Source organism: Streptomyces sp. NPDC053560 (assembly GCF_044544605.1).
Classification (GTDB): domain Bacteria; phylum Actinomycetota; class Actinomycetes; order Streptomycetales; family Streptomycetaceae; genus Streptomyces.
In genome coordinates this window covers 1-57,671 of sequence record NZ_JBITXI010000002.1, presented here as the reverse complement: position 1 = coordinate 57,671, position 57,671 = coordinate 1, and the positions used below count along the sequence as shown (strand labels likewise).

At 73.2% G+C, this 57,671-nt stretch carries 42 protein-coding genes and 1 pseudogene; 25 read left to right on the top strand and 18 right to left on the bottom strand.

Translation table 11 applies throughout. The annotated features are described in order from the left end of the window. The first annotated feature begins 120 nt into the window (after positions 1 to 120). From ACIGQF_RS03445 to ACIGQF_RS03420, 6 genes are all read left to right on the top strand, one after another. A complete protein-coding gene (locus tag ACIGQF_RS03445) occupies positions 121 to 1,245 on the top strand; it encodes a glycosyltransferase family 4 protein (protein ID WP_399704914.1) in 1,125 nt (374 codons plus the stop codon). A gap of 35 nt (positions 1,246 to 1,280) precedes the next feature. Continuing rightward, complete coding sequence (locus tag ACIGQF_RS03440) at positions 1,281 to 2,501, top strand: glycosyltransferase (protein ID WP_399706336.1); 1,221 nt, start codon at positions 1,281 to 1,283, stop codon at positions 2,499 to 2,501. A gap of 534 nt (positions 2,502 to 3,035) precedes the next feature. Then, positions 3,036 to 6,638 carry a hydantoinase B/oxoprolinase family protein gene (locus ACIGQF_RS03435; RefSeq protein WP_399704911.1) on the top strand — a complete coding sequence of 1,201 codons (3,603 nt, stop codon included), beginning with the start codon at positions 3,036 to 3,038 and terminating at the stop codon, positions 6,636 to 6,638. A gap of 114 nt (positions 6,639 to 6,752) precedes the next feature. Next, positions 6,753 to 7,340 carry a cupin domain-containing protein gene (locus ACIGQF_RS03430; protein ID WP_399704908.1) on the top strand — a complete coding sequence of 196 codons (588 nt, stop codon included), beginning with the start codon at positions 6,753 to 6,755 and terminating at the stop codon, positions 7,338 to 7,340. A 15-nt stretch (positions 7,341 to 7,355) separates the two neighbouring features. Next, positions 7,356 to 8,726 carry an NAD(P)/FAD-dependent oxidoreductase gene (locus tag ACIGQF_RS03425; RefSeq protein ID WP_399704905.1) on the top strand — a complete coding sequence of 457 codons (1,371 nt, stop codon included), beginning with the start codon at positions 7,356 to 7,358 and terminating at the stop codon, positions 8,724 to 8,726. Between the two features lies 1 nt (position 8,727). Continuing rightward, a complete protein-coding gene (locus ACIGQF_RS03420; RefSeq protein ID WP_399704901.1) occupies positions 8,728 to 10,050 on the top strand; it encodes an MFS transporter in 1,323 nt (440 codons plus the stop codon). Positions 10,051 to 10,076: 26 nt separating this feature from the next. Here ACIGQF_RS03420 and ACIGQF_RS03415 read toward each other — a convergent pair whose 3' ends face one another. From ACIGQF_RS03415 to ACIGQF_RS03405, 3 genes are read right to left on the bottom strand one after another with little or no spacing between them, the layout of a single operon-like run. Then, positions 10,077 to 10,964 carry a biotin-dependent carboxyltransferase family protein gene (locus ACIGQF_RS03415; protein ID WP_399704898.1) on the bottom strand — a complete coding sequence of 296 codons (888 nt, stop codon included), beginning with the start codon at positions 10,962 to 10,964 and terminating at the stop codon, positions 10,077 to 10,079. Beyond that, positions 10,961 to 11,647, bottom strand: a complete 687-nt coding sequence (gene pxpB, locus ACIGQF_RS03410; RefSeq protein ID WP_399704895.1) for a 5-oxoprolinase subunit PxpB — start codon at positions 11,645 to 11,647, stop codon at positions 10,961 to 10,963. Before pxpB ends, ACIGQF_RS03415 begins: the two co-directional genes overlap by 4 nt. After that, the gene (locus tag ACIGQF_RS03405; protein ID WP_399704892.1) at positions 11,644 to 12,408 is read right to left on the bottom strand and encodes a LamB/YcsF family protein; all 765 of its coding nucleotides are present in this window, start codon (positions 12,406 to 12,408) and stop codon (positions 11,644 to 11,646) included. The genes pxpB and ACIGQF_RS03405 overlap by 4 nt, the downstream gene beginning before the upstream one ends. 257 nt (positions 12,409 to 12,665) lie before the next feature. Here ACIGQF_RS03405 and ACIGQF_RS03400 point away from each other — a divergent pair, with 257 nt between their 5' ends. The 9 genes from ACIGQF_RS03400 to ACIGQF_RS03360 all read left to right on the top strand — a co-directional run bounded on the left by ACIGQF_RS03400 (position 12,666) and on the right by ACIGQF_RS03360 (position 26,197). Beyond that, the gene (locus ACIGQF_RS03400; RefSeq protein ID WP_399704889.1) at positions 12,666 to 13,391 is read left to right on the top strand and encodes a GntR family transcriptional regulator; all 726 of its coding nucleotides are present in this window, start codon (positions 12,666 to 12,668) and stop codon (positions 13,389 to 13,391) included. Positions 13,392 to 13,490: 99 nt separating this feature from the next. Continuing rightward, the gene (locus tag ACIGQF_RS03395) at positions 13,491 to 14,198 is read left to right on the top strand and encodes a DUF969 domain-containing protein (RefSeq protein WP_361567667.1); all 708 of its coding nucleotides are present in this window, start codon (positions 13,491 to 13,493) and stop codon (positions 14,196 to 14,198) included. Continuing rightward, complete coding sequence (locus ACIGQF_RS03390; RefSeq protein WP_399704886.1) at positions 14,195 to 15,163, top strand: DUF979 domain-containing protein; 969 nt, start codon at positions 14,195 to 14,197, stop codon at positions 15,161 to 15,163. The genes ACIGQF_RS03395 and ACIGQF_RS03390 overlap by 4 nt, the downstream gene beginning before the upstream one ends. A 47-nt stretch (positions 15,164 to 15,210) precedes the next feature. Further along, positions 15,211 to 15,855, top strand: a complete 645-nt coding sequence (pcp, locus tag ACIGQF_RS03385; RefSeq protein WP_399704883.1) for a pyroglutamyl-peptidase I — start codon at positions 15,211 to 15,213, stop codon at positions 15,853 to 15,855. Positions 15,856 to 15,911: 56 nt separating this feature from the next. Beyond that, positions 15,912 to 17,453 (top strand): hypothetical protein, encoded by a 1,542-nt coding sequence (locus ACIGQF_RS03380; RefSeq protein ID WP_399704880.1) that lies wholly within the window; start codon positions 15,912 to 15,914, stop codon positions 17,451 to 17,453. A gap of 94 nt (positions 17,454 to 17,547) precedes the next feature. After that, positions 17,548 to 18,483: a hypothetical protein gene (locus ACIGQF_RS03375; protein ID WP_399704877.1), complete on the top strand. Its 936-nt coding sequence runs from the start codon at positions 17,548 to 17,550 to the stop codon at positions 18,481 to 18,483. 91 nt (positions 18,484 to 18,574) lie between these two features. After that, positions 18,575 to 23,962, top strand: a complete 5,388-nt coding sequence (locus ACIGQF_RS03370) for a hypothetical protein (protein WP_399704875.1) — start codon at positions 18,575 to 18,577, stop codon at positions 23,960 to 23,962. 85 nt (positions 23,963 to 24,047) lie between these two features. Then, positions 24,048 to 25,520, top strand: coding sequence for a sensor histidine kinase (locus ACIGQF_RS03365; protein WP_399704872.1), 1,473 nt, complete (start codon positions 24,048 to 24,050; stop codon positions 25,518 to 25,520). After that, the gene (locus ACIGQF_RS03360) at positions 25,517 to 26,197 is read left to right on the top strand and encodes a response regulator (protein ID WP_399704869.1); all 681 of its coding nucleotides are present in this window, start codon (positions 25,517 to 25,519) and stop codon (positions 26,195 to 26,197) included. The genes ACIGQF_RS03365 and ACIGQF_RS03360 overlap by 4 nt, the downstream gene beginning before the upstream one ends. Before the next feature lie 45 nt (positions 26,198 to 26,242). Here the strand turns inward: ACIGQF_RS03360 and ACIGQF_RS03355 are convergent. The 4 genes and pseudogenes from ACIGQF_RS03355 to ACIGQF_RS03340 all read right to left on the bottom strand — a co-directional run. Further along, positions 26,243 to 26,875 (bottom strand): annotated as a pseudogene (locus ACIGQF_RS03355) (phosphatase PAP2 family protein); the annotation flags it as partial. A gap of 108 nt (positions 26,876 to 26,983) precedes the next feature. After that, positions 26,984 to 28,069: an S-(hydroxymethyl)mycothiol dehydrogenase gene (locus tag ACIGQF_RS03350; RefSeq protein WP_399704866.1), complete on the bottom strand. Its 1,086-nt coding sequence runs from the start codon at positions 28,067 to 28,069 to the stop codon at positions 26,984 to 26,986. A 146-nt stretch (positions 28,070 to 28,215) separates the two neighbouring features. Continuing rightward, entirely contained in the window at positions 28,216 to 29,034 is an 819-nt protein-coding gene (locus ACIGQF_RS03345) for an IclR family transcriptional regulator (RefSeq protein ID WP_399704863.1), read from the bottom strand. A 239-nt stretch (positions 29,035 to 29,273) separates the two neighbouring features. Then, a complete protein-coding gene (locus ACIGQF_RS03340; protein ID WP_399704859.1) occupies positions 29,274 to 29,774 on the bottom strand; it encodes a hypothetical protein in 501 nt (166 codons plus the stop codon). 170 nt (positions 29,775 to 29,944) lie between these two features. Here ACIGQF_RS03340 and ACIGQF_RS03335 point away from each other — a divergent pair, with 170 nt between their 5' ends. Genes ACIGQF_RS03335 through ACIGQF_RS03325 form a run of 3 tightly spaced genes read left to right on the top strand, consistent with a single transcriptional unit; the run spans position 29,945 to position 33,471 of the window. Beyond that, the gene (locus tag ACIGQF_RS03335) at positions 29,945 to 32,593 is read left to right on the top strand and encodes a nitrate- and nitrite sensing domain-containing protein (RefSeq protein WP_399704856.1); all 2,649 of its coding nucleotides are present in this window, start codon (positions 29,945 to 29,947) and stop codon (positions 32,591 to 32,593) included. Continuing rightward, on the top strand, positions 32,590 to 33,024 hold the full coding sequence (locus ACIGQF_RS03330; RefSeq protein WP_361567642.1) for a roadblock/LC7 domain-containing protein: 435 nt from the start codon (positions 32,590 to 32,592) through the stop codon (positions 33,022 to 33,024). Before ACIGQF_RS03335 ends, ACIGQF_RS03330 begins: the two co-directional genes overlap by 4 nt. Positions 33,025 to 33,060: 36 nt before the next feature. Continuing rightward, positions 33,061 to 33,471, top strand: a complete 411-nt coding sequence (locus ACIGQF_RS03325) for a DUF742 domain-containing protein (protein ID WP_361567639.1) — start codon at positions 33,061 to 33,063, stop codon at positions 33,469 to 33,471. 92 nt (positions 33,472 to 33,563) lie between these two features. On the opposite strand, the gene ACIGQF_RS03320 is transcribed toward ACIGQF_RS03325, so the two are convergent. Together ACIGQF_RS03320 and ACIGQF_RS03315 are read right to left on the bottom strand one after the other, a co-directional pair. Beyond that, entirely contained in the window at positions 33,564 to 34,337 is a 774-nt protein-coding gene (locus tag ACIGQF_RS03320) for a sulfite exporter TauE/SafE family protein (protein WP_399704852.1), read from the bottom strand. Then, positions 34,334 to 35,128: a GntR family transcriptional regulator gene (locus ACIGQF_RS03315; protein WP_399704850.1), complete on the bottom strand. Its 795-nt coding sequence runs from the start codon at positions 35,126 to 35,128 to the stop codon at positions 34,334 to 34,336. The genes ACIGQF_RS03320 and ACIGQF_RS03315 overlap by 4 nt, the downstream gene beginning before the upstream one ends. Before the next feature lie 375 nt (positions 35,129 to 35,503). On the opposite strand from ACIGQF_RS03315, the gene ACIGQF_RS03310 reads away from it, so the two are divergent. Then, positions 35,504 to 36,112, top strand: coding sequence for a GTP-binding protein (locus ACIGQF_RS03310; RefSeq protein ID WP_399704847.1), 609 nt, complete (start codon positions 35,504 to 35,506; stop codon positions 36,110 to 36,112). A 174-nt stretch (positions 36,113 to 36,286) separates the two neighbouring features. On the opposite strand, the gene glpK is transcribed toward ACIGQF_RS03310, so the two are convergent. From glpK to ACIGQF_RS03295, 3 genes are all read right to left on the bottom strand, one after another. Beyond that, positions 36,287 to 37,807: a glycerol kinase GlpK gene (gene glpK / locus ACIGQF_RS03305; RefSeq protein ID WP_361567629.1), complete on the bottom strand. Its 1,521-nt coding sequence runs from the start codon at positions 37,805 to 37,807 to the stop codon at positions 36,287 to 36,289. 253 nt (positions 37,808 to 38,060) lie between these two features. Further along, on the bottom strand, positions 38,061 to 38,828 hold the full coding sequence (locus ACIGQF_RS03300) for an MIP/aquaporin family protein (protein WP_399704844.1): 768 nt from the start codon (positions 38,826 to 38,828) through the stop codon (positions 38,061 to 38,063). A 502-nt stretch (positions 38,829 to 39,330) separates the two neighbouring features. Then, entirely contained in the window at positions 39,331 to 41,448 is a 2,118-nt protein-coding gene (locus ACIGQF_RS03295; protein ID WP_399704842.1) for an EAL domain-containing protein, read from the bottom strand. Between the two features lie 195 nt (positions 41,449 to 41,643). Between ACIGQF_RS03295 and ACIGQF_RS03290 the strand changes: the two genes are divergently transcribed. From ACIGQF_RS03290 to ACIGQF_RS03275, 4 genes are all read left to right on the top strand, one after another. Next, positions 41,644 to 42,759: an ABC transporter ATP-binding protein gene (locus ACIGQF_RS03290; RefSeq protein WP_399704838.1), complete on the top strand. Its 1,116-nt coding sequence runs from the start codon at positions 41,644 to 41,646 to the stop codon at positions 42,757 to 42,759. 152 nt (positions 42,760 to 42,911) lie between these two features. After that, positions 42,912 to 44,117, top strand: coding sequence for an ABC transporter substrate-binding protein (locus tag ACIGQF_RS03285; protein WP_399704836.1), 1,206 nt, complete (start codon positions 42,912 to 42,914; stop codon positions 44,115 to 44,117). 193 nt (positions 44,118 to 44,310) lie between these two features. Then, a complete protein-coding gene (locus ACIGQF_RS03280; RefSeq protein WP_399704833.1) occupies positions 44,311 to 45,174 on the top strand; it encodes an ABC transporter permease in 864 nt (287 codons plus the stop codon). A gap of 140 nt (positions 45,175 to 45,314) precedes the next feature. After that, positions 45,315 to 46,127, top strand: coding sequence for an ABC transporter permease (locus ACIGQF_RS03275; RefSeq protein ID WP_399704831.1), 813 nt, complete (start codon positions 45,315 to 45,317; stop codon positions 46,125 to 46,127). Positions 46,128 to 46,197: 70 nt separating this feature from the next. Here the strand turns inward: ACIGQF_RS03275 and ACIGQF_RS03270 are convergent, their stop codons facing one another. The 4 genes from ACIGQF_RS03270 to ACIGQF_RS03255 form a co-directional block, all read right to left on the bottom strand. After that, positions 46,198 to 46,548 carry an Mpo1-like protein gene (locus ACIGQF_RS03270; RefSeq protein WP_399704828.1) on the bottom strand — a complete coding sequence of 117 codons (351 nt, stop codon included), beginning with the start codon at positions 46,546 to 46,548 and terminating at the stop codon, positions 46,198 to 46,200. A 32-nt stretch (positions 46,549 to 46,580) separates the two neighbouring features. Further along, entirely contained in the window at positions 46,581 to 47,441 is an 861-nt protein-coding gene (locus ACIGQF_RS03265) for a M15 family metallopeptidase (protein WP_399704825.1), read from the bottom strand. A 90-nt stretch (positions 47,442 to 47,531) separates the two neighbouring features. Further along, entirely contained in the window at positions 47,532 to 48,581 is a 1,050-nt protein-coding gene (locus ACIGQF_RS03260) for a methyltransferase (protein WP_399704822.1), read from the bottom strand. 37 nt (positions 48,582 to 48,618) lie between these two features. Next, entirely contained in the window at positions 48,619 to 51,129 is a 2,511-nt protein-coding gene (locus ACIGQF_RS03255; RefSeq protein WP_399704819.1) for a glycoside hydrolase family 31 protein, read from the bottom strand. 342 nt (positions 51,130 to 51,471) lie between these two features. Here ACIGQF_RS03255 and ACIGQF_RS03250 point away from each other — a divergent pair, with 342 nt between their 5' ends. Next, positions 51,472 to 53,481, top strand: coding sequence for an acetoacetate--CoA ligase (locus ACIGQF_RS03250; protein ID WP_399704816.1), 2,010 nt, complete (start codon positions 51,472 to 51,474; stop codon positions 53,479 to 53,481). A gap of 178 nt (positions 53,482 to 53,659) precedes the next feature. Then, positions 53,660 to 54,655: a hypothetical protein gene (locus ACIGQF_RS03245; protein WP_399704813.1), complete on the top strand. Its 996-nt coding sequence runs from the start codon at positions 53,660 to 53,662 to the stop codon at positions 54,653 to 54,655. A 97-nt stretch (positions 54,656 to 54,752) separates the two neighbouring features. Here ACIGQF_RS03245 and ptsP read toward each other — a convergent pair whose 3' ends face one another. Next, positions 54,753 to 56,423 carry a phosphoenolpyruvate--protein phosphotransferase gene (gene ptsP / locus ACIGQF_RS03240; RefSeq protein WP_362219302.1) on the bottom strand — a complete coding sequence of 557 codons (1,671 nt, stop codon included), beginning with the start codon at positions 56,421 to 56,423 and terminating at the stop codon, positions 54,753 to 54,755. A gap of 106 nt (positions 56,424 to 56,529) precedes the next feature. Continuing rightward, positions 56,530 to 56,979 carry a PTS glucose transporter subunit IIA gene (locus ACIGQF_RS03235; RefSeq protein ID WP_361567594.1) on the bottom strand — a complete coding sequence of 150 codons (450 nt, stop codon included), beginning with the start codon at positions 56,977 to 56,979 and terminating at the stop codon, positions 56,530 to 56,532. Between the last annotated feature and the right edge of the window lie 692 nt (positions 56,980 to 57,671).

Genomic DNA, 57,671 nt, shown 5'->3' with positions numbered 1-57,671 from the left:
CAAATCCCTCTTGTCACTCAAGCACCTCTTATCACCCGGGCGACCAACGCTCATGGGACGTTCCCCCGTTGGAAAGATCCCCTTGGCCCCTTCCACGCCCGGCCCGCCGACAACACCGGTATGCGTGTCGTCATCGTCACCGAATCCTTCCCGCCCGACGTCAACGGCGTCGCGCACTGCACCCTGGAGACCGCCCGGCACCTGGTGCGGCGGGGCCACGAGCCGCTGGTCGTGGCCCCCGCGACGGCGCAGGACCCGGCGGCGGGCCGGACCCCGCCGTGCCCGGTCGTGCGGGTGCCCTCGCTGCCGCTGCCCGGTTACCCGCAGGTCCGGGTCGCGCTGCCGGGCCGCAAGCTGGCCGCCGCGCTCGGCGCGCACCGGCCCGACCTCGTCCACCTCGCGAGCCCCTTCGTGCTCGGCGTGCGCGGCATGGCAGCGGCCGCCCGCCTCGGGGTGCCCGCCGTCGCCGTCTACCAGACCGACCTGGGCCGCTACGCCCGTACGTACCTGGGCACGGGCAGCGCGGCGGCCTGGCGGCGGCTGCGCGCGGTGCACAGCGCCGCGGACCGCACCCTGGCGCCGTCCACGGCCGCCGCCCGGGAACTGACCGAGCACGGCGTCCCACGGGTGCTCCTGTGGCCGCGCGGGGTGGACTCCGTGCGGTTCCACCCGGCCCGGCGCGACGAAGTGCTGCGCAGCTCGCTGGCCGCCGGGCGGGAGGTGCTGGTGGGGTACATCGGGCGGCTCGCCCCGGAGAAGGAGGTCGGTCTGCTGCGGGAGGCGGAGCGGCTGCCGGGCGTACGGACCATCGTGATCGGTGACGGGCCGAGCGCACCGGCGCTGCGCGGGGCGCTGCCCGGGACGCGCTTCCTGGGTCGCCGTACCGGGGACGAACTGGCACGGCTCTTCGCCAGCCTGGACGTCTTCGTGCACACCGGCCCGTACGAGACCTTCGGCCAGACCGTGCAGGAGGCCATGGCGAGCGGGGTGCCGGTGGTGGCGCCGGCGGCGGGCGGCCCGCTGGATCTCGTGCAGCACGGGCGCACCGGGCTGCTCGTCGCACCGGGGGACGCCGCCGCGTTTCGGGACGCGGTGCAGGTGCTCGCCGACAACCCGCGGCTGCGCGCCGCGTACGGGGCGGCGGGACGGGCGGCCGTCACGGACCGCACGTGGGAGGCGGTCGGCGACCGGCTACTGGCGCACTACGAGGACGTACTGGGACAACGGGAGGCGGTGCCGGCATGAGGCGCGACGGTACGGAGTACGACCGCACGGACCGCATGAAGCGGACCTGGAGGCAGCCGGACGCGGACGCCGCCCAGGACGGGGACCCGCGCCCCGAGGGGCTGCGCATCGTACGGCTCGCGAACTTCGTCACCCCGGCGTCCGGCGGGCTGCGCACGGCCCTGCGGGAGCTGGGCGAGGGATACCGGGCGGCCGGCCACGACCCGGTGCTCGTGGTCCCGGGACCGGCCGCGAGCGACGAACGCACCCCGCAGGGGCGGGTGATCACTCTCCCGGGCCCGGTGCTGCCCGGCACCGGCGGGTACCGGGTCCTCGCCGGACGCGCGCGCCTGGAGCGGCTGCTGCGCACCCTCGCCCCGGACCGCCTGGAGGTCTCCGACCGTACGACCCTGCGCTGGACCGGGGAGTGGGCCCGGCGAGCGCGGGTGCCCGCGGTGATGGTCTCGCACGAGAGCGTGGACGGGGTGCTGCACACGTGGGGTGTGCCCCGGTACGCCGCGCGGTCGGTCGCGGACCGGCTCAACCTCCGTACCGCGCACGCCTACACGCGGGTCGTCTGCACGACCGAATGGGCGGCGGCCGAGTTCACGAGGACGGGCGCGCGCAACGTGGTCACCGCCCCGCTCGGCGTCGACCTGGCCCGCGTCCACCCCGGCTGCCGCAGCGAGGAACTGCGCCGGCGGACCGGCGGCGGCGCGTCCGCCGTGCTCCTGCTGTGCTCCCGGCTGTCGGTGGAGAAGCGCCCGGGAAGGGCCCTGGACGCCCTCTCCAGGCTTCGCGCCGGCCGGGTGGACGCCGCGCTGGCCGTGGCCGGTGACGGCCCGCTGCGCGCCCGCCTGGAGTCCCGCGCCCGGGCCGAGCGGCTGCCGGTGGCGTTCCTCGGCCACGTCACCGACGCCTGCGCGCTCGCCGCCCTCCAGGCCAGCGCCGACGTCCTTCTCGCTCCGGGACCTGCTGAAACGTTCGGGCTCGCCGCTCTGGAGGCGCTGGCCTGCGGCACCCCGGTCGTCGCCAACGCCGGCTCCGCACTCGCAGGCCTCATCGGCCCCGCGGGCGACACCGCCCTCGACGACGGCGACAGCATCGCCGCCGCCGTCCGCCGCGTCCTGGCCCGCCCCGAGGAACCCCGCCGCGCCGCGGCCCGCCACCGCGCCGAACACTTCGGCTGGCACGCCGCGATCAACGCCTTCCTCACCGCCCACGACGCAGCCCCCCTCGCCCCGTCCCGCCCACCGGCCCTCAGGGGATCGGCCTGACGCCGACCCGGAGGAGCGCCACTTCGCGCTTCCCGGGGGCCTTGCCGTGCTTCCCGAACTTTCGTGCGGGCGCGGCGTCTCTGTCTCATGGGCACGGCCGCCCCTTTCGGCTCGCACGCTGCGGTCAGCCGCCCCCTCACAGCCTCCTTTCGCCCTGCCCGTCCGCCTCGGGGCGGCTCGACGCCTGCTCGGGGGTGCGTCAACCCGCGTCTCTCGGGGGCCTTGCCGTGTATCCGGAGCTCTCGTGCGGGCGCGGCGTCCGTGTCTCATGGGCAGGGCGCCGCCTTGTTCGGCTGGCACGATGCGGTGGCCGCCTTCCTCACCGCCCATGACGCGCCCCCTCGCCCCGCCCCGCCCGTTGGCTCTCAGGGGGCGGCGGCTCTGACGCCCACCCGGGGGCGCGTCGCTCGGCCTCTCCGGGGACTCCGCGGCTCCTCCGGAGCTCTCCCGCACGCGCGACGGCCGCCTTGCCTGGGCAACGCGCCGTCCCCTTCGGAGCGCCCCTCGACCTGGTTCCGTTGTCAGAATGGGTGCATGACGGGACGCTGGGAGTTCTGGATCGACCGGGGCGGGACCTTCACGGACGTGGTGGCGCGGCGGCCCGACGGGGGGCTGGTCACGCGGAAGCTGCTCTCGCACCATCCCGAGCGGTACGACGACGCGGCCGTCGCGGGGATCCGGGAGGTGCTGGGGCTCGCGCCCGGGGAGGCGGTGCCGGCGGAGCAGGTGGCCGTCGTGAAGATGGGCACCACCGTGGCCACCAACGCCCTTCTGGAGCGCAAGGGCGAGCCCACCGTGCTCGTCACCACCCGCGGCTTCAGGGACGCGCTCCGCATCGCCTACCAGAATCGGCCCCGGCTGTTCGACCGGCACATCGTGCTGCCCGAAGCGCTGTACGACCGGGTGATCGAGGTGCCGGAGCGCGTGGACGCGCACGGGGAGACGGTCACGCCCCTCGATGCCGGCGCGGCCCGGGAGGCGCTGACCGCCGCCTACGAAGCGGGACTTCGCAGCGCCGCGGTCGTACTGCTCCACGGGTACCGTCACCCGGCGCACGAGAAGGAGCTCGCCGGACTGGCCACGGAGGCGGGGTTCACCCAGGTCAGCTGCTCGCACGAGGTGAGCCCGCTGATGAAGCTCGTGCCGCGCGGCGACACCACCGTGGTGGACGCCTACCTGTCGCCCATCCTGCGGCGCTACGTGGAGGAGGTCGCCGCTCAACTCCCCGGTATCCGGATGATGTTCATGCAGTCCAATGGAGGGCTGCGGAAGGCCGAGCACTTCAGAGGGAAGGACGCGGTGCTCTCCGGGCCGGCCGGCGGCGTGGTGGGCATGGTCCGCTCCGCGGCCGAGGCCGGGCACGACAAGGTCATCGGGTTCGATATGGGCGGCACGTCCACCGATGTGTCGCACTACGCGGGCGAGTTCGAGCGGGTGCTGGGCAGCGAGGTCGCGGGCGTTCGGATGCGCGCGCCCATGATGAACATCCACACGGTCGCGGCCGGCGGCGGCTCCGTCCTGCACTTCGACGGGCGCCGCTACCGGGTGGGTCCCGACTCGGCGGGCGCCGTCCCGGGGCCCGCCTGTTACCGCCGCGGCGGCCCCCTCACGGTCACCGACGCGAACGTCATGCTCGGCCGCATCCAGCCCGCGCACTTCCCCGCGGTGTTCGGCCCGCACGGCGACCAGCCGCTGGACGCGGACGAGGTGCGCGAGCGCTTCGAAGGGCTCGCGCGGGAGGCCGAGAAGGCGGTGGGCGACCGGCGCGGCCCGGAGGAGGTCGCCGCGGGCTTCCTGGACATCGCCGTGCTCAACATGGCCAACGCGGTCAAGAAGATCTCCGTGCAGCGCGGCCACGACGTGACCCGGTACGCGCTCACCAGCTTCGGCGGCGCGGGCGGCCAGCACGCCTGCGCGGTCGCCGACGCGCTCGGCATCGGCACGGTCGTCGTGCCCCCGCTGGCGGGCGTGCTCTCCGCGTACGGCATCGGGGTCGCCGACGCCACGGCGATGCGGGAACAGGCCATCGAGGCCGAGCTGACGGCCGACGCCATGGAGGGCATCCGCGCGACCTGTGACGGACTCGCCGAGCGGACCCGCGACGAACTCCTCGCCGACGGCGTGCCCGAGGAGAGCATTACCACCCGGGCCCACGTCCTCCTCCGGTACGCGGGCACCGACGCCGGCATCCCCGTGCCGCTCGCCGGGGCGGACGACATGGCCGCCGAGTTCGCCCGCGTCCACCGCACCCGGTACGCGTTCACCATGGACAAGCCGCTGATCGCCGAGGCGGCCTCCGTGGAGGCCGTCGGCGCGGCCGGCGGCACCGCGCGCCACCGCGGCCTCGCGGCGGACCGAGAGGGCCCGCTGAGGCCGCTGGACACCGTCCGGATGTTCGTCGGCGGGCAGTGGCGGGAGACCCGCCTGTACCGGCGTACGGAGCTGCGCCCCGGGGACACCGTGCCCGGCCCCGCGATCGTCGTGGAGCACGACGCGACCACCGTGGTCGACCCGGGGTGGCAGGCGGCCGCGGGAGACCACGGCCATCTGCTGCTCTCCCGGGTCGAGGCGCGCCCGGAGCGCACGGCCGTCGGCACCGCCGCCGACCCGGTCATGCTGGAGGTCTTCAACAGCCTCTTCATGGCCATCGCCGAGCAGATGGGGGTGCGCCTCGAACACACCGCGCACTCCGTCAACATCAAGGAGCGGCTCGACTTCTCCTGCGCGCTGTTCGACGCCGACGGCAACCTGATCGCCAACGCTCCCCACATCCCGGTCCACCTCGGATCGATGGGGGAGTCCATCAAGGAGGTGCTGCGGCGGCGCGCGGACGACATGCGCCCGGGCGACGTGTACGCGATCAACGACCCGTACCACGGCGGCACGCACCTCCCCGACGTCACGGTCGTCACGCCCGTCTTCGACGAGCGGGGCGAGCAGCTGCTCTTCCTGGTGGCTTCCCGCGGCCACCACGCCGAGATCGGCGGCATCACGCCCGGCTCCATGCCCGCCTTCAGCCGCACGGTCGAGGAGGAGGGCGTGCTCTTCGACAACTGGCTCCTCGTGCGGGACGGCCGGCTGCGCGAGGAGGAGACGCGGCAGCTGCTCACCGAAGGGCCGTACCCCTCGCGCTCCCCGGACGCCAACATCGCCGACCTGCGGGCCCAGATCGCCGCGAACGAGAAGGGTATCCGGGAGCTGCACAGGATGATCGGGCAGTTCGGCCTCGACGTGGTGCGTGCCTACATGGGGCACGTGCAGGACAACGCCGAGGAATCGGTGCGCCGCATCATTGCGGGCCTCGCCGACGGCTCCTTCCGGTACGAGACCGACAGCGGGGCGGAGATCCGGGTCGCGCTTACCGTGGACCACGAAGAGCGCGGCGCGGTGCTCGACTTCGCCGGCACCTCGCCCCAGCAGCCCGGCAACGCCAACGCGCCCAGTTCGGTGGTGATGGCCGCGGTGCTGTACGTCTTCCGCACCCTGGTCGCCGACGACATCCCGCTCAACAGCGGCTGCCTGAAGCCCCTCCAGGTGCGCATCCCGGAGGGCTCGATGCTCGCGCCGGTCTTCCCGGCCGCCACCGTCGCGGGGAACGTGGAGACCTCCCAGGCGGTCACCGGCGCGCTCTACGGGGCGCTCGGCGTCCAGGCCGAGGGCGCCGGCACGATGAACAACGTCACCTTCGGGAACGACCGGGTGCAGTACTACGAGACGGTCGCCAGCGGCTCCGGCGCGGGCGACGGCTTCCACGGTGCCGATGCCGTGCAGACCCACATGACCAACTCCCGTCTCACCGACCCCGAAGTGCTGGAGTGGCGCTATCCGGTACGCGTCGAGGAGTTCTCCGTCCGGGACGGGAGCGGCGGCCACGGGCGGTGGCACGGGGGCTGTGGCGTCACCCGCCGCCTCCGCTTCCTGGAGCCGATGACGGTGGCCCTGCTGACCGGGCACCGCAAGGTGCCGCCGTACGGCATGGCGGGCGGCGCGCCGGGCGTCCCGGGCGAGAACCTCGTGGAGCGCGCGGACGGCCGCACGGAGCGGCTGGCGGGCTGCGACGTGGCCGAGATGGACACCGGAGACGTGCTGGTGGTCCGTACACCGGGCGGCGGTGGGTACGGGGAGCCGCCCGCGTAGCGGCCCGTGGCCCGCAGTCCGTAGCTTCACAGCCCGCGCCACGGCGGTAAAGACTTCTGAGGTGCTGTGCAAGAACTCTTGTCCTCGGGGCCAGAGTTCTTTAGGTTCCCCGCCATGGCTCATGAGCCCGACGGGCAGCAGGACGACGGTGCCGGGGACGTCCCTGTGGGCGACCGGCTGCGCGCACTGCGCCGTGCGCGGCGGCGGACACTGCGGGCGGTCGCCGACGTGGCCGGCATCAGCGAGGGGTACCTCAGCCAGGTCGAACGCGGCATGGCGAACCCGAGCATCGCCACGCTCCAGCAGATCGCCGGCGCGCTCGGCCTGAAGATGGGCGACCTGTTCGCCGCCGACTACACGACCGGCCCGCGGGTCCTGAAGGCGGCAGCGGCGCCGAGCCTCACCTTCGGGGTGCTGGGGCGCAAGTTCCGGCTCACTCCGGGGCCGCAGCACCATTTGGAGGCGTTCCTCGGCGAGTTCGCCCCCGGCGGGTCGACCGGCGACCGTCCCTACACCCACGGCGACTCCGAGGAGTTCCTCTACGTACTGGAGGGCGAGGTCGAACTGCACCTCGGGGACGAGCGGTTCTCCCTCGGGTCCGGCGACAGCATCCGGCACAGCAGCGCGGTCCCGCACAAGCTCGTGGAGACCGGCGGCGACGGCGCCAGGGTCCTGTGGGTGATCAGCCCGCCCAGCTACTGAGCGACGGAGGCGACGATGACGTGGAACGGCAACATCTCCTTCTGGTACCGCCAGACCGGCGTCCCCAGCCGACGTGACCCCCTCGACGGCCCGGTCGACGCCGACGTGTGCGTCGTCGGCGCCGGCTTCACCGGACTGTGGACCGCGTACTACCTCAAGAAGGCCGACCCGGGCCTCGACATCGTCGTACTGGAGCGGGAGTTCGCCGGCTTCGGTGCTTCGGGGCGCAACGCCGGCTGGCTCAGCGCGAAGATCGCCGGCTCGCCCGCCACGTACGCGAAGGAGCGGGGCCGCCAGTCCGTCCTGGAGCTGCAACGGGCCATGAACGCCACGGTGGACGAGGTCATCGCGGTGGCCGGGGCCGAGGGTATCGACGCCGACGTGGTCAAGAGCGGCTACCTGAGCGTGGCCCACCGGCCCGCCCAGCTGCCGCGGCTGGGCGCCGCGCACGAGAAGTCGCGGTACTGGGGCAACGAGGACGAGGTACTGCTCTCGGGACGCGAGGTGCGCGACCGGGTCGATGTGGCCGGCGCGCTGGGCGGCGTGCACAACCCGCACTGCGCCAGAGTCCACCCGGCCAAGCTGGTCCAGGGACTCGCCCGGGCGGTCGCGGCCCTCGGCGTGCGCATCTACGAGTCCACACCCGCCACCCGCATCGCCCCGGGGCGCGTGGAGACTCCCTTCGGGACGGTACGGACCCGAAGCGTCCTGCGGGCCACCGAGGGCTTCACCACGGACCTGCACGGAGAGCGCCGCACCTGGCTGCCGATGAACTCCTCCATGGTCGTCACGGAGCCGCCCTCCGCCGCCGCCTGGAAGGCCATCGGCTGGGACGGCCACGAACTGCTCAGCGACCTCACGCACGCCTACACGTATGCGCAGCGCACCGCCGACGGCCGGATCGCCATCGGCGGGCGCGGCGTCCCGTACCGCTTCGGGTCCCGCGTGGACCAGGACGGGCACACCAGCCCGAAGACGGTACGGGCACTGCGCGACACCCTGAACCGGCTGCTGCCCGCGACCGTCGGGGCGCGGATCGAGCACGCCTGGTCCGGGGTGCTCGCCGTACCGCGCGACTGGTGCGCTTCCGTCTCCTTCGACCGCGCCACGGGACTGGGCTGGGCGGGCGGCTACGTGGGACACGGCGTCGCGGCCACCAACCTGGCCGGCCGCACGCTGCGCGACCTCGTACTGGAGCGGGACACCGAACTGACGCACCTGCCGTGGACGGGCCACCGGACCCGGGCGTGGGAGCCGGAGCCGGCCCGCTGGCTAGGCGTGCACGGCATGTACGCCGCCTACCGGGCGGCGGACCGCAGCGAGGCGGCACGCCGCACCACCACGGCGCCGATCGCGAAGCTCGCCGACCGCATCTCGGGGCGCTGACATGGACGCCACCACGAAGGCCGCGGGCAGCGCCACGGCGCACGAAGGCGGCGACAGCCGGACCGCACGCCGTGCGGGGCTCGCCTCGTTCATCGGCACCACCATCGAGTGGTACGACTTCTACATCTACAGCACCGCGTCCGCGCTGGTACTGGGCAAGCTGTTCTTCCCGGCCTCCTCCTCGGGCACGGGCATGCTGGCCTCCTTCGGCACCCTCTGGCTGGGCTTCCTCGCCCGCCCCATCGGGGGCGTCGTCTTCGGGCACCTCGGGGACCGCATCGGCCGCAAGAAGACGCTCGTGACCACGCTCCTGATGATGGGCGTCGCCACGACCCTCATAGGGCTGCTGCCTACTTACAGCAGCGTCGGGCTGCTGGCCCCCGTCCTCCTCATCGTGCTGCGCATGCTGCAGGGCGTTGCGGTCGGAGGCGAATGGGGCGGGGCGGTGCTCATCGCCTCCGAACACGCGCCCCGCGGCCGTGGGATGTCCTTCGGGGCCTTCGCGCAGCAGGGCTCGCCCGCCGGGTCGATCCTGGCCACGCTGAGCTTCGCGCTGCTCTCGCAGCTGCCGGACGCGTCGTTCGACGCCTGGGGCTGGCGGCTGCCGTTCGTCTTCTCGGCCCTGCTGGTGATCGTCGGGCTGGTGATCCGGCTGCGGGTGGAGGAGTCGCCGGAGTTCACGCGGCTGCGTACGGAGCGGGCGGTGGCCCGGGTGCCGCTTGGCGAGGTCCTGCGGCACCATCCCGGCACCCTGGTGCTGGGCGTGCTGGCCAGCTCCATCGGTATCGCCGCGACCTACTTCATCACCACGTTCGTGCTCTCCTGGGCCACGAGCGACCTCTCCTTCGACCGCTCCACGATGCTGAACGTCCTGCTCTGCTACAGCGTCGTGCAATTCCTCGTGCAGCCACTGGGCGTGGTCCTGGCGGAGCGGTTCGGTGCGGCCCGCACGGTCGGCACGCTGCTGACGCTCAACTTCCTGCTGGTGCCGGCCATGTACGACCTGGTGGCCACGGAGGACGCGGTCGCCGCCGGGTTCGGCATCTCCCTGCTGGGCGTCACCGGCGCGATGAACTACGCGATCCTGGCGGGGCTGCTCGCCCAGGCGTTCCCCGCCCGCGTCCGCTACACCGGCATCTCGCTGTCGTACCAGCTGTGCTCGGCGCTGATCGGCGGCACGGCCCCGCTGGTCGGCGAGTGGCTGTTCACCGCCGGCGGCGGCTCCATCGTGCCCGTCGCGGTCTACCAGATGGCGCTGGTGGCCGTGTCGCTGGTCTGTTCCCTGGTGGTGCTCGCCCGCAGCGCGCGGACGGCTGTGGAGTAGCGGCGGGCGCGGCGCCCGAGTGTGGCTCAGACGCCGCGCTTCCGGGGGCTGCGGTGCGCGCGTACGAAGCGCACCGGCGTCCCCGGCGCGGCCTGGGCGGCGGCCGGCAGCGCGGCCTCCTGGACGACGCCGATGACCGGGTAGCCACCGGTCGTCGGGTGGTCGGCGAGGAAGAGCACCGGGAGGCCGTTCGGGGGCACCTGGACGGCGCCCAGCGCCATCCCCTCGCTGGGGAGTTCGCCGTCCCGGGCCCGCTCCAGCGACGGGCCCTCCGTCCGCAGGCCGATGCGGTTGCTCGCGGACGACACCCGCCAGACACCCGTCAGCAGGGTCCGCAGCCCGGCCGCCGTGAACCAGTCGTCGCGCGGCCCGAGGCGCACCGGCAGCACCAGCTCACGCACCGGACCGGCGTGCGGCACCGCGTCGGCGGCGGTGGCCGGCGCGCCCGGTGCGCCGAGCGGCAGTACGGCGCCGTCGGCGAGCGGGTCGGGGCCGAGCCCCGAGAGCAGGTCGGTGGCGCGGCTGCCCAGTACCGGTTCGGCGTCGACACCGCCCGCGAAGGCCACGTAGCTGCGCAGCCCGTGGCTGGCGGTGCCCACCTCCAGTACGGCGTCGGCCGGCACGTGCACGGGGGCGCCCCAGGCGGCGGGGCGGCCGTCGACGGTCACCGGGCAGGGGGCCCCGGTGACGGCCACGGTGACCGCGCACCGTATCCGTACCGCGCAGCCGGTGACGGTGGTCTCCAGGGTCGCCGCTTCGGGGGCGTTGCCGACGAGGCGGTTGGCCAGGCGGTGTGCGGCCGCGTCCAGCGCGCCGGAGCGCGGGACGCCCACGTGGGCATGGCCGGCGCGCCCGAGGTCCTGGACGGTGGTCAGCGCCCCCGCGCGTACGACGGCGAATGCGCGGTCGGTCACTGGGCCGCCTCCGGGTGCGGGTCGAACGGTTGGGGGACGAAGCGTACGAGGGTGCCCGGAGTGAACAGGGCCGCGGGCTCCCGGGAGGAGTCCCAGAGGACGGCGTCCGTAGTGCCCAGCAACTGCCAGCCCCCGGGGGAGGAGCGCGGGTACACCCCCGTGTACGGACCTGCGAGGGCCACGGAGCCGACGGGGAGGCGGGTCCTCGGAGTGGCGCGGCGCGGCACGTGGTAGCGCTCGGGCAGGCCGGTGAGGTAGCCGAAGCCGGGTGCGAATCCGCAGAAGGCGACGCGGAATTCGGTGCCGGAGTGGATCCGTACCACCTCGTCGGGGGTGACGCCCCACAGGTCGGCGACGTCGGCGAGGTCCGGGCCGTCGTAGCGGACGGGGACCTCGATGGCCCGCGCGCCGGAGCGGGCGGCCGGCGGGATCTCCCAGCCGGCCAGCTCGGCCGCGAACCGTTCCGGTGCGTCGAGCCCGTCGATCAGCACGGTACGGGCCGCCGGCACGATCTCGCGGGTGGCGGGGAGCCGCCCGGCCGCGGCACGGCGCAGCAACTCGGCGTGGAGCGCCTCGACGGCCTCGCCGCTGTCCAACTCCACGAGCAGGCCGTGGTCGCCCACGGGCAGGGTCCGCAGAGGCAGGACGCGGTCCGCGGCGGAGGCGGACGGGGCTGCGGTCATGCGAACGCCGCCACGCGGACACCGGCGGCTGTCAGCTCGTCGCGTACCCGCCGGGCGAGCGCCGCGGCGCCCGGGGTGTCACCGTGCAGGCACAGCGACTGCACGTCGACCTCCACGCGCTCGCCGTCGATGGCGGTGACGGCGTGGTCGCGGGCGAGGCCGAGGGAGCGCTTGACGACGGCGTCCGGGTCGTGGACGACCGCGCCGGGCTCACGGCGTGAGACCAGGGTGCCCTCGGCGGTGTAGGCGCGGTCGGCGAACGCCTCGGTGATGGTGGGCAGTCCGGCGGCGAGCGCCGCCGCGTGCAACTGTGAGCCGGGGAGCCCGAGGACGGGCAGCGGGCCGGCCGCGCGCCGGATGCCCGCCACGATGGCGGCGGCCTGATCGGCGTCGTGCACGGCACGGTTGTACAGCGCGCCGTGCGGCTTCACGTACGTGACCTGCGAGCCCGCGGCGCGCGCGAAGACCTCCAGGGCACCGATCTGGTAGGCGATCTCGTCGGCGAGTTCGTCCGCGGGCACGTCCATGGCGCGGCGGCCGAAGCCGGCGAGGTCGCGGTAGGAGACCTGGGCGCCGATGCGGACACCGCGCTCGGCGGCGGTCTCGCATACTCTGCGCATCGTCGAGGGGTCGCCCGCGTGGAAGCCGCACGCGATGTTGGCGCTGGTGACGACGGAGAGGAGACTGTCGTCGTCGGTGAGGTGCCACCGTCCGAACCCTTCGCCGAGGTCGGCGTTGAGGTCGATCACCGGGTCCGTCATGTGCGTCCGTTCCAACAGGCCGGCGGGGCCGGACGGGGGCAGGGCAAGGCAGAGCCGGCCGGCCCGTTTCCGTAGCGGCTGTCCTCCATGGGCGCTCGGGCCGACCGGGTACCGCATCAAGCTAGAGGATTGTTGAACGATAGGACAAGAGGGTTGTTGTCTAGTCCGTCGATCTGGGATTGACTGCGTGCCCTCGTGAGCGGCCGGACGGCCGCCGTAGGCGGTCGGACGACCGGGGGACGAAAGTGAGGCGCGACGTGGCGAAGGGCATCGATAGGGGGCTCGTGGAGCCGACCGGGCTGGCGGTGGACCGGGCGCTGCTGGGGCGGACGAGTACTGCCGAACGGGTTGCCGACATACTGCGCGACCGTATTGCGGAGGGTTTCTTCCCGCCCGGGGTGCGGCTGTCGGAGGACTCCATCGGCGGGGCGCTGGGGGTCTCGCGCAACACCCTCCGGGAATCTTTCCGGCTGCTCACGCACGAACGGCTGCTGGTGCACGAACTGAACCGCGGCGTCTTCGTGCGGGTGGTCGCGGTGGACGACCTGCTCGACATCTACCGGGTGCGCACCATGATCGAATGCGCCGTGATCCGCGGCCTGGGCGAGCCGCCGTACGAGCTGGACCAGGTCGAGGCGGCCGTGCTGGCGGGGGAGCGGGCCGCCCTGGAGCGGTCCTGGCAGGACCTGTCGACCGCCAACATCCGATTCCACCAGGCGCTGGTCGCGCTGGCCGGCAGCCCGCGCACGGACGAGCTGATGCGTGGCGTCCTCGCGGAGCTGCGGCTGGTGTTCCACGTGATGGACGACCCGCGCCGCTTCCATGAGCCGTACCTCACGCGGAACCGGCAGATCCTCGAAGCGCTGCAGGGCGGCGACACGGCGCAGGCCGAGCGGTTGCTCGCGTCCTACCTGGAGGACTCCCGGGCGCAGCTGGCGAGCGCGTACGCGCAGCAGGTGTCCGGACAAGTTTCCACGCGGTAACAGAACGTTCAACCTATTGTCGGATCGTAGAACGATCCTCTACCGTCCTGGCACATCCCCACGACATCCGTGGGGTTCTGCGTGCGAAAGGCGGTCCCGGTGATCGTTCTTCTGGGCGTTCTCGTGGTGATCATCGGCTTCGCCACGCGGCGCAATCCTCTGCTGGTGGTGGGGGTGGCGGGCATCGCCACCGGCTTCCTCGGCGGGCTGTCCCCGCAGAAGGTGCTCGCGGCCTTCGGGGACGGCTTCGCCTCCAGCCGGGCCGTGACGATCTTCGTCATCACGCTGCCCGTCATCGGCCTCCTGGAGCGCCACGGCCTCCAGGAGCAGGCGCGCAACCTCATCTCGCGCTTCTCGAAGCTGACCACCGGGCGCTTCCTGACGCTGTACCTCGTGCTCCGTCAGGGCTTCGCCGCGCTCGGCCTGCGGGACCTCTTCGGGCCCGCGCAGACCGTGCGTCCGCTCGCCGCACCGATGGCCGAGGGCGCCGCCGAGCGCCGCTACGGGGCGCTGCCGGACAAGACGCGGGAGAAGATTCGTTCCTTCACCGCCAGCGCCGACAACGTCGGGCTGTTCTTCGGTGAGGACGTCTTCCTCGCCGTCGGCTCGATCCTGCTGATCACCGGCTTCGCCAACTCCACGTACAACACCCACCTCGAACCCCTGCAGCTCGCCCTCTGGGCCATCCCGACCGGGCTGTGCGCCCTCGCCGTGCACGGCGGCCGGCTGCTCCGCATGGACCGCACGCTGGAACGCGAACTGCTCGGCGCCCGCGTGGAACTCGCCACCCAGGAGGCCGCGAAGTGATCAAGGCAGAGTGGTTCTACTGGCTCGTCGGCGCGCTCTTCATGGTGCTCGCCCTGCAGATGGCGGCCGACCGCACCAACCCGAAGCGCTTCGGCACCGCGACCTTCTGGGGCCTGCTCGGCGCGGGCTTCGTGTACAGCTCCTGGGTCGTCGACAAGTCGGCCCCCGCCGAGCCGCTCGGTGTCGCGGTCCTCGTGATGATCTGCCTCGCCGCCTTCGGGTTCACCGGGCGCGGCAAGGCCCGTACGACCACCACGGAGGAGCGGCGGGCGAGCGCCAGTAAGCACGGCAGCAAGCTGTTCCTTCCCGCGCTCACCATCCCGGCCGTCGCTCTGGTGTGCGCCGTCCTCGTCCCGAAGCTCTCCTTCGGGGGCGGGCCGCTCCTCCAGGAGGGCAGCGAGACCATCCTGGGCCTCGGGATCGGCGCCATCGTGGCGCTCGTCCTGGCGATGGTCATGCTCCGCGAGAAGAGCGTCGCCGCGCCGCTGCACGCCGGTCGTTCCATGCTGGAGTCCATGGGCTGGGCGATGCTGCTGCCGCAGCTGCTGGCCACCCTCGGCGCGATCTTCGCGGTCTCCGGCGTCGGCAAGCAGGTCGGCATCATCACCGAGGCGGTGCTGCCGCACGGTTCGGTGATCACCGCGGTCGTCGTCTACTGCGTCGGGATGTTCCTGTTCACGGTCATCATGGGCAACGGCTTCGCGGCCTTCCCGGTCATGACCGCCGCCGTCGGCTGGCCCGTCCTCATCGAGCAGGCGCACGGCAACGCGCCGGCGATCCTCGCGATCGGCATGCTGTGCGGCTTCTGCGGCACCCTGGTGACGCCGATGGCCGCCAACTTCAACATCGTGCCGGCGGCGCTGCTGGAGCTGAAGGACCAGTACGGTCCGATCAAGGCGCAGCTGCCCACCGCGGTCGTGCTGCTCGGCTGCAACATCGTCATCATGGCCGCCTTCGCCTTCTGACCCCACCGCACTCGCACACGCTCCGACACGACGCCGAGGAACAGCGCATGACACGGATACTTCTGACGGGTTTCGCCCCTTTCGGGGGAAGTGACGTCAACCCTTCCCAGCGGGCCGTGGAGGCCGTCGCCGCCGATCCGCCTCCCGGCGTCGAGGTCGTGACCGCCGAGCTGCCCTGCGTCTTCGGGGAAGCGCTCGACGCGCTCCGCGAGGCCGTCGCGGCGGCGGACCCGGAGATCGTGCTCTGCGTCGGTCAGGCCGGCGGGCGCCCGGACGTCACCGTCGAGCGGGTGGCCATCAACGTCGACGATGCCCGCATTCCCGACAATTCGGGAGAGCAGCCCATCGACGCGCCGATCGTCGAGGACGGTCCCGCGGCGTACTTCACCACGCTGCCCCTCAAGGCCTGCGTCGCCGCCGTACGCGAGGCCGGGCTGCCCGCCTCCGTCTCGCAGACCGCCGGCACCTTCGTCTGCAACCACGTCTTCTACGGGCTGATGCACCTCCTGGCCACCGAACGGCCCGCCACGCGCGGCGGCTTCGTGCACGTCCCGTACGCCCCCGAGCAGGTCACCGACAAGGGCGAGCCCTCGCTCCCCGTCGGCGCCACCGCCGACGCGCTGCGCGTGATCATGGTCACGGCCGCGGACCGCACCGACGACATCAAGGCTGTGGGAGGCGCCACACACTGACCTGCGGGGCCGTGCCGTTTCGTCCGTTGTCAGTGCGACGGCCTAATCTGTTCACCGTGACTTCTCCATCCCCCCAGAGCGCTGCGCCCCAGTTCAGCGGGGTGACGCGACCCGCGCCGGGCCCGGCCGCCGACGAGGGCCTGGCCCGGCGGCTGCGCGCGCTCGCGTGCACGGCGCCGCTGCACGACCTCGACGCGCGCAAGGCCAACCTCGCGGGGGAGTACGGCGTCTACGCCATGGCCGAGGTCGCGCTGTCCGCGATCGACCTCGTCACGCTCCACATGGACTTCGACACCGGGGCCGACCACGAGCAGATAGTGGCCAGGCTGCAGCCCCGCATCGCGGCACAGGCGCCGCGCCGCCCGGCGGCCGAGCACGAGCGCGTCGCCCGCTGGGTCCTGGAGAACCTGATCAACGTCGGCAGCGTGGACCGCGGCTTCCGCGCGGTCTACGGCACGTTCACCGCCGACGGCGACTACGTCCGCCGGGACTACGACTTCAAGCTCATCGAAGAAGTCCCCGGCCCCGGCGGCACGGTCTACCTCCGCACCACCGACGAGGCGGTCAACGTCCTGGTCGGCGCGCTCGACACGGACGTCACCAGCGCCCAGATCGCCGCCGAGGTCAAGCTGGAGGTGCTGATCAGCCGCGGTCGCCTCGCCGACGCCCAGCTCGCCGCCGAGCAGGCGCGGTACCGCACCGTGCAGTACGCCGAGACGCTCCGCAAGACCCTCGACGCGACCCGGCGCAACGTCCGCGCCGTGGACTGGCTGCGCACCGTCCCCGACATGATCACCGAGGCGCTCGACCACGTCGCCGACCGGTACCGCCACGAGAACGCGATCCTCACCAACATCCGCCGCGCCCGGGACGAGGCCGAGACGGGCAACGACCCGAAGACGGCGGAGCACAAGCGGCGCGCCGCCGAGCTCGTCGACATCGTCAAGGACTGCATCCGCCGCCACACCCAGCTCCAGTCCCGCCTCCTGGAGGCCGGCCCGCTCTTCCGCGCCGAGCAGGACCGGCAGGCGTTCGCGCCGCCCACGGCGCACGCCGGGCTGGACCTCTACGGCCAGCTGGTCGCCCCCGTACTGCCGCTGCCCGTGGAGCAGTCCACCCGGGTCACCGACGCCTTCTTCGCCAAGGGCACCGGCCTGCGCACCCCCACCGCCGTACGGGTCGGCGACCTGGTCGAGATGCTGCTCACCCCGCCCCAGGAGCGCGAGCACCTCGGCGCCGAGATGCCCGAGCCCGACCTCATCGCCACGCCCGACGACAGCCGGTTCAGCGAGGAGCAGCTGGACGCCGCGACCGCGCTGCTCACGCTGCCCCCGGACGCGCCGCGCCGGCTCTCCGGACTGCTCGCCGAGGCGCGCCGCCAGGACCCCGAACTGCCCTACCTCGTCGCGCTGCTGGCGGTGCACGCCGCGAGCCCGCCGGTCGGCACGGCATACCGCCAGGGCGAGGGAGAGCTGCTCTTCGCGGTCGACGACGGCACGGAACTGGTGGACCACGAGTTCGGCGGCGCCGACCTCATCGTGGGCACCGCCCTGCTGGACGCGGCGGGCATGGCGGCCGAGCGGTCGGAGGTGGCGTGATGCCGGGAGCCGGGACGCCTGCGATCCCCGCCGGGGCGGGCACCGCCAAGAGGCGCACAAGAGTTGAGACCGTGATCCGCAAGGAGCCAGATTCGTGACCGAGTACGACGCCGACGACACCGCGCGGCCGGATCCGACGGCCGGCGCGGGCGACGGCTGGGGCCTGCCCGCGCCGGAGGCGGAGCAGCCCGCCAAGGGCCCCGCGCCGGTCACCCCCGCCGACGCCGCGGACGCCGCCCGCCTGGTGTCCTTCGGCCTCCAGCCCAAGCTGGCGCCCGCCCGTGACGCCGAGTACGGCGAGCTGCTGCGGCGTTACCGGGACGATCCCGCGTTCGCGCGCCTCGCCGACGCCGTCGCCTCGGGGCTCGGCCTGGTCGTCCTGGAGGTCTCCACCCGCGCCGGGATGGCCGTCACCGCCGCCGAGGACTCCGTCTTCGCGGTCCGTATGGGCGACTACGCCCGCCGCGCCTCCACGGACGCGGGCGACCGCTTCCTGCACGGCCTCGCGCACCTGGCCGTCGCCGCGATGGCCTTCCCGCGCCCCGAGGACCTCGCCGACGACGGCTACATCGGCCGCATCACGATCAACGGCGTGGACGGCTTCGTGCGGCAGGCCTGCCGGCGCCTGGAGGAGCGCGCGGCCGAGGCCGGCGAGAACACCGACCCCACCAGCGGCGCGCCCGGCCTGGAGGCGTCCTGGCGGGTGTACGCCCGGCGCAGTTCGACGGGCGCCACCAAGGACGCCCGGCGGCTGGCGGGTTCGACCACCGGCATCATCGCCAAGGCCGTCTCCTTCCTCGTCGACTCCGGCTTCCTGCAGCGCACCGGGGACGACGCGGGCGGCACGTACCGCACCACGGCCCGCTATCAGCTCCAGGTGCGCGACATGGCGGGCACGGCCGCCATGGCCGAGCTGCTGGAGCTGGGCGTGGTCCCCATAGCGGACGGCAGCGCCTCGCTGCTGCCCGCCGAGGACACCGACGACCTGGACCTGGTCGCCGACGCTGGGCTGCCCTTCCACTCGGGCTGACCCCGCCCCGTGGGCCGCGGCCCACGACCGACGGCCGGCCGACCGGCCGGCCACCGACCGACCACCGTCACGACAACGAGAGTCCGCCTCTATGTACGAGCTGTCCCGGGTTCGCCTCTACTCCATCGGGCCCGCCGGTGCGCGCTACGCCGACACCGTCCTGGACCTGCGCGGAGTCGGTGAGCCCGTGCCCCGACCGGCCCCGGCCCAGGCGGACTTCTTCGAGGAGGAGCCGGTCGGCCCGCCGCGCCGGCCGGCCCCCGCCGGCGTGCTCTTCCTGGAGAACGGCGGCGGCAAGTCCGTACTGCTCAAGCTGATCTTCTCGGTCATGCTGCCCGGCCACCGCAACACCCTCGGCGGGGCCAGCTCCGGCGTGCTGCGCAAGTTCCTGCTCGCCGACGACTGCGGCCACGTGGCCCTGGAGTGGCAGCACACGGTGACCGGCGAGACCGTGGTGGTCGGCAAGGTCAGCGAGTGGCGCGGCCGTCAGGTCTCCAACGACCCGCGGAAGTTCGCCGAGGCCTGGTACAGCTTCCGCCCGGGGCCCGGGATGAGCCTGGACTCCCTCCCCGTGGCCGAGTCCACCGCCGTACGCCCGATCGTCGAGGGCGCGTCCGGCGCGCAGGGCCGCCGCCGCACGATGAAGGGCTTCCGCGACGCCCTCACCGAGGCCGGCAAGAACTACCCCAACCTCGACGTCGTCTGGGTCGAGATCCACGAGCGCTGGAACGAACACCTCGGCGAGCTGGGCCTGGACCCCGAACTCTTCCGCTACCAGCGGGAGATGAACGCCGACGAGGGCGAGGCCGCCGGCCTCTTCGCCGTCAAGAACGACTCCGACTTCACCGACCTGCTGCTGCGCGCCGTCACGGACACCCGGGACACAGACGGCCTCGCCGACCTCGTGCACGGCTTCGCGCACAAGCTCGGCCGCCGCGCCGAGCTGACCGCCGAACGCGACTTCACGGCCGGCTCCCTCGACCTCCTCTCGAAGATCGCGGAGAACGCCGAACACCGCGAGCGCGCCCGGGACGTGCACGCCGGTGCCGAGCGGCGTACGCGCCACCTGTCGCAGCGACTGCACGCCCGCGCCACCGAGGAGCGGGGCCGCGCCGCCGAGCTGGCCGAGCAGGTCGCCGGCGCCGCCCACGCCGTCACCGAGGCCGAGGCCACCCGCGAGCGGCGCTCCCTGATCTCCGCCGAGATCGCCTACCGGCACGCCTCGCTGGCGCTGGCCGCCGCCGAGAAGGGCGCCGCGGCGCAGCGCCGCGAGCTGAACGACGCCCGTACGCTGCACTCCGCCTGGCAGGCCGCCGAGACCGTGCTGCGGCACCGCGCGGCGGCCGACCGCTCGGCGCGCGTCGCCGCGGCCATCCAGGAGGCGGAGCGGGACGCCGCACCGGCGCTCGCCGCCCGCAGCAAGGCCGCGGCCGACCTCGTACGAGCGCTGCACGGCGCCGCTACCGAGGCGGAGACCTGGGCCAACCAGGAGGAGGAGCGGTCCGCGGCGCTTCAGGAGACGGGAGAGGCGGCGCATCGTGACGCCACCGCCGCCGCAACCGCGGCGCAGCGCGCCCGCAGCGAGACCGAGCACCTCCGGCAGCGGCTGGCCGAGGTCGAGCAGGAGACCGCCGAGGCGGTACGGGCCGGCTGGCTGGACGACACCGCGCCGGACGCCGACCCGGCCCGCGCCGCGCTCGCCGCGACGGACGCGGAGAAAGCCGCGGTCGAGTCCTGGGACACCGCCCGCGAGGCCGCCCGGGTGACCGGCGACCGCGCCAAGGAGGCCGCGGCCCGCCAGTCCCGCGCCGAACTGGCCGCGGCCCGCGCGGAGGACGCCGCACAGGCCGCCGAGCGCGCGTACGACGCCGAGCGCCGCGCCGCCGAGGCCATCGGCGCCGAGCCCCGGCTCGCGGAGCTGCTGGGCCTGCCGTCGGCGCTGGCCGCACCCGCGCCGGGCCTCCCGGGCCAGCGTGGCGCCGGACGCCCGTACGCCGCGGACGCCCACCCGCCGCTCCGCGTGACGGTCCGCCTGGACGACGCGGACGAGGCACTCGCGGCGGCTCCCGAGGACGACGGGGCCGGTGCGCTCGGTACGGACGCGGACGACGCCGACGACGGGTACTTCGCCGGGCCCGTGCTGGGCAGCGCCCCGGACCGGACGCTGCCCGCCGCGCCCGCGCACGCGGACGAGGCCGGCGCGTCCGGCACCGCCGACGCGATGGCCGTGGGCGGCGGCTCCTGGGCGTCCGGCGTCGTGGGCCTCGGCGCCTCCGCCGAGGACGAGGCGCCCGCCTCCGACGAGCGCCCCGCCGGGGGACGCGGCACGTACGCCGCCGATTCGGACTCCCGTAATGAGGTCTCGGCGCGAATCGGCACCGAGGGACCGGAAGAAGGACCGGAAGAGGGACCGGAAGGCGCCGCGTACGACGGGCAAGGTGGTGCGGAGGACGCGCCCACTGGGGACACCGGACGGGCGGCGGACGGTACCGAAGAGGCCGACGCGCCCGCGGACCCCGAGGCCCTCGCCGACGCCGCCCACGGCGAGGGTGCCCCCGCGGACGACGAAGCCTGCCCGGACGACGAGGGCGACGGCGACGGCCCGCACGAAGCGGCTGCCGCCCGCCCCCGGCGCACCGGCGTCACCGGTCCCCTCTCCGCCGAAGAGGTCGACCGGAACGCCGAAGCGCTGCAGGAGCTGCTCGACGAGAGCGTCAGCTCCGCCGAGCGGCAGCTCTTCGAGATGCGGACCGCCGCCGCCGACGACGCGCGCATCCTCGGCGCGCTCGGTGACGGCGGCCTCCTGCCGCCCGGCCCCGACGTGCTGGCCGCCGTCGAGTACCTGGGTGAGCACGGCGTCCCGGCCCTGCCCGGCTGGCGCTACCTCGCCCAGTCCGTCGACCCCGTGGACCACGCCCGGGTCCTCGCCGCCCGCCCCGAGCTGGTGGACGGCGTCATCATCACCGACCCCGACACCCACGCCCGCGCCCGCGACGTGCTGGCCCAGGCCGCGCTGCTGCCGCGGTCCGCCGTCGCCGTCGGTACGGCCGCCGCCCTGCTCGCGCCGACCCCGCCACCGGAGGCCGAGGACAGCGGCGTCTTCCTCGTGCCGCCGAACCCGGCCATGCACGACGAGTCGGCCGCCGACGAGGAGCGGCAGGCGCTGCGCGCCCGCGCCACGGCGCGCGACGAGGAGATCCGGCAGCTCGCCGCCCGGCTCTCCGCCGACCGCGCGCTCGCCGCCCGGCTCGCCTCCTGGCGTACGGGCTGTCCCGCCGGCCGGCTCGCCGAACTGTCGGCCGCCGCCGAGGAGACCCGTACGGCCGCCGACGCCGCCACGGCCGAGCTGACCGAGTCCCGTACGGCGCGCGCCGAGGCGGACGAGGCGGCCGCCGAGGCGGCCCGCGTCCGGGAGGAGCGCGGCGAGGCCGCACAGCGCGCCCGCCGGGTCGCCGACGCGCTGGCCGGGCTCGCGTACCGGCTCCGCGAGCGTGCCGCCTGGCAGACCAAGCTGCGCGAACTGGCCGACGAGGGCGCGGAGTACGAGTCCCGCGCGGAGGAGTGCGTCGACCGGGCGCGCGCCGCCGACGAGGACCGCCGCGCCGCCCAGCGCGCCGCCGACGACGCCCGCCGCACCGCCCGCGCGCTCCGCGCCGAGCGGGCCGAGATCGCGGGCGTGCCGGACGACCTGGGCGAGGAGGAGGCCCCGCCGGAGTCCTCGCTGCCGACGCTCCGCGAGGCCTACCGTGCCGCGTCCCAGCTGTACGAGAAGGTCGGCGTCGGCGCCGACCTGCGGGCCGAGCAGGCGCGTGCCGAGGGCGACGAGAGCAACGCGCGCAACGAACTGGACCGGCTCACCAACAAGGTCCGTACGCGCGCCGAGATCCTGCTGCAGAGCCCGGACGCGGCCGACGGCCCGTCCCGGCAGGCGGCGGCCGCCCGTGCCGAGGAACTGGTCGCGATGCTGGAGTCGCGCGCCTCCGCGGCCAGCGAGCAGCTCGGCCGGCTGCGCGGTGAGGCGGAGCGCCTGGCGCCCCCCGAGGGCGTCGAGGCGCACACCGAGCTGCCCGAGGAGCTGGTACCGGCCGACGCCGACCGCGCCAAGGAGCTGCTGCGCACCGCCAACGCCGAACTGGCCACCGCCACCGACGCGCTGGACACCGCCCGCGCCACCCATGCCGAGCTGCTGCGCGGCCACCGCACCGCCGAGGACGCGGCGGGCGGCTTCGACGAGACCGCCGCGATGCTGCGCGACATCCTCCGCGACAACACCCCCGACGAGGACCAGGAGACGCCCGAGCCGTACCGGGGGCGGCTGGAGGAGGCCCGGCAGGCGGCCGCCGAGGCCCGCCGCTCGCTGCGCGGCTGCGCGAGTGACCTGTCGGCGGCGGACTCCGCGGTCCGCGAGGCGAGCGACGTGCTCGTACGGCACGCCAACTCCACCCGGTACGAGATGGTCAAGACCCCGGCCCGGCAGCAGATCCGCGAGCTGCCCGCCGCCGCGCTGCCTGACCACGCGGCGAAGTGGGCCGAGGCGTTCGCGCCCCGGCTGCGGGTGCTCACCGACGAGCTGGAGCAGCTGGAGCGCAACCGCGACAGCATCGTCGACCGGCTGCGCGGGCTCGTGGAGTCCTCGCTGGCCACGCTCCGTTCGGCGCAGCGGCTGTCCCGGCTGCCGGAGGGCCTGGGGGAGTGGTCGGGCCAGGAGTTCCTGCGGATCCGCTTCGACGACCCGGACCAGGCCACGCTCACCGAGCGGCTCGGCGAGGTCATCGACGAGGCGACCCGGGCGGCCGTCAAGCGCAACAGCGACCTGCGCCGGGACGGCATGTCGCTGCTCCTGCGGGGCGTCGGCGCGGCCCTCCAGCCGCGCGGCGTCGCCGTGGAGATCCTCAAGCCGGACGCGGTGCTCCGTGCCGAGCGGGTGCCGGTCGGGCAGATGGGCGACGTCTTCTCCGGCGGCCAGCTGCTCACCGCGGCCATCGCGCTGTACTGCACGATGGCGGCGCTGCGCAGCAACGACCGGGGCCGCGACAAGGAACGGCACGCCGGCACGCTGTTCCTGGACAACCCCATCGGCCGCGCCAACGCCACGTACCTTCTGGAGCTCCAGCGGGCCGTCGCCGACGCGCTGGGCGTTCAGCTGCTGTACACCACCGGCCTGTTCGACACCACGGCGCTCGCGGAGTTCCCGCTGGTCATCCGGTTGCGGAATGACGCGGACCTGCGCGCGGGCCTGAAGTACATCAGCGTCGAGGAGCACCTGCGCCCCGGACTGCCGCAGCAGCGCGAAGCGGAGACGATCCACGGCGAGATCACCGCGACCCGGATGTTCAAGCGCCCCGAGGAGCAGGACGCCCCGCGCATCCCGCAGGGCGACCGCAAGGCGGCCCCGAAGGAGGAGCCCGCGACCACCTCGGACGAGGTGGCGGCGTCGTCCGAAGAGCCGGCGCCGGACGGCCCGGTGGCGGAGCGGTAGCCCGCACACCGCGCCGTCACCACCCGGGCCCGCACAGGTCTTTCGGCAGTGTCCGGCCGCCCGCGGTCCTTCGTATGGTGGCGCGGTGAAGCGACCGAAGACCGGGGCGGGGGCCGCGCCGCCCGAAGAGGCCGACACGGGCGGTGCCCGGTGGCTCCCCGGGGCGGCGGGCCTGCCCCTGGCGGGCGCCGCCGTCCTGGGCGCCCTGAGCCTGGCGCTCCCGTGGTGCGCCCTGCCGACCGCCGCCTGCGCGTTCCTGGCGGGGCGGCGGCCCGGGCGGACCCGTGCCGTGGCGATGGCCCTGATCGCCGCGCTCGCCGCCGGCGTGCTCGCCGTCTCGGTGATGCCCGAGTGGATCACTTGGGGGAGCCGCTTCGTGGCGGTGCTGGCCGGGGCCGTCATGCTGCCTTGGTTCGCCGGCCGGTTCCGCCGCCAGTACCGGGACCTGATCCGGGCCGGGTGGGAACGCGCCGAGCGCCTGGAGCGTGAGCAGCGGCTGATCGCGGAACAGGCCCGGCTGCGCGAACGGGCCCGCATCGCCCAGGACATGCACGACGTCCTGGGCCATGACCTCAGCCTGATCGCCCTGTCGGCCGGTGCGCTGAAGCTCGCGCCCGGCCTGCCCGATGCCCACCTGGCGACCGCCCAGGACATCAGGGCCCGCGCGGCGGCCGCGGTGGAGCGGCTCGGCGAGACGATCGGCGTACTCCGTCAGGACACGGAGGAGGCGCCCGCGCGGCCGGCCGAGGCGGGCCTCGCCGACCTGGTCGACGAGGCGGCCGCCGCGGGACTCGCGGTCGCGCTGCACATCGAGGGTGCGGCGGACGGCCTGCCCTCGATGGCCGAGCGCGCCGTCCACCGGGTCGTACAGGAAGCGCTGACCAACGTCGCCAAGCACGCGCCGGATTCGACGGCAGCCGTCCGCCTCCGGCACACCGCGGGGGAGACCGAGGTACGGGTGACGAACGGCCCGCTGCCCGCCGCGGCGCCGGACCGGCGTGGCGAGGGCCACGGCCTCACAGGGCTGGACGAGCGCGTGACGCTGGCGGGCGGCACATTCACGTACGGGCCCACGGAGGAGGGCTTCGCCGTCGTCGCCACGTTCCCGCACAGCGCTCCCGTGCGGGCCTCCCGGCACGGTGGCGAGGCGTCCCGTGCCGCGGCCGGTGAGCTGCCCGCAGAACAGCGGCGCGCGCACCGCCGGTTGGGCCGCACGCTGGCCGCCGCGTTCATGGTTCCGCTGGTGACGGCCGCGCTGCTGGGCGGCTCGCTGCGGGTGTGGGAGGCGATATCGGTGGGCGGGACGGTGCTGGCCTCCGAGGACTTCGCCCGGCTGCGGGCCGGGCAGGACCGTGCCGAGGTGGCACGCCATCTGCCGGACCGGCAGGCGGCGCAGTGGCCGACGGCGGCGGAGCCGGAGGGCCGGGGCACGTCGTGCGAGTATTACGCGATGACCGCCGACCCGTTCGACGACCGGTCGGGGGACGTCTACCGGCTGTGCTTCCGGGCGCACGCACTCGTCTCCGCCGACGCCTTCACCGGAAAGGACGTCCGGTGATCCGCATCCTGATAGCCGATGACGAGCCCATGATCCGGGCCGGGATCCGGGCCGTGCTCGCGAGCGATCCGGACATCGCCGTCGTCGCCGAGGCCGCCGACGGGCACGGGGCGGTGGACCTCGTTCAGCGCCACCGCCCCGAGGTCGCCGTGCTCGACATCCGCATGCCGGGGCTGGGCGGCATCGAGGCGGCGGCGGAGATCCGCCGGACGGCACCGGCCACCGACGTCGTCATGCTGACGACTTTCGGCGAGGACGACTACATCCTCCGGGCGCTGAGCGGCGGCGCCGCCGGCTTCCTCATCAAGTCCGGCGAGCCGGAGGAACTGATCGCCGGCATCCGCGCGGTGGCCGACGGCGCCGCCTACCTGTCACCGCAGGTCGCGGCGCGGGTCGTGGCGCATCTCGCGGCCGGTGGCGCGGGCGCCGCGGCCGGCCGCCGGGCCGCCGCGCGGGAGCGGACCGACGCGCTCACCGCCCGGGAACGCGACGTGCTGGCCCTCCTGGGCAGCGGGTTGTCCAACGGCCGGATCGCCCGCCGGCTGCACCTCGCGGAGGGCACCGTCAAAGCGCACGTCAGCTCGATCCTGGCCCGCCTGGGCGTCGACAACCGGGCCGCCGCGGCCGTCGTGGCCCACGAGGCCGGCATCGCCCTGCCGCCTTCGGAAGCGCAGTAGGGCCGCCGCCCGCGCCGCCGGGGAGAGGAGCAGCAGTACGGCCGCGAGGACGACGGTGGTGCCGAGGCACGCCCCCGCGAGCACGTCGTGCGGGTAGTGCACGCCCACGGCCACCCGGAGCAGCGCCACCAGCCCGGCCGCCGGGAGCGTCACCGCCGCGAGCCGGGGCCGCAGCACCGCCAGGCCGGCCGCGAGCCCGGCGGCGAGGGTGGCGTGGTTGCTGGGGAAGGCCCAGTCGCCGGCCTCGGGGCAGTGCGCGAGTGCCACGGCCTCCCGTACGGCGCGGCACGGGCGTTCCTCGTCCACCGCCAGCTTCAGGGCTTCGCTGGCCCCGTGGGCGGCCAGGGTGGCGCAGCCGGTCAGGACGGTGCCGGCGAGGCCGCGGGCGTCCCCGCGCCGCAGCGCGGTCCACCACAGCCACCCGAGCAGCAGGCCGAGCGCGACCAGCGCTCCCTCGGTGACCGCTTCCAGGACCGGGCCCGTCCAGGCGGGGGCATCGGCGAAGAGGCCCGTGAGCCGCCGGTACGCCGCCGTCGAGGTGCCGCCGGTGACCTGTACGGGGGCGGGCCGGCCGAGCCCGCCGGGCGAGAGCGCCGCCACGGCCGCGGCACCGGCGACGACCGCTGCCGCGGCGACGGACAGACGCCGCGGCAGAGAGGAGTGAAGAACGGTTTCCATGGCCGCCGACCGTAGGAAGGGCGGCGGCCGGGCGCCCGGGCCGAACGGCCGGGGCCACCCACGACCTTCGTCAGGGTTGACGGCCGGCGCGCTGCCCCTGTGTGCCGCTCACAGCACCGCCACCGACCGCAGGACGTCCCCCCGTTGCAACCGGCCGAAGGCGCTCTCCAGGTCGTCCAGCGCGACCGTCTCCGAGACGAACGCCTCCAGGTCGAGCTTGCCGCGCAGGTGGAGGTCGATCAGCACGGGGAAGTCGCGGCTGGGCAGGCAGTCCCCGTACCAGGAGGTCTTGAGGGCGCCGCCGCGCGAGAAGAGGTCGTGCAGCGGGATTTCGACGTGCAGATCCTCCTCGGGGGCCCCGACCTGGACGAGGACCCCGGCCAGGTCGCGCATCGCGAGCGCCTGCCGGAAGGTGTCCGGGCTGCCGACCGCGTCGATGGTGACGTCCGCGCCGTGCCCGCCGGTGAGCGTGCGGACCGCCTCGACCGGGTCGGTCCAGCGGGAGTTGACGGTGTCGGTGGCCCCGAAGCGCTCGGCGGCGTCCAGCTTGCGGGCGTCCACGTCCACCGCGATCACCCGGCGCGCACCGGCCAGCGAGGCCCCGGCGATGGCGGCGTTGCCGACCCCGCCGCAGCCGATCACGGCCACGGTGTCGCCGTTGCCGACCCGCCCCGTGTACACCGCGGCGCCGTACCCGGCCATCACCGCGCAGCCGACCAGCCCGGCGGCCTCGGGCCGGGCCGAGGGGTCGACCTTGACCGCCTGGCCGGCGGCGACCAGTACCTTCTCGGCGAAGGCGCCGATGCCGAGCGCGGGCGTCAGCGGCGTACCGTCCAGCAGGGTCGTCCTGCCGTGCGCCGTACGGGAGTCGAAGCAGTACCAGGGGCGGCCGCGGCGGCAGGAACGGCAGGAGCCGCAGGGGGCGCGCCAGGCGAGGACGACGTAGTCGCCGGGGGAGAGATCACCGCAGCCGGGGCCGGTGGCCTCGACGATGCCGGCCGCCTCGTGGCCGAGCAGGTACGGAAAGGCGTCCCCGGCCGCGCCGTCCCGGTGGTGCACGTCGGTGGGGCAGACGCCGCACGCCTGCACCTGTACGAGGACTTCTCCGGGCCCCGGATCGGGCACCAGGACCGGCAGGACCTCGACCGGCGCCCCCTTTTTCACGGCGATGACGGCGCGGGCTTCGTGCGGCATGTGTTCACTCCTCGACAGCGCCTGCGGCGGCGGAGGTCGGTGCCCGGTTTATGTTGCCTATGATGCGGTCTGTTGCATCATATGAGACATGCTGGGATTCAGGGGCGGATCCGTCAAGAGGTTTTCGCCCCTGCGGGCAAGGGAGTTCAGATCGCGAAGCCCATGGCGCGGGAGAGCTCGGCGGCCGCCTTCACGGCCCGTTCGGCGAGCTCCGGCAGCAGCTCCTCCGCCATGCGGTACGCCGGTCCGGACACGCCGATCGCGCCGATCACCGCGCCGTCGTGCGCCCGTACCGGCGCGGCGACCGCGTTCAGGCCGATCTCCAGCTCCTCGACGGTGCAGGCGAAGCCCTGCTCCAGCGCTTCGGTCAGCTGCGCGCGCAGCGGCGCGGTCGTGAGGGTGCGCTCGGTGAAGCGGGGCAGCGAGCGGGTCAGCAGGTTGTCGCGGCGCTCCCGCGGCAGGTGCGCCAGCAGGACCTTGCCGCTCGCGGTGGCGTGCAGCGGCGTACGCCGGCCCAGCCAGTTGTACGCCGTGACCGCGGCCGAGCCGCGCGCCTGCATGATGTTGACCGCCGCGTCGCCGTCCAGCACCGCGATGTTGGCGGTCTCGCCGGTGTCCTCGGCCAGCGCCCGGCACACCGGCGCGCCCTCCTGGGAGATGTCCAGCCGGATCGCGGCGGCGCCCGCCAGCCGCAGCACGCCGGCGCCCAGGTAGTACTTGCCGCGCTCGCCCTCCTGCTCGACCAGCCCCCGGTTCTCCAGGACACCGAGGATCCGGAAGGCGGTCGACTTGTGGACGCCCAGCTCCTCGGCCAGCTCGGTCACCTTGGCCTCGCCCAGCCGGGCCAGGATCTCCAGCACGCTCACCGCCCGGTCGACGGACTGGACGGAGCCGCCTCCGCCGCGTGTGCTGTCGCCGGTTTCCTCGACGGTCTCGTTGGTGCTGCTGTCGGTCGTCTTCGGCATCGGTCTGTGCGTCACCGCCCGGTGGCCCTGTGCGGCCAGTTGTCGGGAGCCCGTCGTGACCCGCTCCCGGAGCTCGGTCTGTTGCGCGTCACCCAGTTGCGCATCACGCCGAGCGGTGCGCAATAGGAAACGTCATCATACCGATCGACGCCAAAGAGGCCAGATGGCGGCCCACACCGCGGGAAGTCTTTCCGCTCCGTACGGTGTGGCGAAGGAAGACGGACGGTACGGGTGCGGTCTCACGCGGCGGCCGAGCGGCGCTCCTGCCGACGTGCGCGCCGTCGCTCACGGCGCAGCGCCCTGGCCGTGCTGCTCGGGCGCGACTCCACGCCGTTGCGCTGGAGCCACACCTGCCGGGTCACCCAGACATCCAGCACGCCCCAGGTGGCGACGATCGTCGAGGCGACCGTGCTGAGCACCGCGGGGAAGGCGAGCCAGGACCCGGCGAGCGTGCTGAGGAAGGCGACCATCGCCTGGACGAGCGTCACCGCCACGATGATCACGGCACGTACGGCGGCGGCGCGGACCGGGTCGGGCATCCGGGGGCGGGCGGTCGGCTCCTCCTGCCACAGCGTGCCGCTTCTGCCGATGTCCATGAAAGCGTCACTCTCCCCGTGCTTCCCCGCCTGCCCGCCTGCCCGGCTCCTCGGTGACTGCCCGGATTTCTCCGGTGCATGCCGCCGCGTGCCGGCGTTCCCGATCTTATGGTGACCCGCCCCGCGCTCCGTGGCGGAGGCCACATGGGCGGGCGGGTTGTCCCGGAATCACCGGACAAGGGCGGCTATCCCGGCCTGACCTGCGGCCCGCTCCGCCGGACAGCTCTTCGAGTTGATCCCCCGACAGTAGTAGGCTCGCGCCGTTTGTTGACGGAACACCACCCCCGCGCGCCGGGGTTGACGTAGGGGAGGCCATGCGCTTTCGCGGGAAGTCCATCCGCCGGAAGATCGTGGCGTTGCTGCTCGTACCACTGGTGTCCCTGACCGCCATGTGGGCGTTCGCCACCTACGTCACCGGAAGCGAAGCCCGCCAGCTCCTGCAGGTCGCGGTCATCGTCGACAAGGTCGGCTATCCGACGGAGGACGCGGTACAGGCCCTGCAGAAGGAGCGCCGCGCCACCCTGGTCTACCTCGCTGACCCGCGCATCGCGGGCTCCCTGACCGACCTGCGCCGCCGAACCCGCGCCACGGACGAGGCCGTTGACCGGCTGCGCAGCAACGCCGACTCCTCCGACATCCGCGGGGACCTGGCCGGGGGCGCGGGCCCGCGGCTGCGGACCGCGCTCGACGGCTTCAGGGGCCTGGACGAGCTGCGCGAGCAGGTGGAGAACAACACCCTCACCCGGCGTGAGGCGTTCCAGCAGTACAACGCCCTGGTCGACCTCTGCTACGACTTCATGGGCAGCCTGCACTTCCTGCCCGACGCGGACATCTCCAAGGAGGGCGGCGCGCTGGTGAGCATCACCCGCGGGCGCGAAGCCATCTCCCGCGAGGACGCGGTGCTCAGCGCCGCACTGGTGTCCCGTTCGATGACCCCGCGCGAACTGCGGGACTTCGCCGACAGGGTGGCCGAGCGCAAGCTCCTGTACGACACCAGCCTCACCTCCCTGCCCGCGAGCGAGCGGGCCGTCTACGAGGACTACTGGAACGGCGACAAGCCGCGCGAACTGCAGGCCTTCGAGGACCGGGTGATCGCCGCCGGGCCCTCGGCAGCGCCCACCGCGGTCAACGCCGAGCGCTGGCACAGCGTCGCGGGCCGGGTCCTCGGCGACCTGGACCGGATGGACAAGGAGGCGGGCGACCGCTTCGCCGACCGCGTCCAGCCCGCCGCGATGACCGTGCTCGTCAAGGCCGCCTTCGCCGGCGTCCTCGGCTTCGTCGCCCTGCTCGCCTCGATCGTCGTCTCCTTCCGGCTGGGCCGCCGCCACGTGAAGGACCTCAGCCGGCTCCGCAAGGACGCGCACGAGGTCTCCGGCGTACGGCTGCCCAGCGTCATGCGCCGGCTCGCCGCGGGCGAGCACGTCGACGTGGAGACCGAGGCGCCGCGGCTGGAGTTCACCCAGGACGAGATGGGCCAGGTCGCCCAGGCGCTCAACACCCTGCAGCGGGCCGCGATCGAGGCCGCCGTCAAGCAGGCCGACATGCGCCGCGGCGTCTCCGAGGTCTTCGTCAACCTCGCCCGTCGCAGCCAGGTCCTGCTGCACCGTCAGCTCACCCTGCTGGACGCCATGGAGCGGCGTACGGAGGACACCGACGAGCTGGCCGACCTCTTCCGCCTGGACCACCTCACCACCCGTATGCGGCGGCACGCCGAGGGCCTGGTCATCCTCTCGGGCGCAGCGCCGTCCCGGCAGTGGCGCAAGCCCATTCAGCTCATGGATGTCGTGCGCGCCGCTGTCTCCGAGGTCGAGGACTACGAGCGCATCGAGGTGCGGCGGCTGCCGCGCCTCGCGGTGGAGGGTCCGGCGGTCTCCGACCTCACCCACCTCACCGCCGAACTCCTGGAGAACGCCACCGTCTTCTCGCCGCCGCACACCGCCGTGCAGGTGGTCGGCGAGCGGGTCGCCAACGGCTTCACCCTGGAGATCCACGACCGCGGCCTGGGCATGGCGCCCGACGCGCTCCTGGACGCCAACCTCCGGCTCGCCGAGACCCCCGAGTTCGAACTCTCCGACACCGACCGGCTCGGCCTCTTCGTGGTCAGCCGGCTCGCCCAGCGGCAGGGCGTACGCGTCTCGCTGCAGGCCTCCCCGTACGGCGGGACCACCGCTGTGGTGTTCATCCCGGGCACCCTGCTGACCGAGACCAACGACGGCCGCGGCGAGGACACCGGCTCGGTGCCCGTGAAGCGGCCCGCGCCGGCCGCGCGCGGCGACCTGGCGGCGCTCGCCCAGGTTCCGGTGCCGCTCCCGGAGCGCACCCCGGACATGCCGGCGCAGCGACCGGCCGTGGACGAGGACGCGAACGCCCTCCGTGGCCCCCGGAGGCAGCGCCGCACCGAGGAGAGCCGCCCCGCGCAGCCCACGGGCCCGGTGCCCGCCGCGCGCGAGCAGCAACCCCCGGCCCGCGACCGGGCCCCGGGCGACGGCCCCGCGCCCCTGCCGCGCCGCCGCCGCTCCCCGGCACTGGTCAGCGATCACGGCCGCCCGGTGGCGGACGCGGACCGGCCGGCCGAGGAGGTCCGCGGCGAACGGCGGCCCACCGAGGCTGCCCCCACGGAGACCGCGCGCCCTGAGACTGCGCGTACCGAGGCCGTGCGCTCCGAGGCCGTGCGCTCCGAGGCCGCGCCCGCGCCGTCCGAAGAGGCGCAGCCCGCGCGGACGGTGCGCGGCCTGCCCCGGCGGGTACGGCAGGCCAGCCTCGCCCCCCAGCTCAAGACGTCGCCCGACCAGCAGGCCGGTGCGGCACCCGAGGCCGCGGACCTCGCGGCCGACCGTGACGCCGAGGCCGTGCGGGCCCGTATGGCATCGCTCCAGCGCGGCTGGCAGCGAGGCCGGCGCGAATCCGGCGACGACGGCAGCGGCACAGCACCGAGAAAGAACATGGGAGGGGACGGTCGATGACCGCACCGAAGGCAACAGCAGCCGGGACCGCAGCGAAGGGCTCGGGCGAACTGGGCTGGCTGCTCGACGAGTTGGTCGGCCGGGTCGGCTTCATCCGCAAGGCGCTCATCCTCTCCAGCGACGGCCTGGCCACGGGTGCCTCGGCCGACCTGTCCCGGGAGGACGCGGAGCACCTGGCGGCCGTCGCCTCCGGCTTCCACAGCCTGGCCAAGGGCGTCGGCAGGCACTTCGAGGCGGGCCAGGTGCGCCAGACGATGGTCGAGCTGGACGAGGCGTTCCTGTTCGTGAGCGCCGCGGGCGACGGCAGTTGCCTCGCCGTGCTCGCCGACGCCGACTCCGACGTGGGCCTGATCGCGTACGAGATGACGCTGCTGGTCAAGCGGGTGGGTACGCACCTGGGCACGGCGCCCAGGGGCGACCGGCCCAGTTGAGGATGACGACGGTGACCGCATGAACCGAGTGACCGCATGAACCGAGGAGAACAGGCCGGGCCCGGGGCGGGCCCGGCCCGGTGGTTCGACGACGAGGCGGGCCCGGTCGTCCGCCCGTACGCCATGACCCGCGGCCGTACCGCCAGCGGGGCCGTCGCCGGGCTCGACCTGATCGCGCAGGTGATCGCGGAGAGCCGCGCCGACGAGCCGGTCACCGACCAGTCCCTCTCGCCCGAGCACCTCGACATCGTCGACCTCACCAGGGAAGCCCCGCTCTCGGTGGCCGAACTGGCCGCCGAACTGGACCTGCCCGTCGGCGTGGTCCGGGTCCTGATCGGCGACCTGATGGAGGCCGACCTGGTACGGGTCACCCGGCCCGTGCCGCCCGCCGAACTCCCCGACGAGGGCATCCTGCGCGAGGTCATCAACGGCCTGCGTGCCCTCTGAGCGGCCCGGCCGGGCCCGGATGCCCCCGGGCCCCGGCCCGTCCGCGTACGCCCGCTCAGCCGCCGTACAGGGCCGGATACGGCGCTACCCGCTCAGCCGCCGTACAGAGCCAGATAGGGCGCCAGCGCGAACAGGGCCACCACCAGGCCGGTCTTGAGCGTGCGCGCGGGCACCGCGCGGGCGACCCGCCAGCCGATCAGCACGCCCGCCAGCTCCGGCACGCCGACGAGCGCCGCCAGCGGCCAGTCGACCGCGCCGTGCGCGACGTAGCCGAGCGTGCCCGCGGTGGCGATGACCACCGACTGGGCCTGCGCGACGGCCAGCGCGGCCAGCACCGGCATCCGGAGCGCGACCAGCAGCGGCACGGTGAGCATCGGCCCGCCCACCCCGAACACGCCGCTCGCCACCGCGACCCCGAAGCCCAGCGGCGCCGTCACCCGGGCCGAGGGGTACGCCGCCCCCGTAGGAGCGGCGCGCCGCTCGCGGTACCAGAGGAGTACGCCGACCAGCGCCACGAAGGCGCCCAGCAGCAGTCCGAAGGCCCGCCCGGAGACGAGGGTGTTGGCCAGCACGCCGAGCGGCGTCCCGAGCACCGCCGCACCCGCCAGGATCCGGGCCGTACGCCGGGTACGGGGCTCCCGCAGCTCCCCGGAGCACACGAACGCCGCGGTGCCCAGCAGGCCCGTCGCCACATGCGTGACGATGGCGGTGCCGGCGACCTGAGCGGGGGAGAGGTCCGTGAGGACGAACAGTCCGACGGTCGCGAGGACGCCGCCGGGCCCCACGGCCGTGATGCCCACCCCGGCGACCAGCCCGAAGAGGGCCAGCAGCACCAGCGTGGCAGTGTCGAGACCGGCCGCCGTCATCGCTGCTCCTCCGGAGCCGGGCCGCGGTGCAACGTGGCGTGCAGGGCCAGCCGGTCCGCCCTGATGTGCAGCGACTCGGCGTCCACGGGGCGGCCGTCCGCGAGATGCGTGAGCCGCTCGATGGCGAAGACCGCGGCGCCCGCCTCCACGCCCAGCAGCGCGGCGGTGTCCGGGTCCGCGTTGACCGCGTGCACCGAGACCTCCGCCCGGCCCAGCCGCTGCCCGGAGGTCTCCTCGATGAGCGCGAACAGGTCGCGGTGCGCCAGGTCGCAGCCGAGCAGCGGCGTCCCGATGTCGGCCGTCAGGTACGTGGTGTCCAGGGAGAGCGGCAGGCCGCCCAGCCGGCGCAGCCGTTCGATGTGCACCGCCCCTTCGCCCGGGGCGAGCCGCAGCCGCTCCGCGATGGCCGCCGGGGGAGCCGGGACCGGGCGCGCCGCCCGTACCTCGTTGGTGACCGTCCCGTGCCCGGTCAGCGTCTCCGCGAGGCCCGCCAGGCGGTCCAGCCCGTGGCCGTACTTGGGCATCACGACGGTGGTGCCCACGCCCTGCTTACGGGTGATCAGCCCTTCGTTGCGCAGCAGTCCGAGCGCTTCACGTACGGCGTTGCGCGAGGCTCCGAGGTGCGTGCCCAGCTCGCTCTCCCCGGGCAGCACCCCGCCGTCGTACGCGCCGCTGGTGATCCGGTGGCGGAGCACGTCGGCCAGCTGCCGGGCCCGCTCGGCCCGGGGCCGCGAGGACACCCACGGCCCGTCGTCCCCGCCCTGCGCACCCGGTGGTGCCGTCTCCCGCATGCCGACTCCCTTCCGTGGCGGCGCGTGGCGGCACCGTGCCGCCGCCGCGTCCTCCGGAGCCGTCGACGGTATCGCCGTGGCATTACGCCAGAGTTACGCCACCCACATTGACCTGCACAAATGCCTGACCAGCGGGTTTATTGCATGCGGGGTGGCGGTCCGCCGGGCAGGGGTTGCGGAGTGTCGCGCTCCGCACACTCAGTGATCATGAGCACATCATGCAGGGGCGGTGCCGGGCCGCAGGCTTGTCGTCGGTACAGTCGGTGCGGAACGATCCACTCCCACGCAGGAGTTGTCGTACTCCACGAGTTGTCGTCAGCCCGGTGCGCCGGCCCGTCGCTGACACGACACCACCTGAATCGGAGGAAGCGGTCAATGGTCTTCGGGCGCGCTGAGCGACGCCGCAAGCAAGCCGTCGAGCCGGTCACGCTCAAGATCCTGGTCGCGGGCGGTTTCGGCGTCGGCAAGACGACCCTGGTCGGCGCGGTGAGCGAGATCAAGCCGCTCCGCACGGAGGAGCAGCTGACCGAGGCGGGGCGGCCCGTCGACGACACCTCGGGTGTCGAGGGCAAGCACACCACCACCGTCGCCATGGACTTCGGCCGGATCACCCTCCGCGAGGACCTGGTCCTCTACCTCTTCGGCACTCCGGGCCAGGACCGCTTCTGGTTCCTGTGGGACGAGCTGGCCACCGGCGCGCTGGGCGCGGTCGTGCTCGCCGACACCCGCCGACTGGAGGACTCCTTCGCCGCGATCGACTACTTCGAGCGCCGCGGCATCCCCTTCACCGTCGCCGTCAACTGCTTCGAGGGCGCCGACCGCTACCCCGCCGAGACCGTCCGCGAAGCGCTGGACCTGGACCCGGACGTCAGCATCATGGACTGCGACGCCCGCGAGAAGGACTCGGCGCGCGACGTCCTCATCGATGTCGTCCAGCACGCCCTGCGCATGAGCGAGGAGCAGCACGCACCGGCGCTGTCCTGACCGGGGGCCGCGTGACGGGCCTTCGCCGCCCCCGAGGCGCCGCGCGGCCCGTACCCCGCCGTCCGGGATACGGGCCAGCGACCTACCCGCGGACGCCCCGCGGCAGCCCGCGGGGCGCTCCGCTCGTCCTGCCTGCCCCACTCGCCGTTCGTCCGGCCAGCTCGTCCTGCCGGCCTACTCGCCGTTCTCGTCCAGCCAGCCGAAGCTGCGCTCCACCGCCTTCCGCCACTGCGCGTACTCCCGCTCGCGGACCTCGCCCGGCATCCGCGGCGACCACTCCGCGTCCCGCTTCCAGTGCGCCCGCAGCTCGTCCAGGTCCTGCCAGACCCCGGTGGCCAGACCCGCCGCGTACGCCGCGCCCAGACAGGTCGTCTCGGCGACCACCGGCCGGATCACCGGCACGCCCAGCACATCCGCCTGATGCTGCATCAGCAGGTTGTTGGCGGTCATCCCGCCGTCCACCTTCAGCGTTGTGATCTGCACGCCGGAGTCCTGGTACATCGCGTCCACGACCTCGCGCGTCTGCCAGCTGGTCGCCTCCAGCACGGCACGCGCCAGATGCGCCTTGGTGACGTACCGGGTCAGCCCGGTGATCACACCGCGCGCGTCGGAGCGCCAGTACGGCGCGTACAGTCCGGAGAACGCCGGGACGATGTACGCGCCGCCGTTGTCGTCCACACTCGCCGCGAGCGTCTCGATCTCCTCGGCGGAGCTGATGATGCCCAGCTGGTCGCGGAACCACTGCACCAGCGCGCCGGTGATCGCGATCGAGCCCTCCAGGCAGTACACCGGGGCCTCACCGCCGAGCTGGTACCCCATCGTGGTGAGCAGCCCGCTCTTCGACGGCACGGGCCGGTTACCGGTGTTGAGCAGCAGGAACGATCCGGTGCCGTAGGTGTTCTTGGCCTCGCCGACGCCGTAGCAGGTCTGCCCGAACACCGCCGCCTGCTGATCGCCCAGCGCCGACGCCACGGGCACGCCCGCGAGCTGCCCCACGGCCGTCCCGTACACCTCCGCCGAGGACTTGATCTCCGGCAGCACCGCCTCGGGCACCCGCATCGCCGAGAGGATCGCCGGATCCCACTGGAGCGTCGAGAGGTTCATCAGCATCGTCCGGCCGGCGTTGGTCACGTCCGTGACGTGCGCCCCGCCGTCCGTACCACCGGTGAGGTTCCAGATCAGCCAGGAGTCGATGGTGCCGAACGCGATCTCCCCGGCTTCCGCACGCGCCCGCAGCCCGGGAACGTTGTCCAGCAGCCAGGCCGCCTTCGGCCCGGAGAAGTAGCTCGCCAGCGGCAGTCCCGTGGCGTCCCGGAACCTGTCCTGGCCGTCGGCCCCGCCCAGCTCGTTGCAGAGCGCCGCGGTACGGGTGTCCTGCCACACGATCGCGTTGTGCACCGGCTTGCCGGTCCGCCGGTCCCACAGGACCGTCGTCTCCCGCTGGTTGGTGATGCCCAGCGCGCTGAGCTGGTCCGCGCGCAGCCCCGCGTCGGCGAGCGCGCCCGCCACCACGGCCTGCACCTTCGACCAGATCTCGGTCGCGTCGTGCTCCACCCAGCCCGGCTTCGGGAAGATCTGCCGGTGCTCCCGCTGGTCGACGGCGACGATCGCGCCGTCCTGGTCGAAGATGATGCAACGGCTGGAGGTGGTGCCCTGGTCGATCGCGGCGACGTACTTCTGCGTGCTGTCCGTCATGGCGTCTCCTCAGTCGGATGACCGCAGTCGGCGAGCGGTACTGCCCGCAGCGCCAGGCTGCGGGCGGAACGAGGCGGTCGGTAGGGCGTGCGCGGATGCGGTCGGCGTCTGTGTGCCTGGATCCGGCGGGCGGCGGCGTGCTTACGGGGGCCGATCGGGGGCGATCGGGGGCTGGCCCCTGGTCTCCTGGGCCCCTCTGGGCCGCCGGGCCGCCGGGCCGGAGGTGCGGAGGGCCGGATGGTCGCGTTCCGGGTCAGAAAGCCGCGTTGTAGATCAGCGCGGAGAGCACCGCTCCGATCAGCGGGCCCGCGACCGGCACCCAGGCGTAACCCCAGTCGGACGTCCCCTTGTTCGGGATGGGCAGCAGCGCGTGCGCGATACGCGGACCGAGGTCACGGGCCGGGTTGATGGCGTACCCCGTCGGGCCACCGAGGGACAGACCGATGCCGACCACCAGCAGGGCGACGAGCAGTACGTTGATGCCCGAGCCGTACACCCCGCCGGCCGTGCCCGGGATCGGGCCGATGCCGATGCCCTTGTTCTCGCCGAAGAACAGGATCGGCAGCACCAGGCCGACGGTCGCGATGGTCTCGGTGACCAGGTTCGCCACGGGCTTGCGGACCTCCGGCCCGGTGGAGAAGATCCCCAGCGTCGGCTGGGCCTTGTCCGCCTGCGAGTTGGCCGCGAACTGCGCGTAGTACACGCCCCACGTGAGCGCCGCGCCGATGAGCGCCCCGATGAGCTGCGCCGCCATGTAGAGCGGCACCTTGGACCACGGGGTGCCGCCCGCGACGGCCGAACCGAGGGTGACGGCGGGGTTGAGGTGGCCGCCGGACAGCGGCGCCGCGGTGTAGGCACCGGCGAGCACGCCGAGGCCCCAGCCGAACGCGATGGCCACCCAGCCGGCCGACTTCGCCTTCGAGTAGTTCAGGGTGACGGCGGCGCAGACGCCCGCGCCGAAGAGAATCAGGATCGCGGTGCCGATGATTTCACCGACGAATATGTCCCCATTGGAATACATCTGCGGCTCCTAGGGCCCTTGCCCGGGGACGGACCCCGGTCCTCCGTGCAGGGTGCGTACCTCTCCCATGGCCCGGCCACATGAATTCCGGACGCGCCACGGTGTCCGTACGGGGCGGAGCCGACGGCCGTGATTCCCGCATGTCCCGCGCGGCCTCCGCGATGAGCGTGCCAGTGCGGCTGGACACCGGTGGGGCGCAGGACAGCGCGCGGCGACGCCACGCGGTCGGGGGAGCCTGCGTACGGCACGCCGACTGACACCGGAAGTGTTCACCGGCCGTCATGGAGCGTCAAGGACATGGACAGCAACGACCGGCGACACTCAAGGCGCACTCCGCCCCACACACCTCCCCGCCCCCGTAACTTGCAGGCCACGGGCCTGACCACCGCCCGACCGCCCGCCGACGGGGCCCCTCCCTGCCCGAACCGGTACCGGACCGCATCCGAACCGCGACCGTGGGATGGGGGTACGTGGGAGGGGAGTGGGGACAGGGGAGCGGCGCTCAGTGGGCGGGCAGCTCCTCGCGTCCGTGTTCCTCGTGGCCGTGCGGTGCTTCGGCGTATGTCGTCATGGGTGCCCGGCCGCCCGGGTTTCCGGCCGCAGGCCCGTACGTCGAACCGGCCGACGGGTGGCCCACCGCCCCGGTCTGAGCCGTGACCGTCGTTTCCGCCACCCCGATCGCTCCGGCTGTTCCGATCGTCCCGGTTGCTCCGGCCGCCCCGGTTGCTCCGGTCGCTCCGGTTGCTCCGGTCGTCCTGGTGGTTCCGGCCGACGCCGGACCCGTCGTCGAGGTGGTCGTCCCGGTCGGCCGCCCCCGGCGGACCTCCTGGTGGGCCGAACCGTGCCGGCTGAGCACCCAGCTCGCCCCCGAGAGCCCCTTGGCCGCCTTCTTCAACGGGGCCAGCGCGGCAGCGGCCTCCGCGTGCCCCGTGACCGTACCGGCCGGGCACACCACCGTGGCCAGCGACAGCGTCACCGGCCGCCCGCCCGCCGACCACGGCACGTCCAGCACCGCGGCGGCCACCGCGTCCAGCCCGTCGGGATCGGTCAGCACCAGGAAGTCGTCGCCCCCGATGTGCCCCACCCGGCAGGCCGCGTCCCCGCTCGCCGCCCGGGCCAGTGCCGCGCCCACCGACCGGATCAGTTCGTCCCCCGCCGCGAACCCGGCCCCGTCGTTGACCTGCTTGAACCCGTCCACGTCCAGCCAGCTCACGGCGACGGCCCGGCTCTGCGCGAGCCGCCGGTCCACCTCCGCATTGACCGCGTCGGAACCCGGCAGCCGCGTCAGCGGATTGAGCCGCGCCGCCTCCTCCACCCGGCTCTCCGCCAGCGCCCGCAGGATGTCCGCCAGGTGCACCACTCCGATGCACCGGCCCCGCCCGTCCACCACCGCGACGTCGTCCCCCGTACGGTCCCGGTCGCCGTCCGCGATGACGTCGAGCACCTCCCACGCCGTCGCGTCGGCGCCGACCGTACGCGGCCGGTCGCCCAGCCGCAGTGCCGGCCGGTCCGCGTACAGCGCGTGCCCGTACCGCCCGGACAGCGACAGCAGGAAGCGGTTCCGGTCCACCGCCCGTACGGGAACGCCGTCCGCGTCCACCAGCAGCACCCCGGAGACGTCCGGCAGCCCCGTGAGCCGGCTGCGCACCTCCTCGGCCGAGGCCGTCACCGGAAGCAGCGCGGCCGGCTGCACGAACTGCGCCACCGGCGGCCCGGCCGCCACCCCGCCGGCCTCCGACACTCCGCCGGTCTCGCACACTCGGTCGGCCTCCGAGACGCCGCCTGCTTCCGACGCTCCTCCGCCTGCGGGTTCCCGGCCCTCCACGGGTCCGGTCGGCATGGACGACGCGGGTGACACGGAGGGCGCGGCCGATACGGACGACGTGGCCGGCGCGGACGGTACGGGTGGTGTGAGCGGTGCGGGCGGTATCTGCGCGGGCACGAAGACCTCGGCCGCGGGCCGGCGCGCTGGTGGTGCGAACAGATGCCCCTGCCCGAGCTGCGCACCGGCCCGCCGCACCGCCGCGTAGCTCCGCTCGGTCTCCACGCCCTCCACCGCCAGCAACCCGCCCAGCTCGTCGCAGAGCTGCCGCATCATCCGTACCACCGCCGCTCGCCCCGGCCGGACGTCCAGCTCCGTGCAGAGCGAGGCGTCCAGCTTGATGATGTCCGGCGCCAGATCCCCCAGCAGGCGCAGCGGTATGTCCCCGTCGCCCACCCCGTCCGCGCAGATCCGGAAGCCGTCGGCGCGCAGCCCCGCGACCGCCTCCAGCAGCGCGCCGGCCGGTACGTGGGTGTACGGCCCGGTCAGGTCGACGGTGACTTCGCACGGCCGCCGTCCGGCTGTACTCACCGCAGTGCGGAGCGCCGTCAGTTCGGGGAACTCGGCTGCGGTGGCCGCGAAGAGATTCACCTGCAGCGGCAGCAGCGTCTCCCGATGCGCGGCGTGCCGGATCCCCAGCGCGGCCAGCTCGACGTCGAGGGCGGGGGAGCGGTGCGCCTGGGCGAGCACGTCCCCGCGCTCGGGACGGGCGAGTATCTCCAGCGCGGCGACGGAACCGGTCGTGAGGTTGACGACGGGCTGGTAGGCGAATCGGAGCTGGTCCGTCCAGGCAGGCACGCGGACAGCATGCCTCCCACCCGCCCCATACGCAGCAGGGTTCACGCGCTGTTCACGCACCCTTCCTCCGCGTAGGGAGAATGAGCCGCCCCCCTCCAGCTCCCCCTCACCCTCGCCCCGCGCCGGTGACGGGGACCCGGCCACCCCGGTACAGTCGCCCGGCGCGATCAAGCCGTCCCACTCGGGGGAGACCGCATGGCCGACGACAACGCGACGCCCGGAGCGGCGGTCCGTCTGACCGCCCTCACCAAGGACTTCGGCACCGTACGAGCCGTCGACAACGCCGAACTCGCCATTCAGCCGGGCGAGTTCTTCTCCCTCCTCGGCCCGTCCGGTTCCGGCAAATCGACCCTCCTCCGCCTCATCGCCGGCTTCGAACGCCCCAGCTCCGGGCGCGTCGAACTCGCCGGCCGCGACGTCACCGCACTGCCGCCCCACCACCGTGACGTGCACACCGTCTTCCAGGACTACGCCCTCTTCCCGCACATGACCGTCGAGCAGAACGTCGCGTACGCACTCCGCGTCGCCGGCGTACGCAAGGACGAACGCCGGGCGCGCGCCCGCGAAGCGCTCGCCACCGTACGGCTCGACGGCTTCGGCTACCGTCGCCCCGCACACCTCTCCGGCGGCCAGCGGCAACGGGTCGCCCTCGCCCGGGCCCTCGTCGACCGCCCCGGACTGCTGCTCCTCGACGAGCCGCTCGGCGCGCTCGACCTCAAGCTCCGCCAGCAGATGCAGTCCGAGCTGAAGCAGATCCAGCGCGCCACCGGCATCACGTTCCTCCTCGTCACCCACGACCAGGAGGAGGCGCTGACGATGAGCGACCGGGTCGCGGTCCTGGACGGCGGCCGCATCGAACAGGTCGGCCCGCCCTTGGAGATCTACGACCGCCCGGCCACCGCCTTCGTAGCGGGATTCGTCGGCATGACGAACCTGCTGCGCGGCGAGGCCGCACAACGAGTCACAGGCCGCCTCGGCATCTACAGCATCCGCCCCGAACGCATCCACCTCACCCCCCTGAACGACACCCATTCCCCGATACCCCCAACGCCCATAACGCCCGCAACGTCCCCGACAGCGCCGACCGCGGAGTCCGCACCGCCCACGGACCCGGCCGGGTGCACGGCCACCGGCCGGATCACCGACATCGCCCACGCCGGACCGCACACCCGCTTCAGCGTCCGGCTGGACGGGGGCGACGACCGCCTGACCGTGCTCCGCCTGAACGCGGCTCCCGCCCTGTCCGTCCGGCCCGACTCCCCGGTCCGCCTCACCTGGGCCCCCGACGACGCCTACCCCGTCCCCCACTGACCCGCCCCGGCAGTCGGCCCGAAGGGAGCGCCTTCCCCGCGGAGTTGACTCGATCGATCCCCCACGCGCTCTGGTGCAGTGAGCCCTTGATCCGCATACTGAGCGACGCTCAGCGCCTGTGTCTGACGCCGTGTGCGACGGGAGAGAACCGGATGCGCAACACGAACGTGTGGAAGGCCGCCGCCGCGGCCACGGCCCTGCTGCTGGCCGCCGGGTGCGGCTCCTCCGGCGGTGGTGACGGAGGCGACGCCCGGAGCGGCGGCTTCCATGCGCCAGACGTCCCCATGAAGAAATCGCTCGGCAAGGGCGAGGGGCAGGTCAACGTCATCGCCTGGGCGGGCTACGCCGAGGACGGATCCAACGACCCGAAGACCGACTGGGTCCACCCATTCGAGAAGCAGACCGGCTGCAAGGTCAACACCAAGATCGCGGGCACCTCCGACGAGATGGTCTCGCTGATGAAGACCGGGCAGTACGACACCGTCTCGGCCTCCGGTGACGCCACCCTGCGCCTGATCGCCTCCGGCGACGCCGCACCCGTCAACACCAAGCTCGTACCGAACTACAAGGACATCTTCGCGGGCCTGAAGAAGCAGCCGTTCAACTCCGTCGACGGACAGATGTACGGCATCCCGCACGGCCGTGGCGCCAACCTCCTCATGTACCGCACCGACAAGGTCAAGCCCGCCCCCGACTCCTGGCGGGCCGTCTTCGAGGACGCCACCGACCACGCCGGCAAGGTGACCGCCTACGACTCGCCCATCTACATCGCCGACGCCGCGCTGTATCTGATGAAGACCGAGCCCCAGCTGGGCATCAAGAATCCGTACGCGCTGGACCAGCGGCAACTGGACGCAGCGGTCGCGCTCCTGAAGAAGCAGCACGCCAACATCGGCGAGTACTGGAGCGACTACCAGAAGGAAGTCACCGCCTTCAAGGGTGGCGACAGCGTCGTCGGCACCACCTGGCAGGTCATCGCCAACCTCACCGAGGCCGAGAAGGCCCCGGTCAAGGCCGTCCTGCCCAAGGAAGGCGCCACCGGCTGGTCGGACACCTGGATGGTGTCCGCCAAGGCCCAGCACCCCAATTGCGCGTACAAGTGGCTCGACTGGATCGTCTCGCCCAAGGTGAACGCCCAGGTCGCCGAGTACTTCGGCGAGGCACCCGCCAACGCGAAGGCGTGCGACGAGACGTCCGACCCCAAGCACTGCGTCACGTACCACGCCGACGACGAGAGCTACTACAAGCGCGTCCACTTCTGGACCACGCCCGTCAAGCAGTGCCTGGACGGACGGACGACCGTGAAGTGCACCGATTACGCGCAATGGACCCGCGCCTGGACGGAGATCAAGGGCTGAGAGGACCAGTCCGGTGAACTCGCCGACGGGCCCCCAGTCGTCAAACCCCCAGTCGTCAGGCCCCTCGCCGACACACCCCTCGCCGACAGGCGCCGCGGCGACAGAGACATCGGCGACCGACCCGTACGCGACCGATGCCTCAGCGACAGGACCTCCCGCGAAGACGGGCTACCGGACGGGAGCTGACTCCCGGGTGGCGCCTGACTCCGGGGTGGGAGCGGACTCCCGGGCGGGAGCGCGGCTGAGGCTGGCGGCGCTGCTCGCGCCACCCCTGCTGTGGCTCGGCCTCGCCTACCTCGGCTCGCTCGCCGTCCTCCTGCTCTCCGCTTTCTGGACCACCGACAGCTTCACCTCCGATGTCGTTCACGTCTGGAACACCGACAACTTCCGCACGATCCTGACCGACTCGGTCTACCGCACGATCACCCTGCGCACCCTCGGCGTGGCCGTCGCCGTCACCTTCATCGACGCCCTCCTCGCCCTGCCCATGGCCTTCTTCATGGCCCGAGTGGCGTCCGGGCGGTGGCGGCGCGCCCTGCTCGTGGCCGTGCTGACGCCCCTGTGGGCCGGCTACCTCGTCAAGGCGTACGCCTGGCGCGTCATGCTCGGCGAACACGGCCTGGTCAATGCGGTACTCGCCCCGCTCGGCCTGACCGGCCCGGGCTACGGCCTGCCCGCCGTCGTCCTCGTCCTCGCCTATCTCTGGCTTCCGTACATGATCCTCCCCGTTTTCGCGGCCCTGGAGCGGCTGCCCACCCACCACCTGGAGGCCTCTGCCGACCTGGGTGCCGGCGCCTGGCGCACCCTGCGCCTCATCGTCCTGCCCGCCGTACGCCCCGCCCTGTTCGCCGGCTCCGTCTTCACCTTCTCCCTCAGCCTCGGCGACTACCTCACCGTTCAGATCGTCGGCGGCCGCACCCAACTGCTGGGCAACGTCATCGCCTCACAGGTCACCCTCGACCTGCCGCTGGCAGCCGCGCTCTCTGCCGTACCGGTCGTGCTGATCGTCTGTTACCTGGCGGCCGTGCGGCGCGCCGGAGCACTGGACTCACTGTGACCCCCCCCGTATCTCACATCGCCCTCTGCCTCTGCTCTCCGCCCCAATTCCCTTACTCACAGTGACAACGGGTCGCCGAACGCCCCGGTTCCCGTATCCGAAAACTCATCCCGCCCCGGATTCCGCGAGGAGGACGTGAGGTGCATCTGACCCGCACCGCCCGGCTCGTGCTCGGCGTGCTCATGGCCGCGGGGCTGGCGATCGTCCACGTGCCGCTGCTTCTGGTCGTCCTCAATTCCTTCAACGCCGACCGCTCCTTCGCCTGGCCGCCCAGCGGGCTGACCGGCGAGTGGTGGGTACGTGCCGTACACAGTCAGGGTGTGCGGGACGCCTTGTGGACGTCGCTTCGGGCCGGCCTCGCCGCCACCGCCATCGCCCTGGTCCTCGGCGTACTCGCCGCCTTCGCCGTGCACCGGCACCGCTTCTTCGGCCGGCAGACGGTCTCGTTCCTGGTCGTGCTCCCCATCGCGCTGCCCGGCATCGTCACCGGCATCGCGCTCAACGCTGCGTTCCGTACCGTTCTGGACCCGCTCGGCATCGGATTCGGCCTGTTCACCGTGATCGTCGGCCATACGACCTTCTGCGTCGTCATCGTCTTCAACAACGTCGCCGCCCGGCTGCGCCGCATCGCGCCCTCGCTCGCCGAGGCCTCCGCCGACCTGGGCGCCCGCCCCGCCCAGACCTTCCGCCACGTCACGCTGCCCGCGCTGCGGTCGGCCCTCTTCGCGGGCGCCCTGCTCGCCTTCGCCCTGTCCTTCGACGAGATCGTGGTCACCACGTTCACCGCCGGGCCGGGGACGAAGACACTGCCCATCTGGATCTACGAGAACCTGGCCCGCCCAAATCAGGCTCCGGTCATCAATGTCGTCGCCGCCCTGCTCATCGCCCTGTCGGTAATCCCGGTGTACGTGGCCCAGCGGCTCTCGTCGGACTCGGCCGGCGGCCGGCTGTGAGCGCCCCGGCGGACCGACGAGCGGACGGTGAAATGGGCGGGGGAGCGGCCTCCTTGCGGTCTACTCCGCTCTACTCCGCGTTCTCCGCGAGCCACTTGCGAGCGGTCTCGTCCAGCTCGGCGTCCCGCCCCGCCAGCATCATGCGGATCATCTGCGCGTCACCACGCAGCGACCACGCCGGGTGCCCGAAGGTGGCCGGGTTGTTGCCCTCGATGAGGAAGTGCGCGGGCCAGGCCGTTCCGTATCCGATCAGCGGCAGCCCGAGCAGCAGCTTCCGGCGCCGCCGTATCAGCCCGTACGCCGAGACCGCGAGCCCGGTGAGCGTGCCCGTCAGGTGCACCCACCGGGTCGCGGCCTTCGAGTGCATCGCGACGTAGTACGGCCAGAACTCCTCGTAGCTGCTGAACTCCCGTGTCGTCATGCGCGCACGGTAGCGCCGGTCCGCACCGGCTGTCAGTGACGTCCGGCGAGCGACTTCCGGGTGATGGGGAAGTCGAAGTACGTGTCGGGGAACGTCTCCGGCTGGAAGGTGTAGTGCCACCACTCGTTCTCGTAGTTCACGAAGCCGGCCTTCTCCAGCCCCGTTTTGAGCAGCAGGCGGTTCTTCCGCTGCTCACCCTTGATGCGCGGATCGAGGGTGTGCGCCAGGGGGTCGAAGCAGTCGAACCCCGTTCCCATGTCGAGCGAGTTGTCGGGGAACCGCTCGTCCTGCGGGCCGTAGCACGGGTGCAGCGGCTCACCGGGCACGTACGGGCGGGTGGGTAGCGCGGGCAGCTTCGCCAGCGTCAGGTCGACCGTGCTGCCGCGGCTGTGCCCGGACTTCTCGGCGATGTACCCGTCCTCGAAGAGCGTCGACTTGTCGACCTGGGGATAGAACTCACCCTTCATACGCTGGTCGTCCAGGTCCTTTGCCCACTCCACGAAGTGGTTCACCGCTCGCTGCGGCCGGTAGCAGTCGTACACCTTCAGGGTGTAGCCCTTCTTGAGGAACGACACCTGCGCCCGGTGCAGCGCCTTCGCCGCGTCCCGGGTGAGGAGACACATCGGCTTCTTGTAGCCGGTGACGGGCACGCCCATGAAGTTGTGCGGTGTGAAGTACCGGATCTCCTGCCGGATCGTCGGGTCCACGTCGCGCAGCGCCACGAACTCCTTCGGGGCCTTCGGATCCCTGGCCCTCTCGGCCGCTGCGGCCGAGCCGGAGGACGGCGTTCCCTGCGGCTGCTGGGCCTGCGCCTCCGAGGGCAGCGCGGCGACGGAGACCAGGGTGGCGGCGGAGACGGCGAGGCCGCGCAGCGCGGCAGCAAGTCTTGGCATGCCCCTCGTCTACCAGGCCCGCCCCGGCCGACGGAAGACCACCACGCGGGCCCGAGCGCCGCCGCCGGACCGCCTCCGGACCGGTGCCGGTCAGGCCACCGTCAGCTCCACGACCGCCAGCCGCCCCGCCGGACGGACGCCACTCACCTCCAGCCCGGCCCGCGCCGCCAGCGCCGTCAGGTCCGTGACACCGCGCTCGCGGCCACCGAAGTACACCAGCATCCGCAGGTCCATCGCCGTGCTGACCGCTTCCCCGCCCGTGCCGAACTTCTCCACCACCAGGACCTTGCCCGTACGGCCGGCCGCCCGCGCACAGCTCCTCAGGATCGCCACCGCCGACTCGTCGTCCCAGTCGTGCAGCACCGCACACAGCAGATAGCCGCCCGCACGGGACGGCAGTTCCCCGAAGAAGTCGCCGCTCACCGTGTCCCCACGGTCCGCGACACCGGCCGCCGCGAGGGTGGCCCGTGCTGCTCGCACCGTCTCCGGCTGGTCGAACACCGTGCCCCGCAACCCGGGATGAGCCCTCAGCAGCGCGGCAAGCATCGTGCCGTTGCCGCCGCCGACGTCCACCAGCCGGCCGAGCGCTGCCCAGTCGTACACCGGTAGGACGGCCTCGGCCCACGCGGTCACGTCCACCGCCATCTGCGCGTCGTAGTCCGCCGTCCGCGCCGGATCCGCCCGCAGGTCGGCCCAGAAGCCCTGCCCGTACCGCACCGGGAACGCCGCAGCACCGGTCCGCACCGAGTGCGCCAGCTCGACGAACGCGAGGTCCGCCCGCCCGATCGCCGTACCGGTGTCCAGCCTCCGCCGCAGCCCGCCCGGGTGGCCGTCCCGCAACTCCTCGCCCGCGACGGTGAGCTCGTACCCGGACGCGGCGTCACCGGCCTGCCGGAACAGCCCGACGGAGACCAAGTGGCGCAGAAGCTGCTCCAGCGCGCCCGGATCGCTGCCCGTGGCATCGGCGAGCGCGGCCGTCGTCCGTATGCCGTCGGCGACGCGGTCCGCGAGCCGCATCGTCGCCGCGGTCCGTACGGCCATCGGCGTCACCAGGTCCGCCAGCTCCCCGGCGCTACCGGACGCGTCCGCGACCGGCATGCCGGAGGCGTCCCCGAGATGCTCCGAAACCGCTTCCCCCATCATCGTCTCCGTTCGTCCGTCACTGCCGCGCCCCACGTCATGCCTTGTCCCGTCCCCCCTGTGCCTCGGGTCCGGCTTCACCCGACTCCGCCTCGGAGCCGCCTCCGCGCACCCGTACCCGGTAGCCCAACGGCTCGCCGTCCGGCCGGCTCACCACCACGCGCCCCGACTCCCACTGCGATTCCACCCGTTCAACGTCCGGACGCTCCCAGCCGTCCCCGGAATCCGGCACGACCAGCCCGCCGCCCTTGCGCCCCGGAGCCGGCGCCCAGACCTCCAGCTCCACGTCGCCGTCCGCGCCTGCCACCGGCAGTACAGCGCCTGCCCGGGCCAGCACCGGAATCCGCGACAGCGGCGCATCGACCACCACCCGCCCGGGCCCTTCGTACGCACGCCCCGTCGCCGTGTCGTACCACCGCCCCCGCGGCAGGCGTACGGACCGCCGTCGCGCGCCCTCCTCCAGCACCGGTGCCACCAGCAGCGCGTCCCCGAGCAGGAACGCGTCCTCGCAGTCACGCAGCGCCCGGTCGCGCGGCGAGTTCCACCACAGCGGACGCACGTAGGGCGCACCGGCCAGCCGTGCCAACTGACCCAGCGTGTGCACATACGGAAGCAGCCGTTCGCGCTCAAGGGCCGCCGCACGGGCGTGCGCCAGCACCTCGTCCCCGAACTCCCACGGTTCCCGGCGCCCCGCATCGTGCGCGCAGTGCGTACGGAACAGCGGCAGATACGCCCCCAGCTGGAACCACCGCACATACAGCTCGGCCGACGGCACCTCCGAATAGCCCCCGATGTCCGGACCGCTGTACGGGACGCCGCACAGCCCCAGGCCCAGCACCAGCGACAGGGAAGCCCGCAACCCAGGCCACCCGGTCGCCACATCCCCCGACCACGTACCCCCGTAGCGCTGCATCCCCGCCCACCCGGAGCGCGAGAACAGGAACGGGCGCTCCTCGGGGCGCAGCTCGCACAGCCCCTCATAACCCGCGCGCGCCATCGCCAGGCCGTAGACGTTGTGCGCCTCCCGGTGGTCCCCACCCCGGCCCTCCATGGCGTGCCGCGCCGACCGGGGCAGCGTCGGCTCCCCGAACGCGACGAACGACGACGGCTCGTTCATGTCGTGCCACACGCCCGCGAACCCCTGGGCCAGCCGCTCCGCATACAGCCCGCCCCACCACTTGCGCACCCGGGCGTCCGTGAAGTCGGGAAAGACCGCCTCACCCGGCCACACCACGCCCCGCACCTCGCGCCCACGCGCCTCCCGCACGAACGCGTCGGCGGCCGCCCCGCTCTCGTACACCGCGTTCCCCGGTTCCGCCTTCACCCCGGGGCCCACGATCGACACCAGCCGCACGCCCTCCTGACGCAGCTCGGAGGCGAGTCCCGGCAGATCGGGGAAGCGGTGACGGTCCACCGTGAACACCCGATGGCCGTCGAGATGATCGATGTCCAGATGGAGAGCCGACAGCGGCACGTCGTGCGTCCGGTAACCGGCAGCCACCCGCCGCACCTCCGCCGCATCACCGAAACCGAAGCGGGCGTGCTGATGTCCGAGGGCCCAGCGGGGCGGCAACGCCGGCGCCCCCGTAAGAGACGCCCAGCCGTGCAGCACACGGGCAGGCGTACCCGTCAGCACCCAGTAGCGCAGCGGACCGCCGTCCATCCGGATCTCGCACGAGCCGGCCCGGTCGTGCCCGGAGCCCCTGCCCTCCTCACCCTCCTGCAGCGAGACCCGTCCGTCCCACGAGTTGTCATGGAACACCAGGTGCGTACCGGCATCCGCGACGACCAGCTGCACCGGCATCGTCAGCGACAGCGGATCATCACCGGGCCCGAACGCGCCCCCGGGGTCGGTGTTCCACAGCCGGTACGTGCCGTCCCGCAGCCGCGGCCCGCTCGCCCGGCCGCCCAGCCCGAAGAACCGCGCGTCCGCCGCCACCTCGGAGCGCTGCATCCACCGCGACTCACCACCGCACGACCCGGCCCGCACAGCCTCCGAGGCGGCGTCGCCCCCGGACAGCGCCTCCTGCCCCGAGAGGCTCTCCTGCGCCGTACCGTCCTTGTGGCCCGCCTCCGGCACCACGTCCCACCACCGGGGCGGCGACTCCCGTCGCAGCACCACACCACCCGGCGTACGGATCTCCACCGCGCCGAACCGCGACACCGCGACCGTCACCCGCTCCGACACCACACGCCAGCCGCCCTCGGTGTCGGGCTCCAGCTCCGCCCGGCCGTCCGCCTCCGGGCCGGCCCCCATCAGCGCGTACGAAGGCTCCGGCGCCGCACCGTCCCAGCCGCAGAACACCGCGCCGCCCGCCGTCACCCTGATCCGCAGCGAGGACCGCGCGAACCGCACCACCCCGCCGCCCGGCTGCGGCTCCGCCCCCACCGCCGTACCCGGAACCCGCGCCCGCTCTCTGCCCCGTCGCGGCAGCCCCGCCGCATCGGCCCGCCTCCGCCGCAACGCCGACCGCACCGACAACCACCCCTGTGAGGTGCCCACTGCCCTGACCGTCCGTGCCGACCGCACCAGATCCCGCCCGTCCATATCGCTCAGCCTGCCATCAGCGCACCATGGTGAAAGCATCGTTCAGCTTCCGTTCACCTGCGTTGACCTGCTGTGTCCGCAAAAGAGACACCACACTCCGGACCCTGGGGGCCACCGCGGGACGCGCCGCTCACCTTGTGTCCGCGCCACACACACCATTCCCCCCGAATGTGGGGCGTCCACCCTGGTGCCGAAGACGATCACATGGCATCGTCCTGAGCAGTCGTGTCCTGCGCACCCCTACGGACGCGTCGGGCGCCACCGGACGAGGACGACCGGCGGCACCGCCCACCGCGGCGCACGGACCGGCACACCAGCCGTGTACAGCCCGGGAGCCGCATGATGACCACCGCACCGCAGCCCGCAACCCACCCGGAGCCCCTGTGGCAGCCCGGCGCGGACCGTATCGCCGGAGCACAGGTCACCCGCTTCCAGGAATGGGCCGCTACTCATTACGGCGCGCCCGCAGCAACACAGGGCGACCCCGTCGCGAGCTACGCCGCCCTGCACCGCTGGTCCGTCGACGAGCTGAGCACCTTCTGGCGCGCCACCGCCGAATGGTTCGACGTCCGCTTCAGCACCCCCTACGACACCGTGCTGGCCGACGCCACCATGCCCGGCGCCCGCTGGTTCCCCGGCTCCACCCTCAACTACGCCGAGCACGCCCTGCGCGCCGGCGAGGACCCCGCCAGGGCCGCCGAACCCGCCCTCCTGCACGTCGACGAGAGCCACGAACCCACCCCCGTCACCTGGGCCGAGCTGCGCGCCCAGGTCGGCTCGCTCGCCGCCGAACTCCGCCACCTCGGCGTCCGCCCCGGCGACCGCGTCAGCGGCTACGTCCCCAACGTCCCGCAGGCCGTCGTCGCCCTCCTGGCCTCCGCCGCCGTCGGCGCCGTCTGGACCTCCTGCGCCCCCGACTTCGGCGCCCGCAGCGTCCTGGACCGCTTCCAGCAGGTCGAACCGGTCGTCCTGTTCACCGTCGACGGCTACCGCTACGGCGGCAAGGAACACGACCGCCGCGCCACCGTCTCCGAACTGCGCGCCGAACTGCCCAGCCTCACCGCCGTCGTGCACATCCCCCTGCTCGGCACCGAGGCCCCCGAGGGCGCGCTGCACTGGGACGACGTCGTCTCCCGTGACGAAGAGCCGGTCTTCGAACAGGTGCCGTTCGACCACCCCCTGTGGGTGCTGTACTCCTCCGGCACCACCGGCCTCCCCAAGGCCATCGTCCAGTCTCAGGGCGGCATCCTCCTCGAACACCTCAAGCAGGCCGGACTCCACTGCGACCTCGGCCCCGGCGACCGCTTCTTCTGGTACACATCCACCGGCTGGATGATGTGGAACTTCCTCGCCGCCGGCCTCCTCGTGGGCTCCACGATCGTCCTCTACGACGGCAGCCCCGGCTTCCCCGACACCGGCGCACAGTGGCGGATCGCCGAACGCACCGGCGCCACCCTCTTCGGCACCTCCGCCGCCTACGTCATGGCCTGCGCCAAGGCCGGCGTCCACCCCGGACGCGACTACGACCTCTCCCGCGTCAAATGCGTCGCCACCACCGGCTCCCCGCTGCCCCCGGACGGCTTCCGCTGGCTCCACGACGAAGTCGCCGAAGACCTCTGGATCGCCTCCGTCAGTGGCGGCACCGACGTCTGCAGCTGCTTCGCCGGCGCCGTGCCCACCCTCCCGGTCCACATCGGTGAACTCCAGGCACCTTGCCTCGGCACCGACCTCCAGGCCTGGGACCCGCAGGGCAAGCCGCTCACCGACGAGGTCGGCGAACTCGTCGTCACCAACCCGCTGCCCTCCATGCCGCTCCGCTTCTGGAACGACCCCGACGGCAGCCGCTACCGGGACAGCTACTTCGAGATGTACCCCGGCACCTGGCGGCACGGCGACTGGATCACCCTCACCGCACGCGGCACCGTCGTCATCCACGGCCGCTCCGACTCCACCCTGAACCGCCAGGGCGTCCGCATGGGCTCCGCCGACATCTACGAGGCCGTCGAACGCCTCCCCGAAATCCGCGAATCCCTCGTCATCGGCCTCGAACTCCCCGACGGCGGCTACTGGATGCCCCTCTTCGTGCACCTCGTCGAGGGCGCCACCCTCGACGACGACCTGCGGGGCCGCATCAAGCAGACCATCCGCACCCAGCTCTCGCCACGCCACGTCCCCGACGACATCATCGAAGCCCCCGGAGTGCCGCACACGCTCACCGGCAAGCGAATCGAAGTACCCGTCAAGCGCCTCCTCCAGGGCACCCCGCTCGAAAAGGCGGTCAACCCCGGCTCGGTCGACAACCTCGAACTCCTCCGGTTCTACGAGCGGATCGCCGCCGACCGCGCACAGTGATCACCCGAGCCGCCGGAAAGTCCTGCTCACAGCCGATTCCGGCGGCTCGCAACGGCCATTGTCAGACCCCTCACTTACGCTCAGTGAGCAATGAGTCATCGGCGACGACGACTCCTGAGCGCGGACCGGCCCGCCGGCCGGCCCGCGCTCGCTCACCAGCGACATCAAGGGGGAAACCATGGCCAGGACCGCACGCCGTATCCAGACCACCGACCGCCACGGCGGCAAACGACGTCACACCCGTCGCGCCCGCGGCCCCGCGACCCGCGCCCGCCGCAGGACCGCCGCGGCTCCACGACGACTGGCCCGCGAAATCCCCGGCATCCTCGCCGTCCTGCCGACGCCCGAGGACCTCGCGGCCATGAGCCGCTACCGCACCTTCCCCTTCACCGGCCAGGACCACACCGGCTACCTCCGCCGACTCGACGGCCTCCTCCGCACCCGCAACGCCCAGGGCCGGCACACGACCCTCACCCTCTTCGACCCCGGCGAATACGCCACCTACTGCAGCGACACCGGACTCGACCCCGACCGGCCGGAGAGCCGCGCCCGCTACACCACCGAGGTCGCGGCCGCCGGCGCCACCGTCCCGTACAGCGGCCGACCGCTCACCGACACCCTGCCCGCCCTCCTCGACGAAGCCGCCCGCCAGGACACCTGGGACCGGGCCGGCGCCCTCCTCTCGACCGCCGGGCGCTGCCCCACCTGCGACGGCGACACCGCACACGACGCCTTCGAACACGCCTCTCAGGCCATGCTCCGACTCCTCGACGCCCTCGGACCCGGCAGACACCACCTCGTCTGCAGCGTCACCGCGAACGACAGCGGCCCGCTCCTCGCGGCCGTACACGCCACGGCGCTCCCCGACGGCCGCCTGCACCTCGCCGAAGCGGAAGCCCTGATCTTCTGCACCGTCCTCGCCGCCGGCATCACCCTCCGCGGCCCCGGCGGCGTCATCTCCCGCACCCTCGACGACCAGCACGGCGACGAGGTCCGCGGCTGGTCCCTCCGCGGCAACTGGCTCACCGCCCTCACCGCGGCCGAGGTCTTCTCCGCGTACTGCACGGATGCCAGGACAGGCGACCCCCTCTCACCCGAACCAGGCGTCGACTACCTCTCCGGCATCGCCCTGCCCGCACCCGCCTACGCCCACGAGCACTGCGGGAACACGTAGGGGAGGGGCAAACACGACCTAAAAGCAGATGGCCGCCCCGCCACCAGGGCGGGACGGCCATCAAGACCACGGCACTAGGCCGCTGAAGACACTGCGGTCACTCGCCGGAGAGCACCGCCTGCGCCGCCAGACGCGCCTCCTCGGCAGTGTCCGCCGCACGCGCCGCCGACGCGGCACGCTCGCACTGCGCCAGCGTGTGCTTCGCCAGCGTCGCGCGCACGTAAGGAAGCGACGCCGCACCCATGGAAAGGCTGGTGACGCCGAGCCCCGTCAGCACACACGCGAGCAGCGGGTCGGAAGCCGCCTCGCCGCACACACCACAGCTCTTCCCCTCGGCCTTGGCGGCCTCGGCCGACGTCGCCACCAGGTCGAGCAGCGCGGGCTGCCACGGGTCCTGCAGACGTGACACCGCACCGACCTGACGGTCGGCCGCGAAGGTGTACTGCGCCAGGTCGTTCGTGCCCAGCGACAGGAACTCCACCTCCTGCAGGATCGAACGCGCCCGGAGCGCGGCGGACGGAATCTCCACCATCGCACCGAACTTCGCCTGCAGCCCCGCCTCTCGGCACGCGTCGGCGAACGCCTTGGCGTCCGTACGGTCCGCCACCATCGGCGCCATGACCTCGAGGTAGACCGGCAGCCCCTCCGCCGCCTTCGCCAGCGCGGTGAGCTGGGTCCGCAGCACATCGGGGTGGTCGAGCAGGGTACGCAGACCCCGCACGCCCAGCGCAGGGTTCGGCTCGTCCGCCGGCGTCAGGAAGTCCAGCGGCTTGTCCGCGCCCGCGTCCAGCACGCGCACGACCACCCGGCCCTCGGGGAAGGCCTCCAGCACCTGGCGGTACGCCTCGACCTGCTTCTCCTCCGACGGCGCGTTCTTGCTGTCGTCGAGGAACAGGAACTCGGTACGGAACAGCCCGACGCCCTCGGCCCCGGCCTCCACCGCCGCCGGCACGTCCGCCGGACCGCCGACGTTCGCCAGCAGTGGCACCTTGTGCCCGTCCGACGTCGCCCCCGGACCCGTGGCGGCGGCCAGCGCGGCCTTCCGCTCCTCGGCCGCCCGCTCCATCTCCGCGCGCTTCTCGTCGCTCGGGTTGACGAAAATCTCCCCGGTGGAGCCGTCCACCGCGACGACCGTGCCCTCGACCAACTCGTGCGCGCCCGGCAGCGCGACGACGGCCGGCACGCCCAGCGCCCGCGCGAGGATCGCGCTGTGGCTGGTCGGCCCGCCCTCCTCGGTGACAAAGCCGAGCACCAGCGACGGGTCCAGCAGCGCGGTGTCGGCCGGCGCCAGGTCCCGCGCGATCAGCACGTACGGCTCGTCGCTGTCCGGCACACCCGGCATGGGCACGCCCAGCAGCCGCGCGACGATCCGGTTCCGTACGTCGTCCAGGTCCGCGACCCGGCCCGCCAGGTACTCCCCGGCACCGGCGAGCAGCGCCCGGTACGCGGCGAAGGCGTCGTACACGCCGCGCTCGGCCGTGCTGCCCACGGCGATCCGGCGGTCGACGTCGGCCATCAGCTCGGGGTCCTGGGCCATCATGGCCTGGGCCTCCAGCACCGCCTGCGCCTCGCCGCCCGCGAGGTTGCCGCGGGCGATCAGGTCGGCGGCCACGGCTTCCACGGCCTGGCGGGCGCGCCCCTGCTCGCGCTCCGCTTCCTCGGCGGGGATCTGCTTGGCCGGCGGCTCCAGCACCGCCGTCCCCATGTGCCGCACCTCGCCTATGGCGACACCGTGGCTCACGCCGACGCCTCGCAGCGTTGTCTCCATTGCACCCGTCTCCGTGTGATGCGACGGCCGGTGCCGCCGCGTTGAATGTCGTACGTGCCGTTCCTGCGTACCGCGTTCCGGTACCGGTGTAGGAACGGCGTCGGCGTCACTGCCAGCTGAAGAGCTGGTCCCCGGCCTTCACGTCGCCGTCCTCGCGCACGTCACCGAGCGCGTCGGCGGTGGCCTCAAGAGCGACGACGGGGCAGACCGGCGACTTGCCGGCCTCCTCGACGGCGGCCGGGTCCCAGCGGACGACGCCTTGGCCGCGCGTCACGTTGTCCCCCTTGTTGACGAGCAGCTCGAAGCCCTCGCCATTGAGCTGAACGGTGTCGATGCCCAGGTGCGTCAGCACGCCGTGCCCTTCGCCGTCGACGACGACGAACGCGTGCGGGTGCAGAGAAACAACGACGCCGTCCACGGGCGCGAGCGCCACGGAAGGCTCGCGGGCCGGGTCGATCGCGGTACCGGGACCCACCATCGCGCCGGAGAAGACGGGGTCAGGAACTGCGCTGAGCCCGATGGCGCGTCCGGCGAGCGGGGACGTCACGGTGGTCATGGGAAGCCTCCCAGGGGTGGAGATCTATCAGGTCGCCGTCACTACCTGTCCCGGACGGCGCACCGGTCAGAGCGTAAGTCATAAGAAGTGGACGCTCCGCACGACAGACGGGAGGCGCGATCATGCGTGTGAAGGGGTGCGGCTGGACGGCGACCTTCCCCCGATTTGCCTCGCCCCAACCCCACCTGTACTGTCTTACTCCTGCCCCGGAACGAGGACGCAATCACTGCGGCCCGCGAAGGGAGCAGCACCCCATCAGTCTTGATCCGAGAATCTCGATCATTTCTGCATGCCTGCATCGCTTCTTGTGATGTGCGCATTGAATGCGGAAAGGGACGCGGTTCGGAAGACGGAAAAGACCTGATAGAGTGTGAAACACCGAAGGGAAGCGCCCGGAGGGCCCGGTGAAACGGGACCAAAGGAAGCGTCCGTTCCTTGAGAACTCAACAGCGTGCCAAAAGTCAACGCCAGATATGTTGATACCCCGTCTCCAGCATTCGCTGGGACGAGGTTCCTTTGAAAGTCCTGCCCGGCATGGTCCGGCGCAGGCACACACAGCGAGGACGCTGTGAACGGGTTGGACTATTCCTCCGACCTGTTCCGCTCTCGTGTGTGTTTCACCGGATTACCGGTAAACATTCACGGAGAGTTTGATCCTGGCTCAGGACGAACGCTGGCGGCGTGCTTAACAC

Coding starts and splice junctions, on each gene's coding strand:
- ACIGQF_RS03445 (WP_399704914.1), top strand. CDS start 121: ATGCGTGTCGTCATCGTCACCGAATCCTTCCCGCCCGACGTCAACGGC.
- ACIGQF_RS03440 (WP_399706336.1), top strand. CDS start 1,281: ATGAAGCGGACCTGGAGGCAGCCGGACGCGGACGCCGCCCAGGACGGG.
- ACIGQF_RS03435 (WP_399704911.1), top strand. CDS start 3,036: ATGACGGGACGCTGGGAGTTCTGGATCGACCGGGGCGGGACCTTCACG.
- ACIGQF_RS03430 (WP_399704908.1), top strand. CDS start 6,753: ATGGCTCATGAGCCCGACGGGCAGCAGGACGACGGTGCCGGGGACGTC.
- ACIGQF_RS03425 (WP_399704905.1), top strand. CDS start 7,356: ATGACGTGGAACGGCAACATCTCCTTCTGGTACCGCCAGACCGGCGTC.
- ACIGQF_RS03420 (WP_399704901.1), top strand. CDS start 8,728: ATGGACGCCACCACGAAGGCCGCGGGCAGCGCCACGGCGCACGAAGGC.
- pxpB (WP_399704895.1), bottom strand. CDS start 11,647: ATGACCGCAGCCCCGTCCGCCTCCGCCGCGGACCGCGTCCTGCCTCTG.
- ACIGQF_RS03405 (WP_399704892.1), bottom strand. CDS start 12,408: ATGACGGACCCGGTGATCGACCTCAACGCCGACCTCGGCGAAGGGTTC.
- pcp (WP_399704883.1), top strand. CDS start 15,211: ATGACACGGATACTTCTGACGGGTTTCGCCCCTTTCGGGGGAAGTGAC.
- ACIGQF_RS03370 (WP_399704875.1), top strand. CDS start 18,575: ATGTACGAGCTGTCCCGGGTTCGCCTCTACTCCATCGGGCCCGCCGGT.
- ACIGQF_RS03350 (WP_399704866.1), bottom strand. CDS start 28,069: ATGCCGCACGAAGCCCGCGCCGTCATCGCCGTGAAAAAGGGGGCGCCG.
- ACIGQF_RS03345 (WP_399704863.1), bottom strand. CDS start 29,034: ATGCCGAAGACGACCGACAGCAGCACCAACGAGACCGTCGAGGAAACC.
- ACIGQF_RS03335 (WP_399704856.1), top strand. CDS start 29,945: ATGCGCTTTCGCGGGAAGTCCATCCGCCGGAAGATCGTGGCGTTGCTG.
- ACIGQF_RS03330 (WP_361567642.1), top strand. CDS start 32,590: ATGACCGCACCGAAGGCAACAGCAGCCGGGACCGCAGCGAAGGGCTCG.
- ACIGQF_RS03325 (WP_361567639.1), top strand. CDS start 33,061: ATGAACCGAGGAGAACAGGCCGGGCCCGGGGCGGGCCCGGCCCGGTGG.
- ACIGQF_RS03320 (WP_399704852.1), bottom strand. CDS start 34,337: ATGACGGCGGCCGGTCTCGACACTGCCACGCTGGTGCTGCTGGCCCTC.
- ACIGQF_RS03315 (WP_399704850.1), bottom strand. CDS start 35,128: ATGCGGGAGACGGCACCACCGGGTGCGCAGGGCGGGGACGACGGGCCG.
- ACIGQF_RS03310 (WP_399704847.1), top strand. CDS start 35,504: ATGGTCTTCGGGCGCGCTGAGCGACGCCGCAAGCAAGCCGTCGAGCCG.
- glpK (WP_361567629.1), bottom strand. CDS start 37,807: ATGACGGACAGCACGCAGAAGTACGTCGCCGCGATCGACCAGGGCACC.
- ACIGQF_RS03300 (WP_399704844.1), bottom strand. CDS start 38,828: ATGTATTCCAATGGGGACATATTCGTCGGTGAAATCATCGGCACCGCG.
- ACIGQF_RS03290 (WP_399704838.1), top strand. CDS start 41,644: ATGGCCGACGACAACGCGACGCCCGGAGCGGCGGTCCGTCTGACCGCC.
- ACIGQF_RS03285 (WP_399704836.1), top strand. CDS start 42,912: ATGCGCAACACGAACGTGTGGAAGGCCGCCGCCGCGGCCACGGCCCTG.
- ACIGQF_RS03270 (WP_399704828.1), bottom strand. CDS start 46,548: ATGACGACACGGGAGTTCAGCAGCTACGAGGAGTTCTGGCCGTACTAC.
- ACIGQF_RS03265 (WP_399704825.1), bottom strand. CDS start 47,441: ATGCCAAGACTTGCTGCCGCGCTGCGCGGCCTCGCCGTCTCCGCCGCC.
- ACIGQF_RS03260 (WP_399704822.1), bottom strand. CDS start 48,581: ATGGGGGAAGCGGTTTCGGAGCATCTCGGGGACGCCTCCGGCATGCCG.
- ACIGQF_RS03255 (WP_399704819.1), bottom strand. CDS start 51,129: ATGGACGGGCGGGATCTGGTGCGGTCGGCACGGACGGTCAGGGCAGTG.
- ACIGQF_RS03250 (WP_399704816.1), top strand. CDS start 51,472: ATGACCACCGCACCGCAGCCCGCAACCCACCCGGAGCCCCTGTGGCAG.
- ACIGQF_RS03245 (WP_399704813.1), top strand. CDS start 53,660: ATGGCCAGGACCGCACGCCGTATCCAGACCACCGACCGCCACGGCGGC.
- ptsP (WP_362219302.1), bottom strand. CDS start 56,423: ATGGAGACAACGCTGCGAGGCGTCGGCGTGAGCCACGGTGTCGCCATA.
- ACIGQF_RS03235 (WP_361567594.1), bottom strand. CDS start 56,979: ATGACCACCGTGACGTCCCCGCTCGCCGGACGCGCCATCGGGCTCAGC.